This is a genomic window from Pseudomonas fluorescens, from assembly GCF_902497745.1.
GTDB lineage: Bacteria > Pseudomonadota > Gammaproteobacteria > Pseudomonadales > Pseudomonadaceae > Aquipseudomonas > Aquipseudomonas fluorescens_BM.
Window position 1 is genome coordinate 1 of sequence record NZ_CABVHJ010000027.1, and the last position, 55,040, is coordinate 55,040.

59 protein-coding genes and 1 tRNA gene (1 of these 60 running past the window's edge) are annotated in these 55,040 nt (G+C 58.6%); 43 read left to right on the forward strand and 17 right to left on the reverse strand.

Features of this window, described 5'->3' with window-relative positions:
• Window positions 1–635 precede the first annotated feature (635 nt).
• From F8N44_RS28485 to F8N44_RS31460, 4 genes are all read left to right on the forward strand, one after another.
• The gene (locus tag F8N44_RS28485; RefSeq protein WP_007916971.1) at window positions 636–998 is read left to right on the forward strand and encodes a DUF6124 family protein; all 363 of its coding nucleotides are present in this window, start codon (window positions 636–638) and stop codon (window positions 996–998) included.
• Window positions 999–1,274: 276 nt separating this feature from the next.
• On the forward strand, window positions 1,275–1,580 hold the full coding sequence (locus F8N44_RS28490) for a type 1 fimbrial protein (protein WP_150652679.1): 306 nt from the start codon (window positions 1,275–1,277) through the stop codon (window positions 1,578–1,580).
• Between the two features lie 112 nt (window positions 1,581–1,692).
• Window positions 1,693–1,932, forward strand: coding sequence for a hypothetical protein (locus F8N44_RS28495; RefSeq protein WP_016985604.1), 240 nt, complete (start codon window positions 1,693–1,695; stop codon window positions 1,930–1,932).
• Between the two features lie 19 nt (window positions 1,933–1,951).
• Window positions 1,952–2,107, forward strand: coding sequence for a hypothetical protein (locus F8N44_RS31460; RefSeq protein WP_191630970.1), 156 nt, complete (start codon window positions 1,952–1,954; stop codon window positions 2,105–2,107).
• A gap of 139 nt (window positions 2,108–2,246) precedes the next feature.
• Here the strand turns inward: F8N44_RS31460 and F8N44_RS28500 are convergent, their stop codons facing one another.
• The 5 genes from F8N44_RS28500 to norR form a co-directional block, all read right to left on the reverse strand.
• Window positions 2,247–2,996 (reverse strand): YkgJ family cysteine cluster protein, encoded by a 750-nt coding sequence (locus F8N44_RS28500; RefSeq protein WP_150652680.1) that lies wholly within the window; start codon window positions 2,994–2,996, stop codon window positions 2,247–2,249.
• Between the two features lie 83 nt (window positions 2,997–3,079).
• Complete coding sequence (locus F8N44_RS28505; RefSeq protein ID WP_150652681.1) at window positions 3,080–3,406, reverse strand: hypothetical protein; 327 nt, start codon at window positions 3,404–3,406, stop codon at window positions 3,080–3,082.
• Window positions 3,407–3,562: 156 nt separating this feature from the next.
• Window positions 3,563–4,021 (reverse strand): GNAT family N-acetyltransferase, encoded by a 459-nt coding sequence (locus F8N44_RS28510; protein ID WP_150652682.1) that lies wholly within the window; start codon window positions 4,019–4,021, stop codon window positions 3,563–3,565.
• A gap of 27 nt (window positions 4,022–4,048) precedes the next feature.
• Complete coding sequence (locus tag F8N44_RS28515) at window positions 4,049–4,951, reverse strand: chemotaxis protein CheV (protein ID WP_007916955.1); 903 nt, start codon at window positions 4,949–4,951, stop codon at window positions 4,049–4,051.
• Window positions 4,952–5,299: 348 nt separating this feature from the next.
• Window positions 5,300–6,859: a nitric oxide reductase transcriptional regulator NorR gene (gene norR / locus F8N44_RS28520; RefSeq protein WP_150652683.1), complete on the reverse strand. Its 1,560-nt coding sequence runs from the start codon at window positions 6,857–6,859 to the stop codon at window positions 5,300–5,302.
• A 164-nt stretch (window positions 6,860–7,023) separates the two neighbouring features.
• On the opposite strand from norR, the gene hmpA reads away from it, so the two are divergent.
• The 8 genes from hmpA (at window position 7,024) to cyoE (ending at window position 15,183) form a co-directional block, all read left to right on the forward strand.
• The gene (gene hmpA / locus F8N44_RS28525) at window positions 7,024–8,205 is read left to right on the forward strand and encodes an NO-inducible flavohemoprotein (protein WP_150652684.1); all 1,182 of its coding nucleotides are present in this window, start codon (window positions 7,024–7,026) and stop codon (window positions 8,203–8,205) included.
• A gap of 220 nt (window positions 8,206–8,425) precedes the next feature.
• The gene (locus F8N44_RS28530) at window positions 8,426–8,986 is read left to right on the forward strand and encodes an ester cyclase (protein WP_150652685.1); all 561 of its coding nucleotides are present in this window, start codon (window positions 8,426–8,428) and stop codon (window positions 8,984–8,986) included.
• Between the two features lie 25 nt (window positions 8,987–9,011).
• Complete coding sequence (locus tag F8N44_RS28535; RefSeq protein WP_150652686.1) at window positions 9,012–9,521, forward strand: disulfide bond formation protein B; 510 nt, start codon at window positions 9,012–9,014, stop codon at window positions 9,519–9,521.
• A gap of 825 nt (window positions 9,522–10,346) precedes the next feature.
• Window positions 10,347–11,288: a ubiquinol oxidase subunit II gene (gene cyoA / locus F8N44_RS28545; RefSeq protein ID WP_007916947.1), complete on the forward strand. Its 942-nt coding sequence runs from the start codon at window positions 10,347–10,349 to the stop codon at window positions 11,286–11,288.
• 3 nt (window positions 11,289–11,291) lie between these two features.
• On the forward strand, window positions 11,292–13,322 hold the full coding sequence (gene cyoB / locus F8N44_RS28550) for a cytochrome o ubiquinol oxidase subunit I (RefSeq protein ID WP_007916945.1): 2,031 nt from the start codon (window positions 11,292–11,294) through the stop codon (window positions 13,320–13,322).
• Window positions 13,323–13,325: 3 nt separating this feature from the next.
• Window positions 13,326–13,949 carry a cytochrome o ubiquinol oxidase subunit III gene (gene cyoC, locus F8N44_RS28555; RefSeq protein ID WP_034156084.1) on the forward strand — a complete coding sequence of 208 codons (624 nt, stop codon included), beginning with the start codon at window positions 13,326–13,328 and terminating at the stop codon, window positions 13,947–13,949.
• A complete protein-coding gene (gene cyoD / locus F8N44_RS28560) occupies window positions 13,949–14,284 on the forward strand; it encodes a cytochrome o ubiquinol oxidase subunit IV (protein WP_007916940.1) in 336 nt (111 codons plus the stop codon). Before cyoC ends, cyoD begins: the two co-directional genes overlap by 1 nt.
• An 11-nt stretch (window positions 14,285–14,295) precedes the next feature.
• The gene (gene cyoE / locus F8N44_RS28565) at window positions 14,296–15,183 is read left to right on the forward strand and encodes a heme o synthase (RefSeq protein WP_007916939.1); all 888 of its coding nucleotides are present in this window, start codon (window positions 14,296–14,298) and stop codon (window positions 15,181–15,183) included.
• Window positions 15,184–15,248: 65 nt separating this feature from the next.
• Here cyoE and F8N44_RS28570 read toward each other — a convergent pair whose 3' ends face one another.
• The gene (locus F8N44_RS28570; protein WP_122604855.1) at window positions 15,249–16,418 is read right to left on the reverse strand and encodes an AAA family ATPase; all 1,170 of its coding nucleotides are present in this window, start codon (window positions 16,416–16,418) and stop codon (window positions 15,249–15,251) included.
• Between the two features lie 352 nt (window positions 16,419–16,770).
• Between F8N44_RS28570 and F8N44_RS28575 the strand changes: the two genes are divergently transcribed.
• Window positions 16,771–17,262: a RidA family protein gene (locus tag F8N44_RS28575; RefSeq protein ID WP_007916938.1), complete on the forward strand. Its 492-nt coding sequence runs from the start codon at window positions 16,771–16,773 to the stop codon at window positions 17,260–17,262.
• Between the two features lie 304 nt (window positions 17,263–17,566).
• Here the strand turns inward: F8N44_RS28575 and F8N44_RS28580 are convergent, their stop codons facing one another.
• The 3 genes from F8N44_RS28580 to F8N44_RS28590 all read right to left on the reverse strand — a co-directional run bounded on the left by F8N44_RS28580 (window position 17,567) and on the right by F8N44_RS28590 (window position 19,766).
• The gene (locus F8N44_RS28580; RefSeq protein ID WP_007949995.1) at window positions 17,567–18,268 is read right to left on the reverse strand and encodes a hypothetical protein; all 702 of its coding nucleotides are present in this window, start codon (window positions 18,266–18,268) and stop codon (window positions 17,567–17,569) included.
• Window positions 18,269–18,401: 133 nt separating this feature from the next.
• Entirely contained in the window at window positions 18,402–18,806 is a 405-nt protein-coding gene (locus F8N44_RS28585; protein WP_150652687.1) for a GNAT family N-acetyltransferase, read from the reverse strand.
• A gap of 54 nt (window positions 18,807–18,860) precedes the next feature.
• Window positions 18,861–19,766: a LysR family transcriptional regulator gene (locus F8N44_RS28590; RefSeq protein ID WP_150652688.1), complete on the reverse strand. Its 906-nt coding sequence runs from the start codon at window positions 19,764–19,766 to the stop codon at window positions 18,861–18,863.
• A gap of 102 nt (window positions 19,767–19,868) precedes the next feature.
• On the opposite strand from F8N44_RS28590, the gene F8N44_RS28595 reads away from it, so the two are divergent.
• Window positions 19,869–21,041, forward strand: a complete 1,173-nt coding sequence (locus F8N44_RS28595; protein ID WP_150652689.1) for an aspartate aminotransferase family protein — start codon at window positions 19,869–19,871, stop codon at window positions 21,039–21,041.
• 122 nt (window positions 21,042–21,163) lie between these two features.
• Here the strand turns inward: F8N44_RS28595 and F8N44_RS28600 are convergent, their stop codons facing one another.
• From F8N44_RS28600 to F8N44_RS28610, 3 genes are all read right to left on the reverse strand, one after another.
• Entirely contained in the window at window positions 21,164–23,083 is a 1,920-nt protein-coding gene (locus F8N44_RS28600; RefSeq protein ID WP_150652690.1) for an alkaline phosphatase D family protein, read from the reverse strand.
• A 71-nt stretch (window positions 23,084–23,154) separates the two neighbouring features.
• Complete coding sequence (locus F8N44_RS28605; protein ID WP_150652691.1) at window positions 23,155–23,892, reverse strand: hypothetical protein; 738 nt, start codon at window positions 23,890–23,892, stop codon at window positions 23,155–23,157.
• A 115-nt stretch (window positions 23,893–24,007) separates the two neighbouring features.
• Window positions 24,008–24,367, reverse strand: coding sequence for a hypothetical protein (locus F8N44_RS28610; protein ID WP_122599176.1), 360 nt, complete (start codon window positions 24,365–24,367; stop codon window positions 24,008–24,010).
• 124 nt (window positions 24,368–24,491) lie between these two features.
• Here F8N44_RS28610 and F8N44_RS28615 point away from each other — a divergent pair, with 124 nt between their 5' ends.
• Window positions 24,492–25,238 (forward strand): hypothetical protein, encoded by a 747-nt coding sequence (locus tag F8N44_RS28615; protein WP_150652692.1) that lies wholly within the window; start codon window positions 24,492–24,494, stop codon window positions 25,236–25,238.
• A gap of 44 nt (window positions 25,239–25,282) precedes the next feature.
• Window positions 25,283–25,651, forward strand: a complete 369-nt coding sequence (locus F8N44_RS28620; RefSeq protein WP_150652693.1) for a PH domain-containing protein — start codon at window positions 25,283–25,285, stop codon at window positions 25,649–25,651.
• 12 nt (window positions 25,652–25,663) lie between these two features.
• Here F8N44_RS28620 and F8N44_RS28625 read toward each other — a convergent pair whose 3' ends face one another.
• Together F8N44_RS28625 and F8N44_RS28630 are read right to left on the reverse strand one after the other, a co-directional pair.
• The gene (locus tag F8N44_RS28625) at window positions 25,664–25,993 is read right to left on the reverse strand and encodes a hypothetical protein (protein WP_150652694.1); all 330 of its coding nucleotides are present in this window, start codon (window positions 25,991–25,993) and stop codon (window positions 25,664–25,666) included.
• Window positions 25,994–26,085: 92 nt separating this feature from the next.
• Window positions 26,086–26,170, reverse strand: a tRNA-Leu gene (locus F8N44_RS28630).
• A gap of 107 nt (window positions 26,171–26,277) precedes the next feature.
• Between F8N44_RS28630 and queA the strand changes: the two genes are divergently transcribed.
• The 6 genes from queA to F8N44_RS28660 all read left to right on the forward strand — a co-directional run bounded on the left by queA (window position 26,278) and on the right by F8N44_RS28660 (window position 32,381).
• Window positions 26,278–27,342 carry a tRNA preQ1(34) S-adenosylmethionine ribosyltransferase-isomerase QueA gene (gene queA, locus F8N44_RS28635; protein WP_150652695.1) on the forward strand — a complete coding sequence of 355 codons (1,065 nt, stop codon included), beginning with the start codon at window positions 26,278–26,280 and terminating at the stop codon, window positions 27,340–27,342.
• A 14-nt stretch (window positions 27,343–27,356) separates the two neighbouring features.
• Window positions 27,357–28,472: a tRNA guanosine(34) transglycosylase Tgt gene (tgt, locus tag F8N44_RS28640; RefSeq protein WP_162130185.1), complete on the forward strand. Its 1,116-nt coding sequence runs from the start codon at window positions 27,357–27,359 to the stop codon at window positions 28,470–28,472.
• Between the two features lie 43 nt (window positions 28,473–28,515).
• Complete coding sequence (gene yajC / locus F8N44_RS28645; RefSeq protein ID WP_007916913.1) at window positions 28,516–28,854, forward strand: preprotein translocase subunit YajC; 339 nt, start codon at window positions 28,516–28,518, stop codon at window positions 28,852–28,854.
• Window positions 28,855–28,918: 64 nt separating this feature from the next.
• Complete coding sequence (gene secD, locus F8N44_RS28650) at window positions 28,919–30,787, forward strand: protein translocase subunit SecD (RefSeq protein WP_077574432.1); 1,869 nt, start codon at window positions 28,919–28,921, stop codon at window positions 30,785–30,787.
• Window positions 30,788–30,796: 9 nt separating this feature from the next.
• Entirely contained in the window at window positions 30,797–31,711 is a 915-nt protein-coding gene (gene secF / locus F8N44_RS28655; protein WP_007916909.1) for a protein translocase subunit SecF, read from the forward strand.
• Window positions 31,712–31,832: 121 nt separating this feature from the next.
• Window positions 31,833–32,381: a glycine zipper 2TM domain-containing protein gene (locus tag F8N44_RS28660; protein WP_007916907.1), complete on the forward strand. Its 549-nt coding sequence runs from the start codon at window positions 31,833–31,835 to the stop codon at window positions 32,379–32,381.
• A gap of 240 nt (window positions 32,382–32,621) precedes the next feature.
• Here F8N44_RS28660 and suhB read toward each other — a convergent pair whose 3' ends face one another.
• Window positions 32,622–33,440: an inositol-phosphate phosphatase gene (gene suhB / locus F8N44_RS28670; protein WP_016773320.1), complete on the reverse strand. Its 819-nt coding sequence runs from the start codon at window positions 33,438–33,440 to the stop codon at window positions 32,622–32,624.
• A gap of 145 nt (window positions 33,441–33,585) precedes the next feature.
• Between suhB and trmJ the strand changes: the two genes are divergently transcribed.
• The 21 genes from trmJ to F8N44_RS28780 all read left to right on the forward strand — a co-directional run bounded on the left by trmJ (window position 33,586) and on the right by F8N44_RS28780 (window position 52,602).
• Entirely contained in the window at window positions 33,586–34,356 is a 771-nt protein-coding gene (gene trmJ, locus F8N44_RS28675) for a tRNA (cytosine(32)/uridine(32)-2'-O)-methyltransferase TrmJ (protein WP_108226533.1), read from the forward strand.
• Between the two features lie 3 nt (window positions 34,357–34,359).
• Complete coding sequence (gene cysE / locus F8N44_RS28680) at window positions 34,360–35,136, forward strand: serine O-acetyltransferase (protein WP_007916901.1); 777 nt, start codon at window positions 34,360–34,362, stop codon at window positions 35,134–35,136.
• Between the two features lie 245 nt (window positions 35,137–35,381).
• Window positions 35,382–35,873, forward strand: coding sequence for a Fe-S cluster assembly transcriptional regulator IscR (gene iscR / locus F8N44_RS28685; protein WP_003227911.1), 492 nt, complete (start codon window positions 35,382–35,384; stop codon window positions 35,871–35,873).
• Window positions 35,874–35,920: 47 nt separating this feature from the next.
• Window positions 35,921–37,135 (forward strand): IscS subfamily cysteine desulfurase, encoded by a 1,215-nt coding sequence (locus tag F8N44_RS28690; RefSeq protein WP_008084662.1) that lies wholly within the window; start codon window positions 35,921–35,923, stop codon window positions 37,133–37,135.
• A 101-nt stretch (window positions 37,136–37,236) separates the two neighbouring features.
• Window positions 37,237–37,623 carry a Fe-S cluster assembly scaffold IscU gene (iscU, locus tag F8N44_RS28695; RefSeq protein ID WP_007916892.1) on the forward strand — a complete coding sequence of 129 codons (387 nt, stop codon included), beginning with the start codon at window positions 37,237–37,239 and terminating at the stop codon, window positions 37,621–37,623.
• Window positions 37,624–37,657: 34 nt separating this feature from the next.
• Window positions 37,658–37,981 (forward strand): iron-sulfur cluster assembly protein IscA, encoded by a 324-nt coding sequence (iscA, locus tag F8N44_RS28700; RefSeq protein ID WP_003227904.1) that lies wholly within the window; start codon window positions 37,658–37,660, stop codon window positions 37,979–37,981.
• Window positions 37,982–37,989: 8 nt separating this feature from the next.
• Window positions 37,990–38,511: a co-chaperone HscB gene (hscB, locus tag F8N44_RS28705; RefSeq protein WP_007916889.1), complete on the forward strand. Its 522-nt coding sequence runs from the start codon at window positions 37,990–37,992 to the stop codon at window positions 38,509–38,511.
• A gap of 51 nt (window positions 38,512–38,562) precedes the next feature.
• Entirely contained in the window at window positions 38,563–40,428 is a 1,866-nt protein-coding gene (hscA, locus tag F8N44_RS28710) for a Fe-S protein assembly chaperone HscA (RefSeq protein WP_150652697.1), read from the forward strand.
• Window positions 40,428–40,769, forward strand: coding sequence for an ISC system 2Fe-2S type ferredoxin (gene fdx, locus F8N44_RS28715; protein WP_150652698.1), 342 nt, complete (start codon window positions 40,428–40,430; stop codon window positions 40,767–40,769). Before hscA ends, fdx begins: the two co-directional genes overlap by 1 nt.
• 14 nt (window positions 40,770–40,783) lie before the next feature.
• Window positions 40,784–40,984, forward strand: a complete 201-nt coding sequence (iscX, locus tag F8N44_RS28720) for a Fe-S cluster assembly protein IscX (protein ID WP_047599296.1) — start codon at window positions 40,784–40,786, stop codon at window positions 40,982–40,984.
• A gap of 87 nt (window positions 40,985–41,071) precedes the next feature.
• Entirely contained in the window at window positions 41,072–41,497 is a 426-nt protein-coding gene (ndk, locus tag F8N44_RS28725; protein ID WP_007916882.1) for a nucleoside-diphosphate kinase, read from the forward strand.
• 28 nt (window positions 41,498–41,525) lie between these two features.
• Complete coding sequence (rlmN, locus tag F8N44_RS28730) at window positions 41,526–42,674, forward strand: 23S rRNA (adenine(2503)-C(2))-methyltransferase RlmN (protein ID WP_016984373.1); 1,149 nt, start codon at window positions 41,526–41,528, stop codon at window positions 42,672–42,674.
• Between the two features lie 12 nt (window positions 42,675–42,686).
• Window positions 42,687–43,445 (forward strand): type IV pilus biogenesis/stability protein PilW, encoded by a 759-nt coding sequence (gene pilW / locus F8N44_RS28735; protein WP_016984372.1) that lies wholly within the window; start codon window positions 42,687–42,689, stop codon window positions 43,443–43,445.
• Window positions 43,445–44,488 carry a helix-turn-helix domain-containing protein gene (locus F8N44_RS28740; protein WP_150652699.1) on the forward strand — a complete coding sequence of 348 codons (1,044 nt, stop codon included), beginning with the start codon at window positions 43,445–43,447 and terminating at the stop codon, window positions 44,486–44,488. The genes pilW and F8N44_RS28740 overlap by 1 nt, the downstream gene beginning before the upstream one ends.
• Window positions 44,489–44,491: 3 nt before the next feature.
• On the forward strand, window positions 44,492–45,601 hold the full coding sequence (gene ispG / locus F8N44_RS28745; protein WP_003227888.1) for a flavodoxin-dependent (E)-4-hydroxy-3-methylbut-2-enyl-diphosphate synthase: 1,110 nt from the start codon (window positions 44,492–44,494) through the stop codon (window positions 45,599–45,601).
• 36 nt (window positions 45,602–45,637) lie between these two features.
• Entirely contained in the window at window positions 45,638–46,927 is a 1,290-nt protein-coding gene (hisS, locus tag F8N44_RS28750) for a histidine--tRNA ligase (protein WP_016984369.1), read from the forward strand.
• Window positions 46,928–46,968: 41 nt separating this feature from the next.
• A complete protein-coding gene (locus tag F8N44_RS28755; RefSeq protein ID WP_122599078.1) occupies window positions 46,969–47,610 on the forward strand; it encodes a YfgM family protein in 642 nt (213 codons plus the stop codon).
• Window positions 47,603–48,754 carry an outer membrane protein assembly factor BamB gene (bamB, locus tag F8N44_RS28760; protein ID WP_034156262.1) on the forward strand — a complete coding sequence of 384 codons (1,152 nt, stop codon included), beginning with the start codon at window positions 47,603–47,605 and terminating at the stop codon, window positions 48,752–48,754. The genes F8N44_RS28755 and bamB overlap by 8 nt, the downstream gene beginning before the upstream one ends.
• Window positions 48,755–48,991: 237 nt before the next feature.
• Window positions 48,992–50,461: a ribosome biogenesis GTPase Der gene (der, locus tag F8N44_RS28770; protein WP_034156263.1), complete on the forward strand. Its 1,470-nt coding sequence runs from the start codon at window positions 48,992–48,994 to the stop codon at window positions 50,459–50,461.
• A gap of 213 nt (window positions 50,462–50,674) precedes the next feature.
• On the forward strand, window positions 50,675–51,823 hold the full coding sequence (locus F8N44_RS28775) for a pyridoxal phosphate-dependent aminotransferase (RefSeq protein ID WP_150652701.1): 1,149 nt from the start codon (window positions 50,675–50,677) through the stop codon (window positions 51,821–51,823).
• On the forward strand, window positions 51,811–52,602 hold the full coding sequence (locus F8N44_RS28780; RefSeq protein ID WP_150652702.1) for an amidohydrolase: 792 nt from the start codon (window positions 51,811–51,813) through the stop codon (window positions 52,600–52,602). The genes F8N44_RS28775 and F8N44_RS28780 overlap by 13 nt, the downstream gene beginning before the upstream one ends.
• A gap of 176 nt (window positions 52,603–52,778) precedes the next feature.
• Here the strand turns inward: F8N44_RS28780 and leuA are convergent, their stop codons facing one another.
• A complete protein-coding gene (gene leuA, locus F8N44_RS28785; RefSeq protein ID WP_016984364.1) occupies window positions 52,779–54,458 on the reverse strand; it encodes a 2-isopropylmalate synthase in 1,680 nt (559 codons plus the stop codon).
• Between the two features lie 454 nt (window positions 54,459–54,912).
• On the reverse strand, window positions 54,913–55,040 hold the final stretch of the coding sequence (locus F8N44_RS28795; RefSeq protein WP_150652703.1) for a M23 family metallopeptidase. 694 nt of this gene lie beyond the right edge of the window; the window shows 128 of its 822 coding nt (coding positions 695–822); its start codon lies off the right edge, out of view; it ends in the stop codon at window positions 54,913–54,915.

Genomic DNA, 55,040 nt, shown 5'->3' on the forward strand with positions numbered 1-55,040 from the left:
TCGCACGTCGGCGTAGCTCTCCCAAACACCACGATCAGTCCCCTATCCCTCCGGGAGAGGGCTAGGGTGAGGGGCTTTTGATCTGTTTCAGAATCTGAGCTCGGCTCGGTATTTCACGTCGGCGTAATTCTACCAAACAACTCGGTCAGTCCCCTCTCCCCCCGGGAGAGGGTTAGGGTGAGGGGCTTTTGATTTGTTTCGGAATCTGAATTCGGCTCGGTATTTCACGTCGGCGTACTTCTACCAAACACCTCGGTCAGTCCCCTCTCCCTCTGGGAGAGGGCTAGGGTGAGGGTTGGCTTTTGGCTGTTTAAATTTGTGTCAAATAACCAGAACCTTCCCACAAGGTTTTCAGGTTGTCCGTCGGACGTGCGCTCTCTAGTCTTTGGTTGTCGCCGAAAACTCGGTGATCGGGTGTGAGAACCCTGAAAAATTAGTGATTCAGTCCATCAGTCCGCATAATTGCCGGCGGCTTGTCCGCTGCTTGCAAGTGCTTCATGGCGGCTATGTGCGGGCAGACTTCGGTCTGGCCGGTTTCCTATTTTTCCGGTTTCTCACCCCGCACATAGCTGCCACCCACTTCGCCGCGTGAGAAACGGCAAGGGATGGCTCCCATTTGCAAAATAGGGTTTCCAATGACTAAGCCAGTTCCAGATCCACCCATCGATCCCACAACCCCACTCGAAGACGCCATCCGCGCCGACGACCAGATCAAAACCCGCGAAGCCATCAAGCGCGCCCTCGATTTTTACCTCTGTCCCGAACCGGTCAAACCGCGTCAGCCCAGTACGATGTTCCTCATCCACCCGGACATCGACACCGAAAGCCTGCTCGCCCACGCCTGCGAATCGCTGGCTTCAGCCAATGTCATGGCCGGTGATCTGGCTGATCAGCTCAGTCGCCCGCAGCGCAGTACGGCGCTGGCGATCCAGCAGATCGTCATGCTCGCCGAGTTGGCGGTAAACCGGGCGCTGGACCGGGTTGATCCGCAAACGTAATCCGTCCCAACACCGCGTCATCGTGCTTCGCGAGCAGGCTCGCTCCCACAGTTTGAAACGCAGTCCCCCTGTGGGAGCGAGCCTGCTCGCGAAGACGTCTGATTGGACACCCCATCTCTAACGGCCATTTTTTGTTAAGCAGTCCCGAATAGGGACCGATCAGTCCCAATCAGGGACCTATTTGCCCACTACGCTTCTCAAGATCCGTCCCTGCACGCGGATAAACATTGTGTAGCCCGGGTTCTCTGGGCTGCTCACCCCGGGAGTGTCATTGAAATGAAGCTGAAAACCGCTCTGCCGTCTGTGCTTCCCTTGCTTCCACTCACTACGTTTGCAGCGCCGGCCAGTCAATCCGGAGAGATTCGCTTCACCGGGCAAATCGTTGACTCGGGCTGTCAGGTCGGACCGGTCGGGGCGTTTGCTGCTTGTGAGTCTCGCCAGATCGAAATCAAGCCCGGCGTGAAAGTCGATGTCGACACTGAGCGCAACGCTTGCAGTCATCAGGCGCTGCCGATTTCCATGCGCTACGAAGCGCTGAAGATCTCGACCGACAAAGGCATCGTCATCATCAGTTACCTGTAAACCGTTCGGCGTGCGCTGCAAAATCTTCAGGTGCCGAGTCAAGGCGCACAGGTATACTGCGCGCCTTCGCGGCTCACTGATCGGGCCCGACTTTTTGCTTTCCGGAGCTTTTATGACTTCCCCGACCCTGCCGCCGGTTGACGACGCCGTGAGCGATGTCCCGGCTGAACTGGCCGACACCAGCGAAACCAAAGCCGATATCCCGGCGTTCAAATTTCCGTTCAAGCCGGGCGAACTGGCTTCTGCCAAAGGCTCGAATCAGCCGTGGTACAAGAACGGCGCGAAGAACGGTCACACCAAGACCCCGGGCATGGCGCCGCCGGGTACCCGTCGTTCGATGGGCAAGCGCTGAGTTTTAATCGCGCTATCCCATGAAGATCAATCTCCCGGTGACCGGTCGCAACGTCGATGTGGCGCTGGATGAGGGGCGGCAGAGTCAGCGCAACTCCGAGGACGTGGCGGGGTTGGCCGGTGATTTAAGGTTGCTGGCGCGGGAGTTCCGGGCGCGGCGGCAGATCCGCGATTGAGATTGTCCGGGCCGGCGTCTTCGCGAGCAAGCTCGCTCCCACAGGTTTTTCGGTCGTTCATAAAATTCGTGCACGACACAATCTCTGTGGGAGCGAGCTTGCTCGCGAAGAGGCCCGGATAGGCGCTTAAGAATCTGGATCAAGCCGCCCGCAGTGAAATAAACGCATAGGTCTGCGCCGGCTCCGTCACCACCTGCGCCCCGGCCGCCAACACCTGCCCGGCAACATCATCGCCCGACAGATGAAACACCCACTCACTCGGCGCCATCGTCAACGGCTGTGCCGTCACCTGATCAATCACCGCAGCAAACGCATCCATATTCGGCAGATACGCAGTAAACCCGTCACCCTTCAGCGCCGTGGTGCGAATCCCGAGCATCGCGCAAATCGCATCCTTGATGCCGATGTCATCCCGATCCGCTTGGCGCGAGCGTTGAATCAACTCCACCAGTTCCCGATCCACCAACTCACCGCCGGCAATCAACATCGGCCCCTGCTCCCAAGACTCCGGCGGGCAATCCTTGGCGGCAGGGTTGAGCGGGATATGCGGGTTGATTTCCGCCGGATAAATGCGACATACCAGCGGCCGACGTTCGTAGATCCGGCACAGCTTGTCTTCGTCAAGATTCCGGCAGGGGCCGACGTTGTACGCGGCAAAGGTGATCGCCACATGGGCGTCTGTCGCGCCGCTGCGAACGACCGCTGAGCGACGTTCGGCATGTTCCCGCTGCTGCGCCGGCAAACCCAGGCCATTACCAAGAAAGGCCTCGACCAGCACGATCACCTGACCGCCATCCGCCGCCCACATGCGGGCTTCGGCCAGGGTCAGCGGGACATGGTGATCGGTGCAGCATTTGCCGCAGCCTACGCAGGAAAACGTCGTATTCATTGAGCGATCTGTCTTCAATCAGGGTGTGAAACGGTGGCGGAAAACCACCGCACAGAACTGGATCGAAGCAAGTTATGCGCCATTCACTTGGTTTTAACGGGCGGGCGGATCGAATCCCATTCGGTGACGAAGGCGGTTTTCGACTGCTTGTTGTACAGACACAGTTCGGTGCCTTGCTGGCCTTTCATGTGTTTTTGTGGGTACTGGCCTTGCAGCAACACGGCGGTGTAGCCGACGCGGTCGTCGAATTGTGCGGGTGTGCCGACCGGTTTGGCGTTTTTCAGGCCACTGGCCTTGGTGCAACTGGCGAGCACGGTTTTGTCGTAAGCGGCCCAGGCGTCGGGGCTGGAGGCGTGGGCCTGGGAGGTTAGGGCGGTGAGGCAGAGCAGGCTTAAGGTGATGGCTTTCATGGGGGGCATCCTTGGTGTTGGGTGGCCAAGGTTGGAGTCTGCCTAAAGAGTTTTGTTGCCTGGAACACCGCTAAAAGATCGCAGCCTTCGGCAGCTCCTACATGGATATGCGGTTCCCTGTAGGAGCTGCCGAAGGCTGCGATCTTTTGACTTTAATCAGTCCGGCACCAGCTCGCGGCGGACCACATACATCCCGGCACTTTCATACAAGCGCTGCGCCCGCAGGTTGTCCTCCAGCACTTTCAGATCAACAAACCCTTCGCGCCGTTGCTGAAACACCTTGAATGCATTGAGCAACAACGCCCGGCCCAATCCTCGGCCCTGCATGCGCGGATGCACCACCAGATTCTTGATATATGAGCTGGTCCAGCATTGCGCCACGCCGACCACGCCTTCGCCATCGCGGGCAATGAAACACAGCGTCGGATCATATTCAGGATTGTTCTCGAACTGCTGCTGCCAAGCGTCCAGCGCCGGCACCCGGCCGCCGCCTTCGCGATAACCGAGTTGCATCAAATCATGCACGTCCGCCGCAAGTTCGACGGAGTACGTGCACAGTTCAATGTCTTGTGGCCAAGGTGCATCCGGCGCGTCCTTACCGAGGTCGCGCCGCATCAAAAAACAGTATGTCTCGCCCAAGACTCAGTGTCCGTGGGCGGCGACGTGTTTAGCCGCTTCGATCAGGCAGTGGGTCAGTTCCGGCGAGGAGAACTTGGTCAGCACGCCGTTCGCCCCGGCCAGCCGCGCTTTTTCGCTGTTCATCGCGCTGTCGAGCGAGGTGTGCAGCAGCACGTACAAATGGGCGAAGTCCGGGGTCTCCCGCAGGGTGCGGGTGAAGGCGTAACCGTCCATCTCGGACATCTCGATGTCGGAGACAATCAGGTTGATCTGCTGCGCCGTGCCTTGCAGGTCGAGCAGGCAGTCGATGGCTTCCTTGGCGCTGCGTGCGGTGTGGCATTGCAGGCCTAGGTTGCGCAGGGTGTGCACCGATTGCTGCAGCGCCACCTGACTGTCGTCGACCACCAGAATCCGCGCGTTGCCGAGCACATCAGCGTCTTCCATGCTCAGGTCGGTCGGGGCCATTTCGATCTGTGCCGGAGCGATGCTGTGGATAACCTTTTCGATGTCCAGCACCTGCACCAGCGTGCCGTCCACCGAGGTCACGCCAGTGATGTAGGCGCGCGAGCCGCCGGAGCCGAACGGCGGTGGTTTGATGTCGGTGGTCAGGCAGTGAACGATTTTGCTCACAGCCTGGACGTGCAGGCCCTGTTTCGAGCGGCTGACGTCGGTGACGATCAGGCAGCCGCCGTTCGGGTCTTCCAGCGGGCGTTCGCCGATGGCGCGGCTGAGGTCGATGACCGACAGCGAGGCGCCGCGCAACGTGGCGATGCCTTTCACGTGCGGGTGCGACTCCGGCAGTTTGGTCAGCGGCGGGCAGGGGATGATTTCACTGACTTTCAGCAGGTTGATCGCCATCAGCTTGCCGCTGCGCAAGGTAAACAGCAGAAGCGAAAGTGAGTCTGCGCGGGCTTTGGTGGAGGACATATGAACCTTCTGTGGAAAAGGTGGTGGGCGAGGGTGGGAATCGCCAGAAACTATTGATGCCGGGTTATCGGCGTCAAAAGGTTGGGCTTTAGGTTAGTTGTCGGGTTGTGTTTTGATCAAAAGCCAAAGCCAAAGCCCCTCATCGGAACGCCGCCCGCCCAGCCCTCTCCCGGAGGGAGAGGGGGCCGATTGGGGGATATTGTAGTAATTCACCGACCTGAACCTGCTCTGCCGAATCCATAATCGCCTCGATGTTTCAGGTCGGCGTATTACGCAAAACACCTCGGTCAGTCCCCTCTCCCTACGGGCGGTCCGACGTTTCGGGAGGGCTAGGGTGAGGGTGTGCTTTTAGCTCTTCATGCCTAGTCGTTTGGCCATGCGGCCGAGGTTGGCTCGGTCCAGCCCCAACTCCCGCGCCGCACTCGCCCAGTTACCCTGATTACGCTCCAGCGCCGCACTGATCAACCGCCGCTGATACTGCTCGGTCGCACTGCGCAAATCCCCGCTGACCAGCGGCATCTCAGCCACCACACCGGCAACAGCCTCAACCGAGTTATCCACAACCTCACGCGGCAGATCCAGATCCGCCGCGCTCAAACTCAGAATCTTCGGCCGCACTTTGCAGTTACCCAGCGCCTTCAACGCACTGCGGCCGATCAAGTGTTCCAGCTCGCGCACGTTGCCCGGCCAAGTGTAGGCGAGCAGCGCTTCCTGGGCGTCGCTGTTCAGGCGCAGGCTGTTGAGGCCCATGCGCGAGCGATTCTGTTCGAGGAAAAAACCGCTGAGCAACAACACATCGCGGCCGCGATCACGCAGCGCCGGCACGCGCAGCGGGTACACGCTGAGGCGATGGTAGAAGTCGGCACGATAGCGACCGCTGCGTACTTCCTCGGCCAGGTCGCGGTTGGTTGCGGCTATCAGGCGCACATCGACTTGATGCTCCTTGTCCGACCCCAGACGCTGCAGCTGGCCGCTCTGCAAGACGCGCAGCAATTTCGCCTGCACGGTCAGCGACAACTCGCCGACTTCGTCGAGAAACAGTGTGCCGCCATTGGCCAGTTCGAACTTGCCGCGGCGGTCACTGGTGGCGCCGGTGAAGGCGCCGCGCACATGGCCGAACAGTTCGCTTTCTACCAGTGTGTCGGGCAGCGCGGCGCAATTGAGGCTGATGATCGGTTTGTCGGCGCGCGGTGAAGCGGCGTGGATCGCTTGGGCGACCAGCTCTTTGCCAACGCCGGTTTCGCCGGTGATCAACACGGTCAGATCACTGCCGCCGACCAGATTGATTTCCTCTACCAACTTCTTCAGCGCCTTGCTCTGACCGATCATCTCGCGGTTCTGCTGACCGCTAGCCTGGCGATAAACCTCGGCACGCTGGTGCTCGTCCTCAGCGCGATTGGCCAGGCGTTGAATGCGTTCGGCGGCGTTGACCGTAGCCGAGGCGAGGCTGGCGAAGGCTTGCAGGGCGTCGAGCTCGATCGGTTCGAAACGCTCGGGGTCGAGGGCATCAAGGGTGATCAGGCCCCAGAGCTTTTCATCGACGAATAAAGGACAGCCGAGGCAATCGTGAACTTCGAGGTGTTCGTCGAGGCCGTCGACCAGACCGTCATATGGATCGGGCAAATCGCTGTCGGCGGCGAAGCGCGTCGGCCCGGCACCGCTTAAAAGAATCTCGAAACGCGGATGCTCGCTGACTTTGAAGCGCCGGCCGAGGGTGTCGGTGCTCAAACCGTCCACCGCCAGCGGCACCAGTGCTTCGCCGTCGAGGCGCAACAACGCCGCTGCATCGCAGGGCAGCAGGGCGCGCATGGCTTCGAGCAGGCGTCGGTAACGCTCTCCCTCGGGCAGTTCGCGGGACAAGTCGGAGACGAGAGGCAGCAGGGCGGTGAGCAGGGATTTGGCGGTCATGGTCTTGTAGTCAAAGAGACAAGATGTAGTCGGGATGACTATAACGGTCTTTGAGTCTTTATGACTACTTTGTTCTCAACCTATTGATTTTTATGGATAAATAAGTTGGCACGGAACCTGATAACCCTAAGGTAACTTTTCAAAAAAGCTCAGGAGTCAACCTTATGCTTAGCGTCCAGGATCGTGCCATCGTCAAATCCACCGTGCCTCTGCTGGAGAGCGGCGGCGAAGCGCTGATCACGCACTTCTACCGCATGATGCTCTCCGAATACCCGGAAGTTCGCCCGCTGTTTAACCAGGCGCACCAGGCCAGCGGTGACCAGCCTCGTGCGTTGGCCAACGGTGTATTGATGTATGCGCGGCACATCGATCAGCTCGACCAATTGGGCGATCTGGTGGCGAAGATCATCAACAAGCACGTGGCCCTGCAGATCCTCCCCGAACACTACCCGATTGTCGGTGCCTGCCTGCTGCGGGCGATTTCCGAAGTGCTCGGCGAAGAGATCGCAACGCCCGAGGTGATGAGCGCCTGGGGCGCGGCTTACGGTCAACTGGCGGACATCCTGATCGGCGCCGAAACCGCCATCTACGACCAGAAAGAACAAGCCGTCGGCGGCTGGCGCGGGGCGCGTGAATTCATCGTCGCGGCCAAGGTCGAGGAGAGCGCGGAGATCATTTCGTTCTACTTCGAGCCTGCTGATAAAGGCCCGATCCTCGCGGCCGAACCGGGTCAGTACATCGGCATGAAGCTGATCCTTGATGGCGAAGAAATCCGCCGCAACTACTCGTTGTCGGCACTGGCGAACAACGGTCAGTACCGCATCAGCGTCAAGCGTGAACCGGGTGGTCGTGCGTCCAACCACTTGCACGATCGACTGCAGGTTGGCGCGAGCATTCAACTGTTTCCGCCATCGGGTGAGTTCACCTTGACCGCGAGCGACAAGCCACTGGTGCTGATCAGCGGTGGCGTCGGCATCACGCCGACCCTGGCGATGCTTGAAGCGGCGCTGGAAACCGAGCGGCCGGTGCACTTTATCCACTGCGCGCGCAATGGCAGCGTGCATGCGTTCCGTGACTGGATTGATGATCTGGCTGAGCGTCATCCGCAACTCAAGCGGTTTTACTGCTACGCCGAAGATGACGGTGTCAGTCCGGCGGCGGACAAGGTCGGGATGCTCGATCAGGCACTGCTTGGCGAGTGGTTGCCGGCTCAGCGCGATGTCGATGCTTACTTCCTTGGGCCGAAGGGTTTCATGGGGGCGATCAAGCGGCATTTGAAAGCGCTGGGTGTACCGGAGACGCAGAGCCGTTATGAGTTCTTTGGGCCGGCTGCTGCTTTGGAATAATTCAGAATCGAGTTGCCTTCATTCGCGAGCAGGCTCGCTCCCACAGGGGATTTGTGTTCGACGCAGATCCAATGTGAGAGCGAGCCTGCTCGCGAAGGCCGTTACGCGGTGCTGATTCTTAAAAAGTGTTTAAAGGTTAATCGTTTCTTAACCGGTTTATCGTTTATTCCCCGATGCTGATGATAGGCGCTCGTTCGTTTACATGATCAGGATCGCCCCCATGTCGCACCTCACCTTCGCCCGTCGTTTCAGCCACGCAGCCATCAGTCTTTCGGTCGCGTTGCTGGCCAGCCCGTTTGCTTTTGCCGAATCTGCCCTGATAAAACCGCAGACCCTGATCGTCGATCAAAGCCTGCCCAAGGCGCAGGTCGAAGCCATGGAATTGGCCGCGCGGCGTTACGGCAGTTTCTGGAATTCCGGTGAAGAAGCGTTGGCCACTGCGGCGCTATCGCCGCAGTTCGTCGACCAGACGCCACCCGAAGGCCGGGTGCAGGGGCCGACCGGGCCGTTACTGGCGTCGAAGTTCTTCCGCACGGCGGTGCCGGACTTGAGTTGCGACATCGAGCAAATGATCATCGCCGGTGATCGCGTGGTGGTGCATCTGCACTTTCGCGGGCACTTCAGCGGTACGTTCAAGGCTCTCAAAGGGCAGGGCCAGCGTGTAGACTTCCGGGCAACCGATATCTATCAGATTGATAACGGTCGCATCGCGGCCAATTGGCATATCGAAGACAACATCAGCTTGATGGCGCAACTGCACGCGCAGCCGCCGGCCAGCTGAACCATGGACAAATAAAGGAAACGCGATGAGCGAGGAAACGATTCGACTGGGACGTGAGCGGCGCTTTCTGGTGCTGCTGGGCATCATCTGCCTGGCACTGATCGGCGGTGCGCTGTACATGCAGATCGTGCTCGGCGAAGCACCGTGCCCACTGTGCATTCTGCAGCGCTACGCGTTGCTGCTGATCGCGCTGTTCGCGTTCATCGGCGCGGCCATGCGCACCCGTCGCAGCATCACCGTATTCGAAGTGCTGGTGGTGTTTTGCGCGATTGCCGGGGCCGGTGTGGCCGGGCACCACGTGTACACCCAGTTCTATCCTGCGGTGAGCTGCGGCATCGATGTGCTGCAGCCGATTGTCGACGATCTGCCGCTGGCGAAGATCTTCCCGCTGGGCTTCCAGGTCGACGGTTTTTGCTCGACGCCGTACCCGCCGATCCTCGGTCTGTCGCTGGCACAGTGGGCGCTGGTGGCGTTCGTGCTGGTGGTGATTCTGGTGCCGCTGCTGACCTCGCGTAACCGAAAAGCACTGCGCTGAGTCAACTATTCGGCAGTCTGGCCGATACAGAAAACGCCTCGATTTGAGTATCAGCATATCGGGGCGTTTTGCATTTCAGAGTGTTTGTGAAAACACCGTGACGGACAGCAAGGCAGGGTGCGGCAGGTGTGCGACATGTTGTCACACGCGCGGTGTCGCAGGCCGCTTCAGTGACATGGAATCGGCCGTTGTTACAAAAAAGGATTGGTCTGATTCGGGGTTTTTCGGCTTTAGCACGCGAGTGCCACAGCAGGCAGTTTTAACAAGCGCTGGCATATGGCCAAAAGCCTTGGGTTATCGGGGCTTGCGCTGTTCGAGCCTTCGGAAAAACCCTTCAGAGCTGTCTGAACTGACGCGGGTACACCTACAATTTTTGGTGTTTTTGTTGAGAATCTATTTCGATAACATGCGGAACTTTTGCAAAAATGGCGATGGATTGTTGCTCGAACGGATAAAAATTATTTCGGGATAAGACATGGTGTATAGGGCGCTACCTATCTACAATCGCCCGCACTGAATTCCCGGCACTGTTCAGCCTTTATTAAGGAGGCGAGCAGGAAGTCGGGTGTCGAGTGAGTCGCGAGGCTTCCAAGACACCCAGGTGTCGGTGCCTTCCAACTTTCCGCACCAAATGGAATTGGTCTGTAACAAGGCCTTTGACCACGAATTCGAATAAGAACTGACCGCTGTCCCAGGTTTTGTCGAGCGTCTGACGCGCGACGGGCGGCCCTTATTCAATCCAAAGAAAATGCCAACCCTTGGCAGGGTGAAGTGTTGGCGATCAAAACCCAACTGCATTGCGCAAGCTGCTTTAGAGGTCGTGAGATGAGTAAAAACAGGTACCCCAGATTACTAGGCCTAGTGCCGCTGCTCGGCACGTTGTTGCTGGGAGGCTGCAACATGACCTTGCTCAATCCAACGGGCCAGGTTGGCCTGGAACAGCGAAACCTGATCATCACCGCGACCCTGCTGATGCTGTTGGTCGTCGTGCCGGTTATCGTCATGACCTTCCTGTTCGCCTGGAAGTACCGCGCGTCGAACAAGAACGCCGTCTACACCCCGAAATGGTCGCACTCGACCAAAATCGAAGTGGCAGTCTGGACCATCCCGGTCCTGATCATCATTGCCCTGGGTTACATCACCTATATTTCGACCCACGAACTGGACCCGTATCGTCCGATTCAATCCGACGTCAAGCCAGTGACCATCGAAGTGGTCGCGCTGGACTGGAAGTGGCTGTTCATCTACCCGGAACAAGGCATTGCCACGGTCAACAAGATCGTGTTCCCGGCGCACACGCCTATCAACTTCAAGATCACCTCTGACGCTGTGATGAACTCGTTCTTCATCCCGGGTCTGGGCGGCCAGATCTACGCGATGGCGGGCATGCAGACCAAGCTGCACCTGATCGCTGACCGTAACGCTGAAATGGACGGTATCTCCGCCAACTACAGCGGCGCGGGTTTCACCGGCATGAAGTTCAAAGCTATCTCCACCACTCAGGAAGATTTCGACGCCTGGGTAAGTGAAGTCAAGAAGTCACCTAAACAGCTTGATCAAGCTGAATACGCGGCCCTTGCCAAACCGAGCCAGAACAACCCAGTCGAGCTCTACTCCTCGGTCACGCCGAACCAGTTCCAGATCATCGTCGACAAGTACGAAGGTATGAAGCCGGGCAAGCCGCTGAAGCACGAGAAGAAAGAGAAAGAAGTGGCGGCCACGGAAATTGACTCGAGTTCGCATTCAGCTGCCGGGGCAGAGGAGTAAACGATGTTTGGTAAATTAAGTTGGGAAGCAGTCCCATTCCACGAGCCGATCGTGATGGTGACCATCGCCATGATCGCCCTCGGTGGTCTGGCGCTGTTCGCTGCAATCACCTACTTCAAGAAGTGGACGTACTTGTGGACCGAGTGGCTGACTTCGGTCGACCACAAGAAAATCGGCGTGATGTACATCATCGTTGCCATGGTCATGCTGCTGCGCGGTTTTGCCGACGCCATCATGATGCGTACCCAGTTGGCCATGGCCACCGAGGGTTCGCCTGGCTACCTGCCACCTGAACACTATGACCAGATCTTCACCGCTCACGGTGTGATCATGATTATCTTCATGGCGATGCCATTCTTCACCGGCCTGATGAACCTTGCAGTGCCGCTGCAGATCGGCGCACGTGACGTTGCGTTCCCGTTCCTGAACTCCCTGAGCTTCTGGCTGCTGGTATCCGGCGTAGTACTGATCAACCTGTCCCTGGGCGTCGGCGAATTCGCCAAGACCGGTTGGGTTGCCTATCCACCATTGTCGGGTCTGCAATACAGCCCTGGCGTGGGTATGGACTACTACATCTGGGCGCTACAGCTATCCGGGTTAGGTACGACGCTAACGGGGGTCAACTTCCTCGCGACCGTACTGAAAATGCGTACCCCTGGCATGAAACTGATGGACATGCCGATCTTCACCTGGACCTGCACCTGGGCAAACGTTCTGATCGTGGCTTCGTTCCCGATCCTGACCGCTACCCTGGCACTGCTGACCCTTGACCGTTACATGGATTTCCACATTTTCACCAATGAACTTGGTGGCAATCCAATGATGTACGTCAACCTGTTCTGGGCATGGGGCCACCCTGAGGTTTACATCCTGATCCTGCCGGCATTCGGCATCTTCTCGGAAGTGATCTCGGCGTTCACCGGCAAGAAACTGTTCGGCCACCACTCGATGATCTACGCTTCGGGCGCGATCTCGGTACTGGGCTTCATGGTTTGGCTGCACCACTTCTTCACCATGGGTTCGGGTGCCAGCGTCAACGCCTTCTTCGGTCTGGCGACGATGCTGATTTCCATCCCGACGGGTGTGAAACTGTTTAACTGGCTGTTCACCATCTACCAGGGCCGTCTGCGCTTCACCAGCCAGGTTCTGTGGACTCTGGGCTTCATGGTGACCTTCGCCATCGGCGGCATGACCGGCGTACTGCTGGCCATCCCGGGTGCTGACTTCGTTCTGCACAACAGCCTGTTCGTGATCGCGCACTTCCACAACGTGATCATCGGCGGTGCGGTATTCGGTTACATCGCAGGTTTCGCGTTCTACTTCCCGAAAGCGTTCGGCTTCAAGCTGCACGAAGGCTGGGGTAAAGCAGCGTTCTGGTTCTGGATCTCGGGCTTCTTCGTCGCGTTCATGCCGCTCTATGCACTGGGCTTCATGGGCATGACCCGTCGTCTGAACGCCACCACCAACCCTGAGTGGGTACCGTACCTGTACGTTGCCATGTTCGGTGCGGTGATGATCGCTGTGGGTATTGCCTGCCAGCTGATCCAGCTCTATGTGAGCGTGCGTGACCGTAACAAGCCAGAGAACGTTTGCGATCACGGTGACCCGTGGAATGCACACACCCTGGAATGGTCGACCTCGTCGCCACCTCCGTTCTACAACTTCGCTGTGCTGCCTAAAGCTGACTGCATCGACCCGTTCACTGAAGCCAAGGAAAACGGTACTGCGTACCAGCGTCCGGCCAAGTACGAGCCGATCCACATGCCGAACAACACCGCCACTGGCGTGGTGATGGGCGCACTGTTGACCGTCTTCGGTTTCGCGATGATCTGGCACATCTGGTGGTTGGCGATCGCCAGCCTGGCCGGCACCGTCATCTACTTCGTGATCCACGCTGCACGTGACGACCAGGGCTATATGGTTCCGGTTGAAACGATCGAGCGCATCGAAGCCGAGCAGCACAAGCGTCTGGTCGCGGCAGGGAAAATCCCGGCCGGTGCCACCCGTGTTGAAACCTCGTTGGAACAGGCTTAAACCATGTCGAACTTAGTGACCAATGTTGGACACGCCCATGGTGACCATGGGCACGATGACCATCACCACGACTCGGGCGAGATGACCGTATACGGTTTCTGGCTCTACCTGATGACCGACTGCATTCTGTTTGCGTCGATCTTCGCGGTGTACGCAGTACTGGTAAACAACGTCGCCGGTGGCCCGTCGGGCCACGACATCTTCGAACTGCCATACGTGCTGGGCGAAACCGCTCTGCTGTTGTTCAGTTCGATCACCTACGGCTTCGCCATGCTGGCGTTGTTCAAAGGCAAGAAGCAGCAGGTTCTGGGTTGGTTGTTCATGACCTTCCTGCTCGGCGCAGGCTTTATCGCCATGGAGATCAACGAGTTCCACCTGCTGATCTCCGAGGGCTTCGGTCCTAGCCGTTCGGGCTTCCTGTCGGCGTTCTTCACCCTGGTCGGTACCCACGGTCTGCACGTTTCTGCGGGTCTGATCTGGATGGGCATCATGATGTACCAGGTCAACAAGCACGGCCTGACGGCGACCAACAAGACCCGTCTGAGCTGCCTGAGCCTGTTCTGGCACTTCCTGGACGTGGTGTGGATCTGCGTATTCACCGTTGTTTACCTGATGGGGACTCTGTAATGGCTAATGCACACTCCCATGACAGCCATGATGCTGGCCACGGCAGCGTAAAGTCGTACGCCATTGGCTTCATCCTGTCGGTGATCCTGACCGTGATTCCTTTCGGTCTGGTGATGTACCCGAGCCTGCCGAAAGCCACCACGCTGGCAATCGTTCTGTTGTTCGCAGTGATCCAGGTGATCGTTCACCTGTACTACTTCCTGCACCTGGACCGCTCCATTGCTCAGCGTAACAACGTGATTGCATTCGTCTTTACGGCGATCGTGATCGTGCTGCTGGTTGGCCTGTCGTTGTGGATCATGTTCAGCATCCACACCTACATGATGGCGAAGTGAGGTAAGACCCGATGTCGCTCAAGCACTTTATCCAAATCACCAAACCGGGGATCATTTTCGGTAACGTGCTTTCTGTGGCAGGCGGGTTTTTCCTGGCCTCGAAAGGGCATGTGGATCTGGCGGTGTTTCTGGCTGCCATGATCGGTACATCCCTGGTTGTTGCCTCCGGTTGCGTGTTCAACAACTGCATCGACCGCGACATCGACCTGAAGATGGAACGCACCAAGAACCGGGTGCTGGTGCAGGGCTTGATCTCCCTGAAACTGGCCCTGGTCTACGCGACCATCCTTGGTGTTCTCGGCGTTGCATTGTTGTACAAGGTGGCCAACCCGTTGGCCGCTTTGTTCGCGGTGATCGGCTTCATCATCTACGTCGGCTTCTACAGCCTGTACCTCAAGCGCAAGTCGGTTCACGGCACGCTGGTGGGCAGTCTGTCGGGCGCCATGCCGCCAGTGATTGGTTACGTTGCCGTAACCAACAGCTTCGACATGGCCGCGCTGACGTTGCTGGTGATGTTCAGCCTGTGGCAGATGCCGCATTCCTACGCCATCGCGATCTTCCGCTTCAACGATTACCTGGCCGCATCGATTCCGGTGTTGCCAGTGAAGCGCGGGATTCAAGTGGCCAAGAAGCACATCCTGCTCTACATCCTGGCCTTCCTCGTGGCGACCTTGATGCTGACCTTCAGCGGTTACGCCGGTATGAGCTACCTCGCCGTCGCTGCGGCCATGGGCATGTACTGGTTGTACATGGCCTGGACCGGCTACAAAGCGGTGGATGACACGGTCTGGGCACGCAAGCTGTTCGTGTTCTCGATCTTCACCATCACTGCGTTGAGCGTCATGATGTCCCTGGACTTCAAGGTGCCCGCAGAGCTGCTGCTGACGTACGCGCCGTAAGGCTCAAAGGCTTGAAGAAAAACCCCGCACATTGAGAGATGTGCGGGGTTTTTTGTTGGGGCGGATTATGGCCCTCGTCGCATGAACTCATCGAACAGTGGAACAGTGAACGCGATAAGTGCATATTCGGGGCTGTAGATCATGCCTTTTTTAATCAGGCTATCGCGCACCGGGCCAAGACTCGTCGCGTTTCTACCCAGTTTTTTTGCTACGTCGGCAGAACGTTGCGGACCTTCTCCCAGTTCTGCCAGACAACGCATGTAATCCCTTTCGGCAGGCGTCGTGCGATCAAAGCGAACCCGGAAAAATGACTCATCAAGCTTGCGAATGCTTTCCTCGGTTGCTGCCTGCGCATCCTGTTCCGTAATGATTTTATCTTTCGCTATGTTCCATGCCGTGTAACCCCACTCTTGGAGAAAGTAGGGGTAACCATGAGTCTTTTCATAGATTTCGCGCAGCGCCTCGTCAGATATCCTGGCGCCCTCATCTTCAACGGGATCACGCAAGGCTTTCCACGCATCCACTTCCAATAGCGCGCCCAACCGTGGGAACTCGAATAGTCGCTCGGCATAGCTTTTGGCATCGCCTGCCTGTCCGGCCAACTGAGGAAGTCCTGCGCCGAACAGGATCAGAGGCAAGGCCGCTTGGTTGATTGCGTGGATTGCGCGGATAAGCGCACCTAGCTCATCTTTGGAAAGGTACTGCAGCTCGTCAATGAATATGGCTACTGGCTGACCTGCGTCTCGTGCCGCTTCTGCTGTTGCTATCAGAATGTCTCGCAAGTCATCTTCAAGATTTCCACTATCTGCATAACCCGCCTCAGAGTCGCCACCCAGTGTTACTTCTGCTCCACCTGCCGCGATAGTGATATTGCCAATAAAGCTGCGCAGAACCCGTATGCCTTTTTTGACGGTCTCGACCGTGTTCTGCACTCGGTCCAGACGTAGCAAGAGACGGCGTAAAACCGGTATCAACAGTTGCTTTAACTCTGCGCCATCGTGGGCTTCCTGCATTTCGGCTAGATAGCCCAAGGCAATAGCCCGATCCTTGATTTGATTCAGAAGCACCGTTTTCCCGACACCCCGTAATCCCAGGATCATAAGGGACTTGGCGTGCTTTCCACGTTTCGTGCGAGCAAGTGCTGTATCCGCCGTTTCCAGCACCTCGGATCTGCCTGCCAGCTCGGGTGGTGAGACGCCTGCTCCAGGATTGAAGGGATTGGTATTTTTGTCCAAAGCTAAATCTCATACGAACTTATTGATGGTTATAGTGATAAATCGCTATAACTGCAAATAAACAGCTAGATACCAATCTCACCCGTGCCGCATGGGCGCATTTTTTAGTCAGGAGCCATGTTGACCTTAGGCCGAGTCACTGTTCAGGACAATCGTAGCGATGTACTGGCCTGACGGATATTCGTACGCCCGAAACCGCCAACGCCTTTGGAATCAACATCTGTAGGGGCAAGTTGCGGAGCGCTCTCAAAAGCCCTAGATTTGGATCCAAATATGTCGATGGCTTGTCCATGCCTATGGTGTGGCGCTCAACTGTCGGAACTTGTGGATTCAATCGAAAAGGCTAGGCGAAATGACTGAGAGGATGACCTGCGACGAGCGTTTTATTGCCCTGGCCCAAGAGCTGAACTACGACATTTATGGTGAGAACACCGCTGGCGGCAATTACGCGCCGCTGATCCGTCATCATGATGAGCTGTACATCAGCGGTATGGTGCCGCGCACTAACGGCAAGATTCAGTATCCGGGTCGCGTCGGACTGGAGCTGACCCTTAAGGATGCGCAAGCCGCCGCGAGCATCAGTGCGATGCGTTGCCTGGCGCTGATCGTCGATGCGGTGGGTTCGCTGGACAAGATCAAGGCGTTGTTGCGGGTGACGGTGTATGTGAAGTCGACGCCGGACTTCGTTGACCTGAGCGAAGTCGCCAACGGTGCGTCGGACGTGTTCAGTCATGTGCTCGGCGATGCCGGCCGGCACACGCGCACCACGGTGGGGGTGTATCAGTTGCCGAAGAACGCGGCGATTGAGGTGGACATGATTGTAGCGTTGCATCCTTCGGCTTGAGGGTGACTTCACGGCTTGCCCTCACCCTAACCCTCCCGAAACGTCGGACCGCCCGGAGGGAGAGGGGACTGACCGAAGTGTCTTGCGCTATACATCGACCTGAGAGGCCGAGGCGATTGTGGATTCGGCACCGCACTTTCATTTCGGCGTACTTCTACAATATCCGCAAATCGGCTCCCTCTCCCTTGGGAGAGGGCTGGGGTGAGGGGCCTCGGTTTAGGCCATCTCACCCATCCCAAGCCGAAAACCAAAAAGCCCCGCACTGAATCCCAGTGCGGGGCTTTTTCGTACAGCGGCTGCGCTATTACTGCGCGGCGATGCTATAGCCATCGAACGCAGTCTGCTGTTGCAGCGCGGTGATGATGTTCTTGCGGTTCACTGCCTGTTCGGTACCCGCGTTGTCGACGAAGACTTCGCTTTCCAGCTCCGCTTCTTCGCCTTCACCAACGAAGGTGAAACCGAGGAACTCCAGCGCTGCACGGTCAACGTTCAGGCGCGAGCGTGGCGTGCGCAGTGGCAAGGTCACGCTGATGCCGTCCTTGCTGATGGTGAAGATTTCGACTTCTTTCTTCTTCGCCGCTTTACTCTTGCCGCCGCTCGGATTGCTGATCGCCTGATGGGTCTGGTTCAGCACCTTCAGCGCGAGGCCGTAAACGATTTCCTGGAACGCCGGATCGTCCTTGAAGCTGGACAGGATGCGGCCGATCGAGAACTTGCTGCTGAGGTCTTCAAGGGCGGCGAGGTCGGCGGCTTCGGCGTCTTTCAGCGCCTTGAGTTCGCCCATCAGCTCGTAGGCCTTGTCGTCATCGAAGCTGTCGTGAGCCTGACGGATCGCCGCGCGCAACTCGCGGATCTGGTCGCTCTCGCGGGTCGACTGGAACGCGTCCAGGACCATCTCGCTGATGATTTTGGCTTGTGGCAGGTGTTGTGAAAGATTGATGGAGTTTTCGTATTCCGCTTTGGACGATTCGGTGACTACGGATTCAGCGGTGTTGAAATCGGACATTGAAATTTCACTACTTTTTAACTTGAGTGGAGATGAGAAAACCGAGGGCTTTTTCAGGCCGACTAATTTAGGGGAGCGCGGCGGCGTTGTCACGGAGCAACGGTCTGCCGGTCGAGTTTTTTCCCACAGTGCGCTATTTCAGGCGCGGCCGTTCCATGGCAATCACCGAGGTCTGAAAACCCAGGCTGGCAAAAAATGCCTCTGCGCCCTCGCGCCCGGCACGCAGCACCCAGGTGATTTCGGGGTTGTCGCCCATGATGTGCTCGACCAGCGCGCGGCCAATTCCTTCACGCCGATGCTGGTCGTCGACCACCACCATCGACAGGTAACCGTTGGACAAACCATCGGTGATCCCGCGAGCGAATCCGATGATCTGCCCACCCTGGACGGCGACGGCGGTGCGCTGAGAGTTTTTTATCAGCAGGGCAAAATGTTCAGCTGAGCCGGTGCGATGGCTCCAGCCATGCTCCCCGAGAAACTGCCTCACCGATTGCGTTTCGACGGGCAGCAAATCACGTACGACGAGTGTGTTGTTCATCTGCTGTTCGGGTCCTTGTCAGCGATTCTTCATGGGTGGCAGATGCAGGCGACGTCAGGATTTCCCCCACCGCTGCATGACAAACTCTACGAAACGACGCAGTTTCGGCAAGCGATAGCGATCCGGCGCGTAGAGCAGATGCATCGGTCGGCTGGGGGGCTGGAAATCGGCGATCACTTTCACCAGTCGGCCTTCGCGCAGGTCTTGCTCCACCAGCGCATCCGGCAGCATCACGATGCCCATGCCGTTGCGTGCAGCCTGATGCAGCCCGGCGGAGCTGTTGATCAGCATAGGCCCGCTGACGTCGACCATGATTTCCCCGTCGGGGCCGCTGAGGCGCCAGCGCTTTTCTACTGATTGCCAGTCATCGCCGGCGGGATAGGCAAACGACAGGCAATCGTGATGCTGCAAGTCTTCCGGCGTTTTCGGCATGCCGCGCCGCGCGACGTATTGCGGCGAGGCGCACGCGGTCAGGGTGTAATCGATCAAGGGCCGGGCGATCAGGTTGGACTGGTCGAAATTGCCCAGCCGAAACGCCACATCCAGGCCGCTTTCCAGCAGATCGGGACGGCCGTTGGTCAGCACTACATCGAGTTTGACCTGTGGGTACAACAAGGAAAATTCACTGAGCGCCGGGGCCAGCCGTTCGACGCCGAACGTCAGCGGCGCGGTGAGGCGCAGCATGCCCCGGGGTTGATCGAGGGTCTGCTCGGCGAGGCGTTCGGAATCGGCGACCAATCCCAACACTTCCAGACAACGCTGGTAGTAAACGCTGCCGAATTCGGTGAGCCGCTGACGACGGGTCGTGCGTTGCAGCAGTTGCACGCCCAGCCGTTGCTCCAGCGCGCGCAGGTGATTGCCAACCATGGTCGTCGACATATCACACTGCAGCGCGGCCGCCGTCATGCTCCCGGTTTCGACGACTTTGACGTACACGCTCATCGACTGGAACAGGTCCATTATCAAGCTCGGCTTTTAAATGAATGAAGTTTTGCCGAGTTTATCCAGTTTCGCTGGCTAACCATACTGCCAGCACACCGACCTGCACTGGAGTTTGAAGTCATGACCGCCGCCCTGATGAACACCTACCAACCACTGGCCTTGAGCTTCACCAAGGGCCTGGGCACTCGCCTGTGGGATCAGGCCGGTCGCGAGTATCTGGACGCAGTTGCCGGTGTGGCGGTGACCAATGTCGGCCACTCGCACCCGCGGATCGTTTCGGCGATCAGTGAGCAGGCCGGGTTGCTGCTGCACACGTCGAATCTGTACAGCATCGACTGGCAGCAACAACTGGCGAAACGGCTGACCGAGCTGTCGGGGATGGAGCGGGCGTTCTTCAATAACTCGGGGGCCGAAGCCAATGAAACGGCGCTGAAACTCGCGCGTTTGTACGGCTGGCGCAAAGGCATCGAACAGCCGCTGGTGGTGGTCATGGCCAACGCATTCCATGGCCGCACACTCGGCACCTTGTCGGCCAGTGATGGCCCGGCGGTGCGCCTGGGTTTCAATGAGTTGCCGGGGGATTTCGTCAAAGTGCCATTTGGTGATCTCGCCGCGCTGGAGCAGCTGCGGCAAAAGCACGGCGAGCGCATCGTCGCGATTCTGGTCGAGCCGATTCAGGGCGAAAGCGGTGTGCAGATCGCGCCGCCCGGTTACCTGAAAGCCCTGCGCGAACTGTGCAATCGCCATGCGTGGTTATTGATGCTCGATGAGATCCAGACCGGCATTGGCCGCACCGGGCGCTGGTTCGCGTTTCAACATGAAGGCATTGTCCCGGATGTCATGACCCTGGCAAAAGGGCTGGGCAACGGCGTGCCGATCGGCGCGTGCCTGGCGCGGGGCAGGGCGGCGGATCTGTTTACGCCTGGGAGCCATGGCAGCACCTTCGGCGGCAATCCTCTCGCGTGCCGGGTCGGTTGCACGGTGCTGGATATCATCGAAGAACAGGGCCTGCTGGAAAACGCCCGGATTCAGGGGGAACGCCTGTTGACTCGTCTGCGTGCAGAGCTGGCGGACAATCCCAATGTGCTGGCGATTCGTGGGCAGGGCTTGATGATTGGCATCGAACTGAAACAACCGGTGCGTGATCTGACGCTGATCGCGGCGCGGGATCATGGGCTGTTGATCAACGTCACGCGTGGCAAGACGATACGGCTGCTGCCACCGTTGACGATTGATGAGCGTGAGGTGGAGATGATTGTCAGAGGTGTGGGGCGAGCGCTGATTGCGCATTGACGGCTTGTAAGTAGCACTGTGGGAGCGAGCCTGCTCGCGAAGGCGGACTATCGGTCGACATCTCTGCTGGATGATCGACCGCTTTCGCGAGCAGGCTCGCTCCCACATTTTCGGTGTAGACCTTAGTCCGGATAATCCGCCAGATCCGGCGCCAGCATCCGCGTCTTCGCCTTGCCATTCGAATTGTGCTGAATGATCTCGCGCGGCTGCCCCTGCTCATTGAAAAACACCTGACCGATCCCCGCCGAATTCCACAGCCGTTCGCCCGCCTCAGCATGCTCGGGCGTATACGGCACGATGCGCATGCGTCGGCGTTTGGTGAGCCAGTTCAGCGGGGAGCGTGGCGAGTAGAGCCAGCGGTTGAGGCGGTCGAACCATTCCAGCAGGCTTTTCGGAAACTCGTTCTTGATCCCGCTGCTGGTGATCTGCCAGATCCGCGGCCCGGCCTTGCGGTGTCGGATAAGTACTTCGTAGACGAAGGAATAATGCACATCGCCGGACAGCACCACGTAGTTACCCGGTGTGCGCGAGTGGCGGAAAATATTCAGGATCACCTGCGCGGCGCCGCGATGGGCCATCCAGTTTTCCGCGTCGACCAGTAGCGGGTAGCCGCACCAACTGAAGACTTTTTGCACCGTTTCGATCAGCTTCACGCCGAAGATCGGCGCCGGGGAAACGATGATCGCTGACGGGTGATCGAGCAGTTCCTGTTGCAGTTCGCTCAGCGCCTCCCAATCGAGCAGGCCCGACGGTTGCTTGAGCGCCATCTCACTGCGCCAGCGTCGGGTGCGCGTGTCGATGACTACCAGCGCGGGACTGGTTGGCAGTACGAAATGCCATTGCTGAAAGCGCAGCAGCTCATCGATCAAATCGTCCTGCACCGGGCTGTCGAGATACTGATCATCACCGCTGGCGCTCAGCCCCAGGGTTTTCTCCAAGACATCCTTGAAGGCATCGGGATTATTGCCCCAGCCCTGACACAACATATAGGCGATCAGCGCATTGCCGATGATGCGTTTGGAGAACGGATGGCCGTAGGCGGTTTCCTCCCATTGCGCAGACAGGTTCCAGTCATCGGTGATGTCGTGATCATCGAAAATCATCAGGCTGGGCAGATGCGCCAGCGCGCGGGCGACCTTGTCCAATCCAGCCTTGAACGCGTCGATGCGAGTCTGTTCGAGGCTGTAGCGCTTGAGGCGTTCGGGCGTCAGTTCGGGCGCTTGCGGATTGATCAGCGACCAGGCGGTCGGCGACCACACCAGCAGATACATCGCCATGACTTCGGCAAAGGTCACCAGGTGATTGTCAGCACTGCTGCTGGTGAAAATCGGCTTACGCGCACCGCCGAAAAATCGCTCGCGCAATGTCTCGTTGCTCTCCAGCGCTGGTAACAAATCCGCACGGTGGTAGTAACTGGCCGGGTGTTCATAAAGCTTCGCGCTGTCGCTGACCACGGCGCCTTCGAGGTGTTCGTCGAACAGGCCGAGTCGTTCGATCAAGGCATGAATCGCCCGCAACATCGGGCCGGCCACGTCGTCGGCGTAGACCTGATCGCCGCTCATCATTAACAGGGCGGGGCGTTGTTGCGGATCGTTTTCCGTCGCCAGCAATTGGTCGACGCAAAGCAAACCATCCGTCGCCGGGTGATGCGGCTTGCGGCAAGAGCCGTGCAGCAGTTGATCGATCCGCGAGCGCAGGACGAAGTTCGGACTGGTTGCATCGCCGTACAGCAGATGCGCTGCCCAGTCGGCGATGCCCTCTGCATTATCGATCAGCAGGTCATAGTCGATACACGTATCGCAGGGCAGTGCGTTATCGAGAGCAACATCGATGAGATGGACAAACGCCTGACGACCTACGGGAATGACCGTGCATTTCCCGGCATCGAGAGGAATGTCTCCTACACCTTGCAGGCGCAACGTCAGCGCCAGTGGCCGCGTACCGACCAGCCACATGACCACGCGCGTTGGCTCCAGCCGTCGCAGCAGCGGGCCGGCCAGGACAGGAGGCAGCGGGATCAGGTCAGCGGGTGTCGAAGACATCGAGGGCAAAGCTCAAGGCGCACAGGCCGGCGATGATAGCGCAGGCGGCGCCTTGAACCCTTAAATAAGCCTTAAGAGTCGGCTTTTTGCACTTTCAGCGCCAACAAGCGCCATTGCGCAGGTAGCGCGTCCACTCGCGGCTGCTCTTGCACGGAGCAATCGAAACGGTAGGTGACATCGTCGCCGTTCATGTTGCGTGCGGTGACGGTGTTGTTGAAGGTGTAGACCTGATCCTTGAAGCGGTGGCTGACCAGCGCCTTGCTGTCAGCAAAGCGCGCTGAAGCGGGGAAGCGCAACGTGCTGGTCACAAACGGGCTGCACATGACATACGCGATCATCGACTTGTCGGCCTGGGCGTCGCCACGCAATTTCTTGTTCAGCGCTGCCAGGGCCATGCGCCCCTGATAGTCGCTTTGATCCAGCACGGTCTGTAACCCGATTGATTTCGGCGCCCGGCTGGCGTAGTTCGGCAACAGTGCGGAGTCGGCGGGAGACGGCTTGTCATCCGGCTCGATGGCAGCAAAAGCCGGCGCATCCTTCAGTTCGGCAGCGGGTGTGACTGCCTCGGCTTCAGGCAATAGAGAGGTCGGCTCGATGACTTGCGCGTTTTCAGCCTGCGCCGGTTCATAGTCATGCGACGAAGGAAACAACGACAACGTGATCGACAGCACCACCATCGCGACAATGAAACCACCCGCTGCGCCGACGATGTTGCCGTAGAAAATATTCCAGCTGCCACGGTTCTTGACCACCCAGCGCCACATGAATCCCCAAACCGCGACAAATACCAGAAAACGCAGAAACTCCATTTGATCCTTTCCTTAAACCTTCCAAACCCGAAATCAACGCGCGCCCAAGGTGAACGCTGACGATGGGCGGCAAGATAACAAAACAGACGTGTAATGCCAGTGACGATAGCGGCGCTCAGTGAAAATTAAGCGCGAAAAACGCCAGTGTCGTCACGCCAGCAGCCAGCCCACAGATACCGGCGAAAAGTTGCCGGGCCAATGGATGCTCTGGCTGAGGACGCCTGACCAGCCACATCCAGACACCCGCCAGCACACCGAACGTGGTGATTATTTGCAACACGCTACTGGCCAGGTTCTCCGGCGAAGGAGAAACGTGCGCCGGGAACAGGCCTGAACAGACCACCGAAAAAATCATCGCTACGATAAAGCCGCTGGCGGCACCCGCCAGGTTGGCAAGGATCAGGTTCCAGGCACCACGGGTCTGCACGACCCAAGCCCAAACGGCTGCCCAGACGAAAAAGTACAACACGGCCATCAAGGTGTTTCTCCCTCTGAAAATCGATTCCATCGAGGCGCTGGCGACCTCGTTACTGGCAGTGGACGGCAAGATAGCAAAATAGTAGCGTCGCGCCACTGCCCATCTCCGTAACGGACTACCCATGCCAGTCAGTACCCATTCTTTGCGCCTGCTCTGCGCAATCACCCTCGCCGCTGCAATGACCCCGGCATTCGCCGCCGTGCAAGAGCATCCGGAAAACAGCTGGAAATATTACGCCGGCAACTGCCAGCGCGTGCTGGAGAAATTGGCCGACGTGCAGAGCGGTCGCACCACGGCCTACGACGTGATGTTTGCATTGGAAAGCAACCTGCAGACCATGAATGAACAGCGCTCGAACCTGACGCCCAATCACCTCGGCTCCCGAGAGTTTGCACAATGCGAAAACGTAGCGGGCCAGGCTGAAGCGATGATCGCCCAAGGCAAAGCCGAGTTCGCCGCAAAAATGCAAGGTGCTGCAGAGGAAGGCCGCATCGCCCACCAGAACTCCCCCGCCTACCAACGCGCCCGCTCCCTCGGCTACAGCGACGTCGGCGACATCTCCTTCCTGAAACTGCACGAAGACACCGACGGCGAAGCACGCCTGAAAACCATGTTGATCACCGTCGACGAAATCTGCGGCCAATACTTCCGCGCCACGCAATACGTGAAGCCTTATGTGATCTATACGGTTCGGCCTTCTGACGGCGGTTGTGGCGAAGTGAAGCGCGTTGCGGTGGTCGGTGGCCGATCAGTGGAGAAGGGTGATTACATTGATGAGAAGGGCGAGTTTCAGTATCTGGGCTGGAAAAAACTTGTCGGAGCCGATGGCTTCCCAACCGATATCCGCGTGCTGAAAGCCCGTCGTTGAAACTAAGAATACCGGGATGTTTTCTTGAAGATGAGGATGGACAGATGATCGACTTCAACAACAAAGGCTTCTTCAAACTCAAGCAGAACGATGAATACGCCGAACGCGTAAGCGCGCTGCTGCTAGACGGCGAAGAAGTGATCGACTCTTACAAGGCCATGCGTGACGGCGTGGTGTTTACCAACAAGCGCATCATCGCAGTCAACGTTCAGGGCATTACCGGCAGCAAGAAGGATTTCACTTCCTTGCCGTACAAGAACATCGTCGCCTACTCCGTGGAAACCTCGGGCACGTTCGATCTGGATTCGGAGCTGGAGATTTACTTCTCGTCACTGGGGAAGGTGAAGTTTGAATTCACCGGGAAGACTTCGATGGTGGAGATTTCCAAGTACATTTCGCAACATCTGTTGTAACGGCGCTGCCGATCACAAGATGTCTTTCAAGTAACCCTTGAGCGCAAGGAGCGGCTGATCCAGCTGCTCCAGCGAACGCGCCTCGCTGAAATCAGCAGACAACTTGTGCAACTCGCGCCCCAGCGGTTTCTCGACACCGCCCAAGGCGTCCATCGCCAAGCCCAGGCATTCATTCATCTTGAACTGAATGGTCTCGACATCCCCGCGTCGCACCAATAGTTCGAAAATGTCTTTCTGGTAATCACCCATGACCATGTCGTCCCGCAGAATCGGGCTCAGGCCTTCTTCCTCGTAAGCGAGCTTGAGGGAGAAAAGGGCGACTGTTTCCAGTGACGTTTCCATGGGGTGACCTTTGTGGGATCTCGCCGGACGGCCAGCGGCACTTTCCGGCAGACGAAAAAAAAGGCCTTGCTAAGCAAGACCTTTCTTAATTTTGGTGCCCCGAGGGAGACTCGAACTCCCACTCCTTTCGAAAACGGATTTTGAATCCGCCGCGTCTACCAATTCCGCCATCAGGGCTCAATGGCGGCGAAGTATAGAGATGAGATTACCGTCGGTCAATCAGGTACATAGAGAATTTTCGATATTTCCGCTAGACTTTCCGGCCCTGCTAGACGAACCCCATCATGCGCGTTGCTGACTTTACTTTCGAGCTCCCTGATTCGCTGATCGCCCGCCACCCTTTGGCCGAGCGTCGCGGTAGTCGCCTGCTGACCCTTGACGGGCCGAGCGGCGCCCTCGCACACCGTCAATTCACTGATTTGCTTGAGCATTTGCGCCCGGGCGATTTGATGGTGTTCAACAATACCCGGGTGATTCCGGCGCGGCTGTTCGGGCAGAAAGCGTCCGGCGGCAAGCTGGAAATCCTCGTTGAGCGGGTGCTCGATACGCACCGCGTGCTGGCCCATGTGCGTTCCAGCAAGTCGCCGAAGCCGGGTTCGAAGATTCTTATCGACGGTGGTGGCGAAGCCGAAATGCTTGCGCGTCATGATGCGTTGTTCGAACTGGGCTTCGCTGAAGAAGTGTTGCCGCTGCTCGATCGCGTCGGGCACATGCCGTTGCCTCCTTATATAGACCGCCCGGACGAAGGCTCGGATCGCGAGCGTTATCAGACCGTGTACGCCGAGAAACTCGGTGCGGTGGCGGCGCCGACCGCCGGGCTGCATTTCGATCAGTCGCTGATGGAAGCAATTGCGGCCAAGGGCGTCGAGACCACTTTCGTTACGTTGCACGTGGGCGCGGGGACGTTCCAGCCAGTGCGCGTCGAGAAGCTTGAAGATCACCACATGCACACCGAGTGGCTGGAAGTCGGCCAGGACGTGGTCGATGCGGTCGCGGCGTGCCGTGCGCGTGGTGGTCGGGTGATTGCGGTGGGTACCACCAGCGTGCGTTCGCTGGAAAGTGCCGCGCGTGATGGCGTGCTCAAACCGTTCAGTGGCGACACCGATATCTTTATTTACCCGGGCCGGCCTTTCCATGTGGTCGACGCCCTGGTGACCAATTTCCATTTGCCGGAATCGACGCTGTTGATGCTGGTTTCGGCATTTGCCGGTTATCCCGAGACCATGGCGGCCTACAAGGCTGCCGTCGACAACGGTTACCGCTTTTTCAGCTACGGTGATGCGATGTTCATCACCCGTAATCCCGCACCGACTGCCCCTGAACAAACAGGCCCAGAGGAAACAGAATGAGTCGCGAATGTCGCATGTCCTTTGAACTTCTGGCCACCGATGGCAAGGCCCGGCGTGGTCGCCTGACCTTCCCGCGTGGCACCGTCGAGACCCCGGCGTTCATGCCGGTGGGCACTTACGGCACGGTCAAGGGCATGTTGCCGCGTGACATCGTTGCCACCGGCGCAGAAATCATTCTCGGTAACACCTTCCACCTGTGGCTGCGTCCTGGCACCCAAGTGATCAAGGAGCACGGCGACCTGCACGATTTCATGCAGTGGAAAGGCCCGATCCTCACCGACTCCGGTGGCTTCCAGGTGTTCAGCCTCGGCGCGATGCGCAAGATCAAGGAGGAGGGCGTGACCTTCGCTTCCCCGGTCGACGGCGCCAAAGTATTCATGGGCCCGGAAGAGTCGATGCAGGTGCAGCGCGATCTCGGCTCCGACATCGTGATGATTTTCGACGAATGCACGCCGTACCCGGCTGACGAAGACGTCGCGCGCGTATCGATGGAGTTGTCGCTGCGCTGGGCTCAGCGTTCGAAAAATGCCCACGGTGACAACACCGCAGCGTTGTTCGGCATCGTTCAGGGCGGCATGCACCAGGATCTGCGCATGCGTTCGCTCGAAGGCCTCGACAAAATCGGCTTCGATGGCCTGGCCATTGGCGGTCTGTCGGTGGGCGAGCCGAAGCACGAGATGATCAAAGTGCTGGATTATCTGCCGGGCATGATGCCGGCTGACAAACCTCGTTACCTTATGGGCGTTGGCAAACCGGAAGATCTGGTTGAGGGTGTGCGCCGCGGTGTGGACATGTTCGATTGCGTGATGCCAACCCGTAATGCCCGCAATGGGCATCTGTTCATTGATACCGGCGTGCTGAAGATCCGTAACGCGTTCCATCGCCATGATGAATCGCCGCTGGATCCGACCTGCGATTGCTATACCTGCCAGAACTTCTCCCGCGCTTATCTGCATCACCTGGACAAGTGCGGCGAAATGCTGGGAAGCATGCTCAATACCATCCATAACTTGCGCCATTATCAGGTGCTGATGGCTGGTTTGCGCGAGGCTATTCAACAGGGTACATTGGCCGCCTTTGTCGATGCCTTCTACGCCAAACGCGGGCTCCCCGTTCCGCCTTTGGACTGAGTTTTCTGACCCCAAGATTCAACATTTGCAACTGGAGTGCTAAATGAGCTTTTTTATCTCTAACGCCATGGCTGACGCGGCTGCACCGGCTGCTGCCGGCCCAATGGGCGGCGGTTTCGAGTGGATTTTCCTGGTCGGCTTCCTGGTCATCTTCTACCTGATGATCTGGCGTCCACAGGCCAAGCGCGCCAAAGAGCAGAAGAACCTGCTGAGCAGCCTGCAGAAAGGCGACGAAGTTGTGACCACTGGCGGCATCGCTGGCAAGATCACCAAAGTGGCTGATGACTTCGTGGTTCTGGAAGTTTCCGACACCGTGGAAATGAAGTTCCAGAAAGGCGCCATCGCCGCCACGCTGCCAAAAGGCACGCTGAAAGCGATCTGAAGCAACAACTTCTACTCAATCGACGGGGCGCGCAAGGCGCCCCGCGTTCATAACGGGCGGCGTGATGCTGAACAAATATCCTCTGTGGAAATACATTCTGATCCTGGCGGTGCTGGCGATCGGTCTGATTTATTCCGCTCCGAATCTATACCCCGATGACCCGGCCATTCAGGTCAGCGGTGCAAGCACTGCGCTGCAAGTCAATCAGGCTGATCTGGATCGTGTGAGCACTGCGCTCAAGGAGTCCGGGATCAACGTCAAGGCCGCCACGCTGGCAGCCAACGGCAAGGGCGGTCTGATCCGTCTGAGCAAGGCTGAAGACCAGCTGCCGGCCAAAGACGTTGTGCGCAAGGCGTTGGGTGATGACTACGTCGTCGCGCTGAACCTGGCACAGACCACCCCGCAATGGCTGCGCAATCTGGGCGCGCACCCGATGAAGCTGGGTCTGGACTTGTCCGGTGGTGTGCACTTCCTGCTGGAAGTGGACATGGACAAAGCCCTCGATGCACGCCTGAAAGTCTACGAAGGCGACGTCAAGAGCCTGCTGCGCAAAGAGAAGCTGCGCTATCGCAGTCTGCCGCAACTGGGCGGTGCCATTCAGTTGGGCTTCAGCGATGAAGATTCCCGCGAGCAGGCCCGTGCACTGATCCGCAAGAACTTCAACGATTTCGACATTGTTCCGGCCGACCTCAACGGTCAACCGGTGCTGCGTCTGGCGATGACCCCGGCGAAGCTGGCGGAAATCCGTGAATACTCCATCAAGCAGAACTTGACCACGGTACGTAACCGCGTCAACGAGCTGGGTGTTGCCGAACCGATCGTTCAGCGTCAGGGCGCCAACCGCATTGTGGTTGAGCTGCCGGGCGTGCAGGACACTGCCGAAGCCAAGCGTATTCTCGGCAAGACAGCCAACCTTGAGTTCCGTCTGGCTGCTGAGCCGGGTGCTTCGAAAGCCACCTCCGAAACCTTCGAGTTCCGTGAAGGCAATCGTCCGCCAGCACAGATCGAGCGTGGTCTGATCATCACCGGTGACCAGGTCACTGACGCCAAGGCCGGTTTCGGCGAGCACGGCACCCCGGAAGTGAACATCCGTCTGGATGGTCACGGTGGTGAGCTGATGAGCCGCGCTACTCGTTCGAACGTCGGTCGCAGCATGGCGGTGATCTTCATCGAACAGCGTCCGATCACCACTTACACCAAGCAAGTGGTCGATGGCGTCGAGAAAGACGTGGCGGTGCAAACGTTCAAAGAAGAGAAGAAGATCATCAGCCTGGCGACCATTCAGTCGCCGCTGGGTGCTCAGTTCCGCATCACTGGCCTGAACGGTCAGGGCGAATCGTCTGAACTGGCGCTGCTGCTGCGTGCCGGTGGTCTTGCTGCACCGATGTACTTCGCTGAAGAGCGCACCATCGGCCCGAGCCTGGGTGCTGACAACATCACCAAAGGTATCGACGCGTCGCTGTGGGGCATGCTGTTCGTGTCGCTGTTCATCATCGCCATCTACCGCTTCTTCGGCATCATCGCCACCGTCGCACTGGCGGTGAACATGGTGCTGCTGCTGGCCCTGATGTCGCTGCTGGGTGCAACGCTGACCCTGCCGGGTATCGCCGGTATCGTGCTGACCATGGGTATGGCGGTCGACGCCAACGTGCTGATCTTCTCGCGGATTCGTGAAGAGATCGCCGCCGGCATGACCGTGCAGCGTGCAATCAACGAAGGCTTCGGCCGGGCATTCACCGCGATTCTCGACGCCAACCTGACTACCTTGTTGGTCGGCGGGATTCTCTTTGCCATGGGCACCGGCCCGGTCAAAGGTTTCGCAGTGACCATGTCCCTCGGGATCTTTACCTCGATGTTCACGGCCATCATGGTGACCCGCGCAATGGTCAACCTGATCTTTGGCGGACGTGACTTCAAGAAGTTGTGGATTTAAGGGGCTGCCATGTTACGTACAATCAACTTCATGGGCGTTCGCAACTTCGCGTTCGGCGTCACAGTATTCCTCACCTTGCTGGCTATGTTCAGTGTCGCTACCAAGGGCATGAACTGGGGGCTGGACTTCACCGGCGGTACGCTCATCGAGCTGACCTACGAGCGTCCGGCCGACGTTACCAAGGTGCGTGAGCAGCTGGCGACGTCGGGTTACCACGAAGCCATCGTGCAGAGCTTCGGTGCTACTACCGATCTGCTGGTGCGCATGCCAGGTGAAGACCCGCAACTGGGCCATCAGGTGGCGGAAGCGCTGTTGAAGGTCGGCGGCGACAACCCGGCGACGGTCAAGCGTGTCGAGTTCGTCGGCCCGCAGGTCGGTGAAGAGCTGCGCGACCAGGGCGGCCTCGGCATGCTGCTGGCGCTCGGCGGTATCCTGATCTACCTGGCTTTCCGCTTTCAGTGGAAGTTCGCGGTCGGCGCCATTGTTTCGCTGATTCACGACGTGATCGTAACCATCGGTATCCTGTCGTACTTCCAGATCACTTTCGATCTGACCGTGCTGGCGGCGGTGCTGGCGATCATCGGTTACTCGCTGAACGACACCATCGTGGTATTCGACCGGGTTCGTGAGAACTTCCGTGTCCTGCGCAAGGCAACGCTGATCGAGAACATCAACATCTCGACCACGCAAACCCTGCTGCGCACCATGGCGACGTCGATCTCCACCTTGCTGGCGATCGCGGCACTGCTGTTCTTCGGCGGTGACAACCTGTTCGGCTTCTCGATCGCGCTGTTTATCGGTGTTCTGGCGGGTACCTACTCGTCGATCTACATCGCTAACGTGGTGCTGATCTGGCTGAACCTGACTACCGAGGATCTGATTCCTCCGGCCAACACCGAGAAGGAAGTCGACGACCGTCCATAACGGCCATCGTTTTCCCGGCTGTCAGCCCAAGAAAGGCGCGAGTTGAACTCGCGCCTTTTTTTATGCTCCAAGGCTGGGAGAAGCGCGGGCGCGTCCCGCATGTGATGGTCAGGAGGTTCATGTGAACAAGTCGTTGCTGGTTGGTGCGGTATTGGGTGCTGTCGGTGTGACTGCCGGGGGTGCTGTTGCCACCTACAGCCTGGTTAAAAGCGGCCCTGAGTATGCGCAAGTATTGGCCGTTGAACCGGTTAAAACACAGATCAAGACTCCACGTGAAGTGTGCAAGGACGTGACAGTGACTCGTCAGGCACCGGTAAAAGATCAACATCAGATTGCCGGTACCGTCGTCGGTGCGCTGGCAGGTGGTTTGCTGGGTAATCAGATTGGCGGCGGCACCGGCAAGAAGATTGCCACGGTAGCCGGTGCGGTCGGTGGGGGTTATGCGGGTAACAAGGTGCAGGAAGGCATGCAGGAGCGTGACACCTACACCACCACGCAAACCCGCTGCAATACGGTCAATGACATCAGCGACAAGGTCGTCGGTTACGACGTGCGTTACTCGCTCGATGGCAAAGAAGGCAAAGTGCGGATGGATCGCGATCCGGGCAACCAGATTCCGGTCGACAAGGAAGGCAAGCTGATTCTGTCGCAGAATGAGCCGGCTCAGTAAAAGCTGACTGTTTTAACAAGAAGCACCCTGCGGGGTGCTTTTTTGTGCCCGCCATTTTTGGCTAACCCCGGATCCCCTGTGGGAGCGAGCTTGCTCGCGAATGCGGTCTGGCATTCAGCATCTATGCAGGCTGTTCCACCGCTTTCGCGAGCAAGCTCGCTCCCACAAGGATTTGTTTCGGCCTGAATACAGACATAAAAAAAGCACCCCGAAGGGTGCTTTTTTCGTTTCGCGGAAAGCTTAGCGCTTCAGCGAAGCCGGCAGGTGCGGCTGGATCGCCGTCAGAACTGCCTTGAAGCATTTGGTGTTGCCGGCAACGATGTGGCCTTTTTCAAGGAAGTCGTGACCGCCGGTGAAGTCACTCACCAGGCCGCCAGCTTCTTGAATCAGCAGGGCGCCTGCAGCCATGTCCCACTCGGACAGACCCGACTCCCAGAACGCGTCGAAACGACCGGCAGCCACATAGGCCAGGTCCAGGCTCGCCGAGCCCGCGCGGCGGATACCGGCAGTCTGGCCAACCAGGGCGCGGAACATGCCCAGGTAGTTGTCGAGGTTGTCCATCTGATCGTCACGGAACGGGAAGCCGGTACCCAGCAGGGCGCCGTCGAGGCTGGTGCGACCGCTGACGCGCAGACGGCGACCGTTCAGTTGAGCGCCGCGACCACGGCTGGCGGTGAATTCTTCCTGGCGAACCGGGTCCAGAACCACTGCGTGTTCCAGGCGACCGCGGTATTTGCAGGCGATGCTGACAGCGAAGTGCGGAATGCCACGCAGGAAGTTGGTGGTGCCGTCCAGTGGGTCGATGATCCACAGGTATTCTTCGCCTTCGATGCCGGTGCCGGCGTGCAGGCCAGTCTCTTCACCCTGGATCGAGTGATTCGGGTAAGCCTTGCGCAGGGCATCGATGATTTTCTGTTCAGCGGCGCGATCGACCTCGGATACATAATCCTTGGCGTCTTTTTCGTCGACCTTGATGGTATCCAGGCGCTCGATGGAGCGGAAGATCAGTTCACTGGCGCTGCGGGCGGCGCGCAGCGCGATATTCAGCATGGGCTGCATGGATGTGTCACCTAAGGTTGTTAAAGAAAGCCGCGCATTCTATCAGAACTTTTCTTCAGGTGAAGGACGCTGTTCGCTTTCATAGCTTAACGGTAGGCTGTTCTGTAAGATTTGCACCCCTTTCCTGTGTCCGAGAGCGCCTCCCTTGCTGCAGAACATTCGTGTCGTCCTGGTCAATACCAGCCACCCCGGCAATATCGGCGGGGCCGCGCGCGCCATGAAAAACATGGGTCTGTCGCGATTGGTGCTGGTCGAACCGCGCCTGTTTCCGCACCACGAGGCGGATGCTCGCGCCTCTGGTGCCGGTGACATCCTGGAAAACGCACAAGTCGTCGCCACCCTGGAAGACGCCTTGGTCGGCTGCAATCTGGTGCTTGGCACCAGCGCCCGGGACCGTCGAATCCCCTGGCCGCTGCTGGATCCGCGCGAGTGCGGCACCAAAGTGGTTGAAGAAGCCGGGCAGGGCGCCGAAATCGCTCTGGTATTCGGTCGTGAAGATTCCGGTCTGACCAACGAAGAGCTGCAGCGATGTCACTTTCACGTGCATATCCCCTCCGACCCTGAGTTCAGTTCGCTGAACCTGGGCGCGGCGGTGCAGGTGTTGAGCTACGAAGTGCGCATGGCCTGGCTGGCTGCACAAGGTCAGCCGAGCAAGATCGAGAAAGAAGAAGTGGCCTCGGTGAAAAGCGCCGAACTGGCGACCATGGATGAGCTGGAGCGCTTTTATGAGCATCTGGAGCAGACGCTGGTCGCCATCGAATTCCTCGATCCGGAAAAACCCCGGCACTTGATGGCGCGCCTGCGCCGGTTGTACGGACGCAGCTCGGTCAGCCGGGCGGAAATGAATATTTTGCGTGGCATCCTCACGGAAACCCAGAAAGCGGCCCGTGGTGAGCTTCTTAAGCGGAAGGACTAAATGATGTTTGAGCGTTTGCGTGAAGATATCCAGAGCGTATTCCATCGAGACCCGGCGGCGCGTAACGCTTTTGAAGTCCTGACCTGCTACCCCGGCATGCATGCGATCTGGATTCATCGATTGGCCGGCATGCTCTGGCGTAACGAGCTGAAGTGGCTGGCGCGGCTGGTGTCGAACTTCGGTCGCTGGTTGACCGGAATCGAGATTCACCCGGGCGCAAAAGTCGGTCGACGCTTCTTTATTGACCATGGCATGGGCATCGTAATTGGTGAAACCGCCGAGATTGGCGATGATGTGACCATTTATCAGGGCGTGACTCTGGGTGGTACCAGTTGGAACAAAGGCAAACGTCACCCGACATTAGGCGATGGTGTGGTCGTGGGCGCGGGCGCCAAGGTGCTCGGTCCGTTCACGGTTGGCGCGGGTGCCAAAGTCGGCTCCAATGCTGTCGTGACTAAAGAAGTGCCGCCGGGTGCCACTGTTGTCGGTATTCCTGGGCGAATCATCGTCAAGTCTGACGAAGAGCAGGACGCCAAGCGCAAGGCCATGGCCGAGAAGATCGGCTTCGATGCGTATGGCGTCAGCGAAGACATGCCCGACCCGGTGGCGCGCGCCATCGGTCAGTTGCTTGATCACCTGCAAGCGGTGGACGGGCGGCTTGAGGGGATGTGCGGCGCGTTGAAGGATCTGGGCAGCAATTACTGTGCGAAAGATCTGCCTGAGCTGCGTGAAGAAGACTTCGCATGCGTCAAAGGCAAAGACGAGTCCAAAGCCAGCTAAGCCCTGTGTAGGAGCTGCCGCAGGCTGCGATCTTTTGATCTTATGGAAGGCAAAGTCAAAAGATCGCAGCCTGCGGCAGCTCCTACACAGGCTTGCGCCGGCCGGTGTGCCATTACGCCGCAGACCCTGCTATCATTCGCGCGCTCTTTTGCGGGTAATCCTGACTAAAGTACTAGGTCTTAAAGTTGACTTAAATACTCGGGAATTGCATACTCGCCCCATTCTGAACTCCGTGGTAACTGTCCATGCGACTGACTACAAAAGGCCGATACGCCGTGACCGCCATGCTTGACCTGGCGTTGCACGCGCAGCACGGGCCCGTGTCCCTGGCCGATATCTCCGAGCGCCAAGGCATCTCCCTGTCCTACCTCGAACAGCTGTTCGCCAAGCTGCGTCGCAGCAACCTGGTTTCCAGTGTTCGCGGCCCGGGTGGTGGCTACCAGTTGTCCCGCGACATGCAGGGTATCCAGGTCGCCCAGGTGATCGATGCGGTAAACGAATCGGTCGATGCCACCAAATGCCAGGGCCAGGGCGATTGCCATTCCGGCGACACGTGCCTTACCCATCATCTGTGGTGCGATTTGAGCCTGCAGATTCACGAATTTCTAAGTGGTATCAGCTTGGCTGATCTTGTGACTCGCCGTGAGGTGCAAGAAGTAGCCCAGCGTCAGGACCAGCGCCGTTGCAACAGCAAGGCGCCACGCCTGGACAAGATTGAAGCGTCCGCCGTCGAATGACAGCCAGAGAGCTAGCGGCACGCCAGCCCTGATTTAGGAGATAGTCCATGAAATTGCCGATTTACCTTGATTACTCTGCGACCACCCCGGTTGATCCGCGTGTTGCGCAAAAAATGAGTGAATGCCTGCTGGTCGACGGAAACTTCGGTAACCCGGCGTCCCGTTCCCACGTGTTCGGCTGGAAAGCTGAAGAGTCCGTCGAAAACGCCCGTCGTCAGGTGGCCGATCTGGTCAACGCCGATCCGCGCGAAATCGTCTGGACCTCCGGTGCCACCGAATCCGACAACCTGGCAATCAAGGGGGCGGCGCATTTCTATGGCTCCAAGGGCAAGCACCTGATCACCTCCAAGATCGAGCACAAGGCTGTCCTCGACACCATGCGCCAACTGGAGCGTGAAGGTTTCGAGGTCACCTACCTCGAGCCGACCGAAGACGGTCTGATCACTCCGGCCATGATTGAAGCGGCACTGCGCGAAGACACCATTCTGGTCTCCGTGATGCACGTGAACAACGAAATCGGCACCGTCAACGACATCGCAGCGATCGGCGAAATGCTCCGCGCCAAGGGCATTCTGTTCCACGTCGACGCCGCTCAGTCCACTGGCAAGGTCGAGATCGACCTGCAGAAACTGAAAGTCGACATGATGTCGTTCTCCGCCCACAAAACCTACGGCCCTAAAGGCATCGGCGCGCTGTACGTCAGCCGCAAGCCGCGTGTGCGCATCGAAGCGACCATGCACGGCGGCGGTCACGAGCGTGGCATGCGTTCCGGCACCCTGGCGACCCACCAGATCGTCGGCATGGGTGAAGCGTTCCGTGTAGCCAAAGAAGACATGGCGGCTGAAAACGTCCGTATCAAAGCCTTGAGCGACCGCTTCTACAAGCAGGTCGAGCATCTGGAAGAGCTGTACGTCAACGGCAGCCTGACCGCCCGCGTTCCGCACAACCTGAACCTGAGCTTCAACTACGTTGAAGGCGAGTCGCTGATCATGGCGCTCAAGGATCTGGCGGTATCGTCCGGTTCGGCGTGCACTTCGGCGTCGCTGGAGCCTTCGTACGTACTGCGCGCCCTGGGCCGCAACGACGAACTGGCACACAGCTCGATCCGCTTCACCTTCGGCCGTTTCACCACCGAAGAAGAAATCGACTACGCCGCGCAGAAAGTCTGCGAGGCCGTTACCAAGCTGCGCGCTCTGTCGCCGCTGTGGGACATGTACAAAGACGGCGTCGATATCTCGAAAATCGAGTGGGCGGCACACTAAATATAGAAGCCGCCAGATACAGATCCTGTAGCGACGCGGCGGTTTACGCAGCGCAGTTGCAGGGTCTCAAGAGCGGCCCTGATGAGTGAGGATTGAGAATCATGGCTTACAGCGAAAAGGTCATCGACCACTACGAAAACCCGCGCAACGTCGGCAAGATGAACGCGGAAGATCCTGATGTCGGCACCGGCATGGTCGGCGCTCCGGCGTGCGGCGATGTGATGCGTCTGCAAATCAAGGTCAACGACGCTGGCATCATCGAAGATGCCAAGTTCAAGACCTACGGCTGCGGTTCGGCTATCGCTTCCAGCTCCCTCGCCACCGAGTGGATGAAGGGCAAGACCCTGGACGAAGCAGAAACCATCAAGAACACTCAGCTGGCCGAAGAACTGGCCCTGCCGCCAGTGAAAATTCACTGCTCGGTACTGGCTGAAGACGCTATCAAAGCGGCTGTTCGCGATTACAAGCAGAAGAAAGGCTTGATCTGACTTTCTGGATTTGGCGACGAGTAAGGAGTCACCGATGGCTATCAGCATGACAGAAGCGGCTGCTCGACACGTGCGGCGCTCCCTCGACGGGCGCGGCAAAGGTGAAGGGATTCGTCTGGGTGTTCGCACCACAGGCTGTTCCGGCCTTGCCTACGTGCTGGAGTTTGTCGACGAGGTGGTTGCAGAGGATCAGGTGTTCGAAAGTCACGGCGAAAAAGTGATCATCGACCCGAAAAGCCTGGCCTACCTGGACGGCACCGAGCTCGATTTCGTCAAGGAAGGGTTGAACGAAGGCTTCAAGTTCAACAACCCCAACGTACGCGGTGAATGTGGCTGCGGCGAAAGCTTCAACATCTGAGGCTTGTCGTGGGTATTCCTTGTCATTTCGCTTTATTCGAGCTGCAACCGGGTTTCCGTCTGGATCTCGAGCAGTTGGCCACGCGCTATCGTGAGTTGGCGCGCGGCGTTCATCCTGACCGCTTTGCCGACGCTTCCGAGCGTGAGCAGCGGTCGGCACTCGAGCAGTCTGCACGGCTCAACGACGCCTATCAGACGCTCAAGAGTCCGGCCCAGCGTGCACGCTACCTGCTGACCATCAGCGGGCATGAAGTGCCGATGGAAGTCACGGTCCATGACCCCGAGTTTCTTCTGCAGCAGATGCAATGGCGCGAAGAGCTCGAAGACCTCCAGGACAGTGCCGACCTTGACGGTGTCGCGGTGTTCAAGCGGCGCTTGAAAGTGGCTCAGGAAGAACTCAATGAAAGCTTCGCAGCCTGTTGGGATGATGCGGCGCAACGCGAACAGGCCGAACGCCTGATGCGGCGCATGCAGTTCCTTGACAAGCTCACCTACGAAGTGCGCCAGTTAGAAGAGCGCCTCGACGATTAACCCAGTGCCGCTCCGGTCGCACGCCTGATATACAGATAAGTCCTGATCACGATGGCCCTACTGCAGATCGCCGAACCCGGCCAAAGTCCTCAACCGCACCAGCGTCGTCTGGCTGTGGGGATCGACTTGGGCACTACCAATTCGCTGGTCGCTGCGTTGCGCAGTGGTCTTTCCGAGCCGCTGGCTGACGCAAACGGGCAGGTAATCCTGCCGTCCGCTGTGCGTTACCACGCCGATCGCGTCGAAGTCGGCGAGTCGGCCAAGCTGGCCGCCGCTTCCGATCCTTTGAACACCGTGCTGTCGGTCAAGCGCTTGATGGGTCGTGGTCTGTCCGATGTCAAGCAATTGGGCGAGCAACTGCCATACCGCTTTGTCGGTGGCGAGTCGCACATGCCGTTCATCGACACCGTGCAGGGCCCGAAAAGCCCGGTCGAAGTCTCCGCCGATATCCTCAAGGTTCTGCGTCAGCGCGCTGAAGCGACGTTGGGTGGTGAACTGGTTGGCGCGGTGATCACCGTTCCAGCGTATTTCGACGATGCCCAGCGTCAAGCCACCAAAGATGCGGCCAAATTGGCCGGTCTGAACGTGCTGCGTTTGCTCAATGAGCCGACTGCGGCCGCTGTGGCGTACGGTCTGGATCAACACGCTGAAGGCCTGGTTGCCATTTATGACCTGGGCGGCGGTACTTTCGATATCTCTATTCTGCGTCTGACCGGCGGTGTTTTCGAAGTTCTGGCCACTGGCGGCGACAGCGCGCTGGGCGGTGATGACTTCGATCACGCGATTGCCGGCTGGATCATCGAGAGCGCGGGCCTGTCCGCCGATCTCGATCCGGGCGCACAACGCAATCTGCTGCAAACCGCTTGCGCAGCCAAAGAAGCCCTGACCGACTCGGCCAGCGTTGAAGTGGCCTATGGCGACTGGAAAGCACAGCTGACCCGCGAAGCCTTCGATGCGCTGATCGAGCCAATGGTCGCGCGTAGCCTGAAAGCCTGCCGCCGCGCTGTTCGTGATTCCGGTATCGAGCTGGAAGACGTGCACGCCGTGGTCATGGTCGGCGGTTCGACCCGCGTTCCGCGTGTTCGCGAAGCCGTTGCCGAAGCCTTCGGGCGTCAACCTCTGACTGAAATCGATCCGGATCAAGTGGTGGCCATCGGTGCTGCGATCCAGGCTGATACGCTGGCGGGCAACAAGCGTGATGGCGGCGAACTGCTGCTGCTCGACGTGATTCCGCTGTCCCTGGGGCTGGAGACCATGGGTGGCTTGATGGAGAAGGTGATTCCGCGCAACACCACCATCCCCGTCGCGCGCGCTCAGGATTTCACCACTTATAAAGACGGCCAGTCGGCCATGGCGATCCACGTCCTGCAGGGTGAGCGCGAGCTGATCAGTGACTGCCGTTCGCTGGCACGCTTCGAATTGCGCGGCATTCCAGCAATGGTCGCCGGAGCAGCGAAGATTCGCGTGACCTTCCAGGTCGATGCCGACGGTCTGCTCAACGTTTCTGCCCGTGAACTGGGTTCCGGCGTTGAGGCGAGCATTCAGGTCAAGCCTTCCTACGGTCTGACCGACGGCGAAATCGCCAAGATGCTGAAAGATTCGTTCCAGCACGCCAACGACGATAAGGTCGCCCGCGTTCTGCGTGAGCAGCAAGTCGATGCCCAGCGCCTGATCGAAGCGGTGCAGGGCGCTCTTGAGGTTGATGGCGAGCGTTTGCTCGACGCCGAAGAGCGCATGGTTATCGACCTGCAGCTGCAGGAACTGGCCGAACTGATGAAAGGTACTGATGGTTACGCCATCGAGCAGCAGACCAAGCGTCTGTCGCAAGTGACCGATGCTTTTGCTGCCCGCCGCATGGATCTGACGGTGAAAGCCGCTCTGTCGGGGCGCAATCTGAATGAAATCGAGGATATCTGATGCCGCAGGTCATTTTTCTGCCCCACGAGAAGTTCTGCCCTGAAGGCATGGTGGTCGAGGCTGAGCCCGGCACCTCTATTCTCGAACTGGCCCACGAACACCACATCGAGATGGAAAGCGCCTGCGGCGGCGTCTGCGCTTGCACTACGTGCCACTGCATCATCCGCGAGGGTTTCGACTCGATGGAAGAGGCTGACGAGCTGGAAGAAGATTTCCTCGATCGTGCCTGGGGCCTGGAAGCGCAATCGCGTCTGGCTTGCCAGGCGATCGTCGGTGAAGAAGATATCACCGTCGAAATTCCGAAATATTCGCTTAACCATGCGGCCGAAGCGCCGCACTGACTGGTAAGACTGTCATGAGCTACGGTTGGAATGATGTTCAACGTATTGCAGAAGAACTGGCTGAGGCCAAGCCGGGCGTAGACCCGTTTTCTGTCAATTTCGTCGATCTGCAGCAATGGATCAAAGAGCTGCCGGATTTTGACAATACCTCTGGCCGTGTCGGCGAGAAGGTGTTGGAGGCGGTTCAGACGCTCTGGGCCAAAGAATTGGACTGATCGTCTCGCAGGTTAGGCAATACCCAAGAACCCGCGTATAATTCGCGGGTTTAATTTTTCGCAAATTACCGTTTCTGGAGTTACACCATGGCTGTTCAACGCACTTTCTCCATCATCAAGCCTGACGCTGTTGCAAAAAACGTCATCGGCGAAATCACCACTCGTTTCGAAAAAGCCGGCCTGCGCGTTGTAGCTTCGAAACTGAAGCAACTGTCCAAAGCTGAAGCTGAAGGCTTCTACGCTGAGCACAGCGCTCGTGGTTTCTTCGGCGACCTGGTTGCTTTCATGATCTCCGGTCCTGTTGTTGTTCAGGTTCTGGAAGGCGAAAACGCTATCGCTCTGAACCGTGAGCTGATGGGCGCTACCAACCCTAAAGAAGCTGCTGCCGGTACCATCCGCGCTGACTTCGCTGATTCCATCGACGCCAACGCTGTTCACGGTTCGGACTCCGAAGCCGCAGCTGCTCGTGAAATCTCGTACTTCTTCGCAGCTACTGAAGTAACCACTCGCTAAGCATTGGCTTAAGAGTGAAGGTGAATCCATGACTACATCGACTGTAAAAACCAACCTGCTGGGTCTGACTCAACAGGAAATGGAAAAATTCTTCGACTCAATCGGGGAGAAGCGTTTCCGTGCCGGTCAGGTAATGAAATGGATTCACCACTTTGGCGTCGATGATTTCGACGCCATGACGAACGTCAGCAAGGCCTTGCGCGACAAGCTCAAGGCTATTGCTGAGGTCCGTGGTCCGGAAGTGGTCAGCGAGGACATCTCCAGCGACGGCACCCGTAAGTGGGTGGTGCGCGTGGCGTCCGGCAGCTGCGTCGAGACCGTGTACATTCCCCAGGGCAAACGCGGCACTCTGTGCGTTTCGTCCCAGGCAGGCTGTGCCCTGGATTGCAGTTTCTGCTCCACCGGCAAGCAAGGCTTCAACAGCAACCTCACCGCCGCCGAAGTCATCGGTCAGGTGTGGATTGCCAACAAATCTTTTGGCAGTGTCCCGGCAACCGTCGACCGTGCCATCACCAACGTGGTGATGATGGGCATGGGTGAGCCGCTGCTGAACTTCGACAACGTCGTCGCCGCCATGCATCTGATGATGGATGACCTCGGCTACGGGATCTCCAAGCGCCGCGTGACCCTGTCCACCTCGGGTGTGGTGCCGATGATCGATGAGCTGGCCAAGCACATCGACGTTTCCCTGGCGTTGTCCCTGCACGCACCGAATGACGCATTGCGTAACCAATTGGTGCCGATCAACAAGAAGTATCCGCTTAAGATGCTGCTCGAGTCGTGCCAGCGCTATATGTCCGCCCTTGGCGAGAAACGTGTGCTGACCATCGAGTACACCTTGCTCAAGGACATCAACGACAAGGTCGAGCACGCCGTTGAGATGATCGAGCTGCTGAAGAACATTCCGTGCAAGATCAACCTGATTCCGTTCAACCCGTTCCCGCATTCCGGGTACGAGCGCCCGAGCAACAACGCGATCCGTCGTTTCCAGGATCAGTTGCATCAGGCCGGTTTCAACGTCACTGTCCGCACCACCCGTGGTGAAGACATCGACGCCGCATGTGGTCAATTGGTAGGGCAGGTGCTGGATCGCACCCGTCGCAGCGAACGTTACATCGCCGTGCGTGAGTTGAGCGCCGACAGCGATCTGGCACAGAACGCCGCGAACACTAACTAAGAGAGGATCTCTATGTCCCTGCGCTTTGCGCTGCTGTTGCTGTTGGCCAGCCTGTGTGCTGGTTGTGTCCTGTCGGGTGACTACAACCCGATGAAGACCAGCAAGGGCCGTGATGAAGCGCGGGCTGCCTACGTGCAGTTGGGGCTGGGGTACTTGCAGCAAGGCATGAGCGAGCGGGCCAAGGTGCCGCTGAAGAAGGCGCTGGAAATCGACGGTTCCGATCCTGACGCCAACGCGGCCCTCGGCTTGGTGTTTCAGTCCGAAATGGAACCGGAACTGGCCGACGAACACTTCCGCAAGGCCTTGTCCTCCCGTCCCGCCGATGCGCGCATCCTCAACAACTACGGCAGTTTTCTCTACGAACAACAGCGTTATAAAGAAGCCTACGAGCGTTTTGAACAGGCCGCCGCCGATACCCTGTATCCTGAGCGTTCGCGTGTGTTCGAGAACCTCGGCATGACGGCCGCAAAGCTCGGTCAGCGGGATCTGGCGCAGCAACAGCTGGAAAAGGCACTGCGCTTGAATCGCCAACAACCGCGCGCATTGCTGGAAATGGCTGAGTTGTCCTTCGAAGACAGGCATTATGTGCCCGCGCGTGACTATTACGACCGTTTCAGCCTGCTGACCGAACAAAATGCACGTAGTCTATTGCTCGGCGTTCGGCTGGCAAAAGTGTTTGAAGATCGCGACAAGGCCGCCAGTTATGGCCTGCAATTAAAACGACTCTATCCCGGTACGCCGGAATATCAGCAATACCTGTCGGAGCAATGATGAAAGCGGCGCATCCCGAAGTTGTAGCAGCGAATCGCGTTAACCCCGGTGAGACCCTGCGCCAGGCCCGCGAAAGCAATGGCTGGTCGCTGGCCGAAGTGGCTCTCAAGCTCAACCTCACCGTGACTTCCCTGAGCAATCTTGAAGCCGGCGCTTTCGACAAGCTGCCGGGGCATACCTTCGCTCGCGGTTACATTCGCGCTTATGCCAAATTGCTCGGCATGGACCAGACCGTTCTGGTTCAGCAATTCGACCAGTCCACCGGCACCGATTCCCAAGGCAGCAACGTTCATGCCCTTGGCCGTATCGAAGAGCCGGTGCGGGTTTCCCACACCATTTTGCGTATCGTCAGCCTGCTGTTGCTGATCGCGGTCATCGGCGGCGGTTTCGTCTGGTGGCAGGATCAGACGTCGCTGCGTACCAAGGATCTGGCTACTCTGGCGCCTGAGCACGTTGAAGTCGAAGGTGCTGACGGCACCACCCAGATTCATCCGATCGATGAGCCGGAAGATCAGGCTGTCGAAGAGAATCAGGCCGATACTTCTACAGCGCTGGCACTGCCTCAGTCTGAAACTACCGCTGAATCGTCTGGCGCCGAAGCGGCCTCCCCGGCAACCGCTCCAACTGCACCGGTTGCACCGGCTGTAACGCCGACCGCCCCGGTTCATACGCCAGCCCCGGTTGTCGCCAATCCGGCCACTCCTGCGCCAACCGTTCCTGCTACTCCAGCGCCAACCGTTACCGCTCCAGTGGTTCCTGCTGCACCGGCAGCCACCACAGAAGCGGCCGCTCCGGTTGCTGGCGACGGTCAGGTCCAGCTGCAGTTCAGCGCCGATTGCTGGGCACAAGTGACCGACGGTCGTGGCAAAGTGATCTTCAGTGGTCTCAAGCATAAAGGCGATAGCGTCACCGTTTCCGGCAAGCCGCCGCTTAACGTACGTCTGGGTGTTGCCCGCGCCGCACAGGTCAGCTACAACGGCCAGCCGGTCGATATCGCTCCGTTCACCAGTGGCGAGACTGCTCGCCTGAAGTTGGGTCAATAAGTCATGCACGGCGAATCTCCAATCAAACGTCGCGTTTCGCGCAAGATCTGGGTCGGCAACGTACCGGTGGGCGGCGATGCGCCGATCGCGGTGCAGAGCATGACCAACAGCGACACCAATGACGTGGCCGCCACTGTTGCGCAAATCAACCGTCTGGAAGCCGCTGGCGTCGATATCGTTCGCGTTTCGGTACCGGACATGGACGCCGCCGAGGCGTTCGGCAAGATCAAGCAATTGGTCAAGGTGCCGCTGGTTGCCGACATCCACTTCGACTACAAGATCGCTCTGCGCGTGGCCGAACTGGGCGTGGACTGCCTGCGTATCAACCCAGGCAACATCGGTCGTGAAGACCGTGTTCGCGCGGTGGTCGATGCAGCGCGTGATCGCGGCATCCCGATCCGCATCGGCGTCAACGCCGGTTCCCTGGAAAAAGACCTGCAAAAGAAATACGGCGAGCCGACACCGGCCGCGCTGGTCGAATCGGCCCTGCGCCACGTTGAACACCTTGAGCGCCTGAATTTCCAGGACTTCAAGGTCAGCGTTAAGGCCTCCGACGTGTTCATGGCCGTCGAAGCCTACCGCTTGCTGGCGAAAGAAATCGTTCAGCCGCTGCACTTGGGCATCACCGAAGCCGGTGGATTGCGTTCGGGCACAGTGAAATCCGCCGTGGGCCTAGGTATGCTGCTCGCCGAGGGGATTGGCGATACCATCCGCATCTCGCTGGCGGCCGATCCGGTTGAGGAAGTGAAGGTCGGTTACGACATTCTCAAGTCTTTGCATCTGCGTTCCCGTGGCATCAACTTCATCGCCTGCCCGAGTTGCTCGCGGCAGAACTTCGATGTGGTGAAAACCATGAACGAGCTGGAAGGGCGACTTGAAGACCTGCTGGTGCCGCTGGATGTCGCGGTGATCGGTTGTGTGGTCAACGGCCCCGGCGAAGCCAAGGAAGCCCATATCGGCTTGACCGGCGGCACGCCAAACCTGATTTACATCGACGGCAAGCCGTCGCAGAAACTGACGAATGACAATCTGGTGGACGAGCTGGAAAAGCTGATCCGCCAGAAAGCGGCCGAAAAGGTCGAAGCTGACGCTGCCGTTATTGCGCGCGGCTGAGCCTGACTGAACGCCGAACGAATTTAAGGATTTAAAGTGAGCAAGTCTCTGCAAGCCATTCGTGGCATGAACGACATCCTGCCCGAACAGACCCCGCTGTGGCGTTATTTCGAGGGCACCGTCGCGCGTCTGCTGGATAACTACGGTTACAAGCAGATCCGCATGCCGATCGTCGAGTTCACCGAGCTGTTCAAGCGCTCGATCGGTGAAGTGACCGACATCGTCGAAAAAGAGATGTACACCTTCGAAGACCGTAACGGTGACTCCCTGACCCTGCGTCCGGAAGGCACCGCGGCGTGCGTGCGTGCTGTGCTTGAACACGGCATCACCGGCGGTGGCCAGGTGCAGAAGCTCTGGTACATCGGCCCGATGTTCCGCCACGAGCGTCCGCAGAAAGGCCGTTATCGCCAGTTCCACCAGATCGGTCTGGAAGTCTTCAACCTCGACGGTCCGGACATCGACGCCGAGCTGATCACCATGACCTGGCGCCTGTGGGGTGAGCTGGGCATTCGTGATGCAGTCAAACTCGAACTCAACAGCCTCGGCACCAGCGAGTCCCGTGGTCGCTATCGTGAAGCGCTGGTCGAGTACCTCTCGGCGCACCACGACAAGCTTGACGAAGACAGCCAGCGTCGCCTGAAAACCAACCCGTTGCGCGTGCTCGACACGAAAAATGCCGACACTCAGGCGGTACTGGTCGATGCGCCGAAAATGGCCGACTACCTCGACGATGAGTCCCGTGCGCACTTTGAAGGGCTGAAGGCCCGTCTGGATGCCGTCGGCATTCCTTACGTGCTCAACCCGAAGCTGGTGCGTGGTCTCGATTACTACAGCAAAACCGTTTTCGAATGGGTCACCGACAAGCTCGGCGCCCAGGGCACTGTTTGCGCGGGCGGTCGTTACGACGGTCTGGTCGAGCAGATGGGCGGCAAGCCGACCACCGGCGTTGGTTTCGCCATGGGCATCGAGCGTCTGGTTTTGATGCTGGAAACCCTCGAGCAGATCCCGGAAGAAATCTCCCGGCAGGTCGACGTCTACCTCTGCGCCTTCGGTGAAGAAGCCGAGCTGGCTGGTCTGGCTCTGGCTGAACGTGTTCGTGATCAACTTCCAAACCTGCGTCTGCAAGTCAATGCCGGCGCCGGCAGCTTCAAAAGCCAGTTCAAGAAGGCCGACAAGAGCGGTGCGTTGTACGCACTGATCCTCGGTGACGACGAAATGGCCCAGCAAGTGGTAGGTTTCAAACCCCTGCGTGGCCAGGGCGAACAACAAAGCATTGCCTGGGATGCGCTCGCCGCTCACCTGGCCACCTGCGTCGTGCAGGGTTGAAGCTGTCCAAACAGCCGATTTAGCGATTAAGGAGTATTGGGGTGTCGAGTACCGAAGACGAACAGTTGGCGGATTTGAAGGACTGGTGGACACGCAACGGCAAACCTCTGGTCACCGGCGGCCTGTTGGCGCTGGTCATCGTGTTCGGCTGGCAGGCTTATCACAAGTATCAGAGCAACCAGTCGCAAGGCGCCTCGGTGCTCTATCAGCAATTGCTGGAAACCACGCTGACGCCTGATGGCAAGCCTGATGCTGCCCGCGTTGCGGACCTGGCCGGCAAGCTCAACAGCGAGTTCGGCGGTTCTGCCTACGCGCAGTACGGCAGCCTGTTCGTGGCCAAAGTGGCGGTCGACAGCGGCAAGCTGGATGACGCCGCGACCGAACTGAAAGCCATCGTCGACAAACCGGCCAACCCGGCGCTGGGCGAAATCGCCCGTCAGCGTCTGGCGCAGGTACTCGGCGCGCAGAACAAGGCTGACGATGCCCTGAAATTGCTCGACGGCGATGCCGACAAAGCGTTCCTGGCCACTCGCGAAGAACTCAAGGGCGACCTGCTGGTACAGCTGGGCCGTACCGATGACGCGAACAAGGCGTATCAAAAAGCCAAGGCGGCACTGTCGGATGAAGCGGCGGTCGGTGGCCTTCAAATCAAGCTCGACGACCTGGCCAAAGGGGATGCGTGACGTGATCCGTTGGAAGCATGCAGCATTGCTGGCTCTGGCCCTTCTGGCCGCGGGTTGCAGCAGCAACAGCAAGAAAGAATTGCCACCGGCTGAACTGACCGACTTCAAAGAGGAAGTGGTTCTGCACAAGCAGTGGAGTCGTTCGATCGGTGACGGTCAGGGCGAAACCTACAACATGCTGGTGCCGGCGATCGACGGAGACACCATCTACGCCGCCGATGTGACCGGCGTGGTGATGGCCATGGATCGCGGCAATGGCGACGTAAAATGGAAGCAGGATCTTGATCTGCCTGTCTCCGGTGCTGTCGGCGTTGGCTACGGGCTGGTTCTGATCGGCACCCTGCGCGGTGAAGTTGTTGCTCTGGACACCAGCAACGGTGAAGAGAAATGGCGTGCACGCGTCAACAGCGAAGTTCTCGCGCCGCCGGCCAACAACGGCGACGTAGTGGTGGTGCAGACTCAGGACGATCGTCTGATCGGTCTGGATGCGTCCACCGGTACCCAGCGCTGGGTATATGACAGTACGCCTGCCGTACTGACCTTGCGCGGCACCAGTGCCCCGCTGGTCACCAACCGCCTCGCGGTGGCTGGCCTGTCGACCGGTAAAGTGGTCGCTCTGGACATTTCCAACGGCGTGCCGGTGTGGGAACAACGCATTGCGATCCCACAAGGTCGTTCGGAGCTGGAGCGCGTGGTCGACATCGACGGTGGTCTGCTGCTGTCCGGCGGTACTTTGTACGTGGCCAGCTATCAGGGTCGCGTGGCGGCACTGGACCTGGAAAGCGGTCGTCAACTCTGGCAGCGCGATGCGTCGAGCTACGCCGGTATCGCTCAGGGTTTCGGCAGTGTCTACGTGAGCCTGTCTTCGGGCACCGTTGAAGGCGTCGACGAGCGTTCTACCACTGCATTGTGGAGCAACGATTCGCTGGCTCGCCGTCAACTGTCGGCTCCGGAAGTGTTCTCCAGCTATGTTGCAGTGGGTGACCTGGAAGGTTATCTGCACCTGCTGAGTCAGGTTGACGGTCGTTTCGTCGGCCGTGAGCGCATCGACAGCGACGGCCTGCGTGCCCGTCCGCTGGTGGTGGGTGACACGATTTATGTATATGGCAACAGCGGCAAACTGGAAGCCCTGACCATCAAGTAACAACTATGCTTGGGGTTAACACCCCCAGGCAGCTTCACTTGTGAGTATGAATGTGGGAGCGAGCCTGCTCGCGATGGGCTTCAACGATTACGCAGACGGCCTGAATAAACGCGGTGCCTTGGCGTTTTTCGCGAGCAGGCTCGCTCCCACAGAAAGCACCCACAGTGTTGCCCCGAGCACCAGCCGCTGCCTCGCAGCGGCTTTTGTATTTTCTGAAATAACGAAGTGGAGAGCCGCATGGTTCCCGTAATCGCCCTGGTGGGCCGACCGAACGTCGGCAAGTCCACCTTGTTCAACCGCCTGACCAGGACTCGCGACGCCATCGTCGGCGACTTGTCCGGTCTGACCCGTGATCGCCAGTACGGTGAGGCCAAGTGGCAAGGGCGTTCCTACATTCTGGTCGACACCGGTGGTATCTCCGGTGACGAGCACGGTATGGACGAAAAAATGGCCGAGCAGTCGCTGCTGGCCATTGAAGAAGCAGACGTTGTGCTGTTCCTGGTAGATGCCAAGGCCGGTTTCACCGCCGCCGACCAGATGATCGCTGAACACCTGCGCAAACGTAACAAGCGTTCCTACGTGGTGGCCAACAAGGTCGACAACATCGACCCGGAAATGGCCCGCGCTGAATTCGCCCCTCTGGGCATGGGCCACGCGATCCCGATCGCCGGTGCTCACGGTCGCGGCATCACCCAGATGCTGGAAATCGCCTTGGGTGATTTCCCCAAAGACGCAGAAGAGCCGGAAGAAGGCGAAGAAGAGATCGTTGCCGAAGGCGAGGAAGCCAAGCGCATTCCCGGCCCAAGCGAAAAAGACGGGATCAAGATCGCCATCATCGGCCGTCCGAACGTCGGCAAATCGACGCTGGTCAACCGCATGCTCGGTGAAGACCGCGTAATCGTCTACGACCAACCCGGCACCACGCGCGACAGTATCTACATTCCGTTCGAACGCAATGAAGAGAAGTACACGCTGATCGACACCGCCGGTGTGCGCAAGCGCGGCAAGATCCACGAAGAAGTCGAAAAATTCTCCGTGGTCAAAACCCTGCAGGCGATCAAAGACGCCAACGTGGTGATCTTCGTGATGGATGCGCGCGAAGGTGTGGTCGATCACGACCTCAACCTGCTGGGCTTCGCCATTGAGTCGGGTCGTGCGCTGGTGATCGCGATCAACAAGTGGGACGGCATGACGCCGAGCGAGCGCGACTATGTCAAAGTCGAGCTGCAACGTCGTCTGTTCTTCGTTGATTACGCTGACATCCACTTCATCTCGGCCCTGCACGGCACTGGCGTGGGTAACCTCTACGCCTCCGTACAGAACTCGTTCAAGTCGGCGGTCACCCGCTGGCCGACCAACCGTCTGACCCAGATTCTCGAAGACGCGGTGGGCGAGCATGCGCCACCGATGGTCAACAACCGCCGGATCAAGCTGCGTTATGCCCACTTGGGTGGTGCCAACCCGCCGATCATCGTGATCCACGGTAACCAGATCGAGAAAGTGCCGAAGTCGTATGTGCGCTATCTGGAGAACACTTACCGCCGTGTACTGAAGCTGGTCGGTACGCCGATCCGCATCGAGTTTAAGGGCGGCGAGAACCCGTACGAAGGCAACAAGACCACGCTGACCGACCGCCAGGTCAACAAGAAGCGTCGCTTGATGTCGCACCACAAGAAAGCCGACAAGAAGCGCCGCGACAAGAAGTGATTTATCACTTCGTGTAGGAGCTGCCGCAGGCTGCGATCTTTTGATTTTGCTTTAAAGACAAGATCAAAGGATCGCAGCCTTCGGCAGCTCCTACAGGGTTCGGCGATAAGAAAGGGCGCTCACCAGAGCGCCCTTTTTTTATGGGCGCCGGATGGGCTATCCTCGGGCTCTCCCGCGCCGTCGTCAGAGCCGGGTGTTGAGCAGGGAACCCCGATGATCACCAGCAAGCTGCCGAATGTCGGCATCACTATTTTCACGCAGATGTCTCAGCTCGCCGCGCAAACCGGCGCGATCAACCTGTCCCAGGGTTTTCCTGATTTTGACGGCCCGCAGTCGTTGCGCGATGCAGTCGGTCGGCATATTGCCAGTGGCCACAACCAGTATTCGCCGATGACCGGGCTGCCGGCGCTGCGCGAACAGATTGCGGCGAAAATCGCTCGAAGCTATGGCGTGCAGGTCAATGCCGACAGCGAAGTGACGGTCACACCGGGCGCTACCCAGGCGATCTTCTGTGCGATTCAGGCGGTTATTCACAGCGGCGATGAAGTCATCGTGTTCGACCCGTGCTACGACAGCTACGAGCCGGCCACGGAGTTGGCGGGTGGTCGCTGCGTGCATGTGCAGTTGAACCCGAACGATTTCTCCATCGATTTCGATCAGCTCGCCGCGGCCCTGAGTCCGCGCACGAAAATGATCGTCATCAATACCCCGCACAACCCCAGCGGCGCGCTGATCAGTCGTGCCGAACTCGATCAACTGGCGGCGCTGATCCGCGATCGCGACATCTACCTGATCAGCGACGAAGTCTATGAACACCTGGTGTTCGACGGCGTGCCGCACGTCAGCGTGCTCGTCCATGAAGAGCTGTATCAGCGCGCGTTCGTGGTCAGCTCGTTCGGCAAGACCTATCACGTCACCGGCTGGAAGACCGGCTACGTCGTCGCGCCGCCAGCGCTGACGGCCGAACTGCGCAAAGTCCACCAGTACGTCAGTTTCTGCGGTGTCACTCCGCTGCAATATGCCCTGGCCGATTACATGGCCGAGCACCCGGAACATGTCGAAGAGCTGCCGGGCTTCTATCAGGCCAAGCGCGACCTGTTCTGTGATCTGTTGACGCCGTCGCGCTTCACCTTCAAGCGTGTCACCGGCACCTACTTTCAACTGGTCGATTACTCGCAAATCCGTCCTGACCTGAACGACGTCGAGATGGCCATGTGGATGACCCGTGAACACGGCGTGGCGAGTATCCCGGTGTCGGTGTTTTACCAGAATCCACCGCAAGGCCAGCGCCTCGTGCGTCTGTGCTTTGCCAAACGCGAGGAGACGCTGCGTGAAGCGGCGGCGAAACTATGCGTGATCTGAGTGCTTTACCCGATCTCAACCTGGCGCTGATTCAGACCAGTCTGGCCTGGCATGACCGTCAGGCCAATTTCGAGCATTTCGAGGTGTTGCTGGAACAGGCGCAGGGCGCGGATCTGATCATCCTGCCGGAAATGTTCACCACCGGTTTCTCCATGGAATCGGAAACACTTGCCGAAGTCGAGAACGGCCCGACCAGCAAGTGGCTGCGGGTTCAGGCGGCGAAGCTCGATGCCGTGATCACCGGCAGTGTGATCATTCAGGCCGCCGACGGCAGCCATCGCAATCGCCTGTTGTGGGCGCGGCCGGACGGTGAAGTGCTGCATTACGACAAGCGTCACTTGTTCCGCATGGCCGGCGAGCACAACCACTACACTCCCGGCGAACGCCAGGTGCAGTTCGAACTCAAGGGCTGGCGGATCCGTCCGCTGATTTGTTACGACCTGCGTTTCCCGGTGTGGAGTCGCGATGCGCAAGATACGGATCTGCTGCTGTACACCGCCAATTGGCCGGGTGCGCGACGGTTGCACTGGAATCGTTTGTTGCCGGCACGAGCGATCGAAAACCTTTGCTATGTGGCGGCGGTGAATCGCGTTGGCACCGACGGTAAAGGTTTTGCGTATACCGGTGACAGTCAAGTGCTGGATTTCCAGGGTGAAACCTTGCTGGCGGCGGGGGAGGCCGATGGTGTGTTCAAGGTCGTGCTGGAAGCCGCGCCACTGGCGGCGTATCGCGAGCGCTTTCCGGCGAATCTGGATGCCGACACATTCGAGTTCACCTGATACTCGCAGCGCCTGTCTGGACGCCTTCGCGAGCAGGCTCGCTCCCACAGGGAAATGCATTCCAAATGTGGGAGCGAGCCTGCTCGCGAAGGGGCCATAAAAGTCAGCCAAAAACCTGCAGGCAAAAAAAGGCCCCGGAGTTCACACTCCGGGGCCTTTTGCATTTCAGCGATGGCTTACGCCGCTTTCGCCTCAGGCTGGCTCAGCGAGCGGTTCAGCGCGCTGAACAGGGCCTTGAAGCTGGCGGTGGTGATGTTTTCATCGATACCCACGCCGTGCACCGCACGTTCGCCGTTCACCCGCAGCTCGATGTACGCCGCCGCTTTTGCGTTGGTGCCCGCGCCGATCGCGTGTTCGTTGTAGTCCATGATTTCCACCGGAACCGGCAGGCCGGCGACCAGTGCTTCCAGCGCACCGTTGCCCTTGCCGCGCCAGTGCAGGTTGGTTTCGCCCTGACCTTTGCTCGCCACTTCCACTTCGACGGCGCTGTTGCCGTTTTCTTCCTGCAGACGATGGCTGACCAGCGCGTACGGGGTATTGGCTTGCAGGTATTCGCTGATCAACAGCGAGTGGATTTGCTTGGCAGTCATCTCCAGGCCGAGACGGTCGGTTTCACGCTGCACCACCTGGCTGAACTCGATCTGCATGCGACGTGGCAGGCTAATGCCGTATTCCTGCTCCAGCAAGTAAGCGATGCCGCCCTTGCCCGACTGGCTGTTGACGCGAATCACCGCCTCGTAGCTGCGGCCAATGTCGGCTGGGTCGATCGGCAAGTACGGCACTTCCCACAGTGCATCGGGTTTCTGCTGGGAGAAGCCTTTGCGGATCGCGTCCTGGTGCGAGCCGGAGAACGCGGTGTGCACCAGGTCGCCAACGTACGGGTGACGTGGGTGAACCTGGATCTGGTTGCACTCTTCGACGACTTTGCGCACGCCGTCGATGTCGGAGAAGTCCAGCTGCGGGTCGAGACCCTGGGTGTACATGTTCAGTGCGACGGTGACGAGGTCGACGTTACCGGTACGCTCGCCGTTGCCGAACAGGCAGCCTTCGACGCGATCGGCGCCAGCCATCAGGCCCAGCTCGGTAGCGGCGACGCCAGTGCCACGGTCGTTGTGGGTGTGCAGGCTGATGATCACGCTGTCACGACGGTTGATATTGCGGCCGAACCACTCGATCTGGTCGGCGTAGATGTTCGGCGTTGCGCACTCAACGGTAGCCGGCAGGTTGAGGATCATCTTGTGCTCAGGCGTCGGGTTCCACACCTCGATCACCGCATCACAGACTTCCTTGGCGAATTCCAGCTCGGTGGCGCTGAAGGTTTCCGGCGAGTATTCGAAAGTCCACTCGGTGTCCGGCTGCATTGCCGCGTATTTGACGAACAGCTTGGCCGCGTTCACGGCAATGGCCTTGATACCGTCCTTGTCCTGGTTGAAGACGATGCGACGGAAAGAAGGCGAGGTGGCGTTGTACAAGTGAACGATGGCTTTCTTCGCGCCGCGCAGGGATTCGAAGGTGCGTTCGATCAGGTCTTCACGGCCCTGGGTCAGCACCTGAATGGTGGTGTCGTCCGGGATGTGGCCTTCTTCGATCAAGGTGCGCACGAAGTCGAAGTCGGTTTGCGAAGCCGCCGGGAACGATGCTTCGATTTCCTTCACGCCGACTTGCACGAGGGTTTTCCAGAAGCGCAGCTTCTTCACCGCGTCCATCGGCTCGATCAGCGACTGGTTGCCGTCACGCAGGTCGGAGCTGCACCAGATCGGCGCGGTGTCGATGGTTTTCGACGGCCAGGTCCGATCCGGCAGGTTGATGACGGGAAACGCGCGGTATTTCGAAGACGGATCTTTGAGCATGCTCATCGGGAAATTCCTTATTGTCTGGGCCGAAAAGAGGCGGCCTGCCGGTGTTACGAATGTTCTGGGAAAAGCGTGGGACGAGGTGCCGCGATTCAGCCTGGCAGTCGTGCGCTGACGAGGCACAGGCTGCGGTGCTGGCGAAGCTGAATGAGGGTGTGAGAGGTTTTCATGCCTTCAACCCTAACCGCGAGGGGAGAGGATGGCAAGCAGTCGAAAAAAATTGAGAGGAATACCCGGAAAGAGAGTTTTTGCGGGATTTTATTGCGCTAGAGATCGCTGATCGTTGTGATATTTGCGCGAGGTTTGATTGGGGCGCAATTGAGGTTTATAGCAATTCAGTAACGCTCTATAGGCCGCCTTCGCGAGCAAGCTCGCTCCCACAGGGATTTGTGTTGTGAACGCAATCCAATGTGGGAGCGAGCTTGCTCGCGAAGGGGCCATCAGCCCATCGGCTGTCTTAAGGCTGAAACGCGCCAATGAAAATCGCCGGATCCACCCGCGCATCATTCAGGCTGACATTCCAGTGCATGTGCGGGCCGGTCGCCCGGCCGGTCATGCCAACCTTGCCGACCACCGCGCCACGCG

Excerpts from the sequence above, each read along its gene's own strand:
- F8N44_RS28605 (WP_150652691.1), bottom strand. The coding sequence starts at position 23,892 with ATGGAGTTTCTGCGTTTTCTGGTATTTGTCGCGGTTTGGGGATTCATG.
- queA (WP_150652695.1), top strand. The coding sequence starts at position 26,278 with ATGCGCGTTGCTGACTTTACTTTCGAGCTCCCTGATTCGCTGATCGCC.
- F8N44_RS28575 (WP_007916938.1), top strand. The coding sequence starts at position 16,771 with ATGACTGAGAGGATGACCTGCGACGAGCGTTTTATTGCCCTGGCCCAA.
- cyoC (WP_034156084.1), top strand. The coding sequence starts at position 13,326 with ATGTCGAACTTAGTGACCAATGTTGGACACGCCCATGGTGACCATGGG.
- leuA (WP_016984364.1), bottom strand. The coding sequence starts at position 54,458 with ATGAGCATGCTCAAAGATCCGTCTTCGAAATACCGCGCGTTTCCCGTC.
- F8N44_RS28585 (WP_150652687.1), bottom strand. The coding sequence starts at position 18,806 with ATGAACAACACACTCGTCGTACGTGATTTGCTGCCCGTCGAAACGCAA.
- ndk (WP_007916882.1), top strand. The coding sequence starts at position 41,072 with ATGGCTGTTCAACGCACTTTCTCCATCATCAAGCCTGACGCTGTTGCA.
- hscA (WP_150652697.1), top strand. The coding sequence starts at position 38,563 with ATGGCCCTACTGCAGATCGCCGAACCCGGCCAAAGTCCTCAACCGCAC.
- iscU (WP_007916892.1), top strand. The coding sequence starts at position 37,237 with ATGGCTTACAGCGAAAAGGTCATCGACCACTACGAAAACCCGCGCAAC.
- der (WP_034156263.1), top strand. The coding sequence starts at position 48,992 with ATGGTTCCCGTAATCGCCCTGGTGGGCCGACCGAACGTCGGCAAGTCC.
- F8N44_RS28775 (WP_150652701.1), top strand. The coding sequence starts at position 50,675 with ATGATCACCAGCAAGCTGCCGAATGTCGGCATCACTATTTTCACGCAG.
- iscX (WP_047599296.1), top strand. The coding sequence starts at position 40,784 with ATGAGCTACGGTTGGAATGATGTTCAACGTATTGCAGAAGAACTGGCT.
- secD (WP_077574432.1), top strand. The coding sequence starts at position 28,919 with ATGCTGAACAAATATCCTCTGTGGAAATACATTCTGATCCTGGCGGTG.
- iscA (WP_003227904.1), top strand. The coding sequence starts at position 37,658 with ATGGCTATCAGCATGACAGAAGCGGCTGCTCGACACGTGCGGCGCTCC.
- F8N44_RS31460 (WP_191630970.1), top strand. The coding sequence starts at position 1,952 with ATGAAGATCAATCTCCCGGTGACCGGTCGCAACGTCGATGTGGCGCTG.
- iscR (WP_003227911.1), top strand. The coding sequence starts at position 35,382 with ATGCGACTGACTACAAAAGGCCGATACGCCGTGACCGCCATGCTTGAC.
- F8N44_RS28515 (WP_007916955.1), bottom strand. The coding sequence starts at position 4,951 with ATGTCCTCCACCAAAGCCCGCGCAGACTCACTTTCGCTTCTGCTGTTT.
- F8N44_RS28690 (WP_008084662.1), top strand. The coding sequence starts at position 35,921 with ATGAAATTGCCGATTTACCTTGATTACTCTGCGACCACCCCGGTTGAT.
- bamB (WP_034156262.1), top strand. The coding sequence starts at position 47,603 with ATGCGTGACGTGATCCGTTGGAAGCATGCAGCATTGCTGGCTCTGGCC.
- F8N44_RS28535 (WP_150652686.1), top strand. The coding sequence starts at position 9,012 with ATGAGCGAGGAAACGATTCGACTGGGACGTGAGCGGCGCTTTCTGGTG.
- F8N44_RS28740 (WP_150652699.1), top strand. The coding sequence starts at position 43,445 with ATGAAAGCGGCGCATCCCGAAGTTGTAGCAGCGAATCGCGTTAACCCC.
- F8N44_RS28510 (WP_150652682.1), bottom strand. The coding sequence starts at position 4,021 with ATGCGGCGCGACCTCGGTAAGGACGCGCCGGATGCACCTTGGCCACAA.
- cysE (WP_007916901.1), top strand. The coding sequence starts at position 34,360 with ATGTTTGAGCGTTTGCGTGAAGATATCCAGAGCGTATTCCATCGAGAC.
- F8N44_RS28600 (WP_150652690.1), bottom strand. The coding sequence starts at position 23,083 with ATGTCTTCGACACCCGCTGACCTGATCCCGCTGCCTCCTGTCCTGGCC.
- ispG (WP_003227888.1), top strand. The coding sequence starts at position 44,492 with ATGCACGGCGAATCTCCAATCAAACGTCGCGTTTCGCGCAAGATCTGG.
- F8N44_RS28495 (WP_016985604.1), top strand. The coding sequence starts at position 1,693 with ATGACTTCCCCGACCCTGCCGCCGGTTGACGACGCCGTGAGCGATGTC.
- F8N44_RS28615 (WP_150652692.1), top strand. The coding sequence starts at position 24,492 with ATGCCAGTCAGTACCCATTCTTTGCGCCTGCTCTGCGCAATCACCCTC.
- F8N44_RS28505 (WP_150652681.1), bottom strand. The coding sequence starts at position 3,406 with ATGAAAGCCATCACCTTAAGCCTGCTCTGCCTCACCGCCCTAACCTCC.
- cyoD (WP_007916940.1), top strand. The coding sequence starts at position 13,949 with ATGGCTAATGCACACTCCCATGACAGCCATGATGCTGGCCACGGCAGC.
- cyoA (WP_007916947.1), top strand. The coding sequence starts at position 10,347 with ATGAGTAAAAACAGGTACCCCAGATTACTAGGCCTAGTGCCGCTGCTC.
- F8N44_RS28500 (WP_150652680.1), bottom strand. The coding sequence starts at position 2,996 with ATGAATACGACGTTTTCCTGCGTAGGCTGCGGCAAATGCTGCACCGAT.
- F8N44_RS28485 (WP_007916971.1), top strand. The coding sequence starts at position 636 with ATGACTAAGCCAGTTCCAGATCCACCCATCGATCCCACAACCCCACTC.
- F8N44_RS28625 (WP_150652694.1), bottom strand. The coding sequence starts at position 25,993 with ATGGAAACGTCACTGGAAACAGTCGCCCTTTTCTCCCTCAAGCTCGCT.
- norR (WP_150652683.1), bottom strand. The coding sequence starts at position 6,859 with ATGACCGCCAAATCCCTGCTCACCGCCCTGCTGCCTCTCGTCTCCGAC.
- yajC (WP_007916913.1), top strand. The coding sequence starts at position 28,516 with ATGAGCTTTTTTATCTCTAACGCCATGGCTGACGCGGCTGCACCGGCT.
- F8N44_RS28780 (WP_150652702.1), top strand. The coding sequence starts at position 51,811 with ATGCGTGATCTGAGTGCTTTACCCGATCTCAACCTGGCGCTGATTCAG.
- F8N44_RS28610 (WP_122599176.1), bottom strand. The coding sequence starts at position 24,367 with ATGGCCGTGTTGTACTTTTTCGTCTGGGCAGCCGTTTGGGCTTGGGTC.
- F8N44_RS28590 (WP_150652688.1), bottom strand. The coding sequence starts at position 19,766 with ATGGACCTGTTCCAGTCGATGAGCGTGTACGTCAAAGTCGTCGAAACC.
- F8N44_RS28620 (WP_150652693.1), top strand. The coding sequence starts at position 25,283 with ATGATCGACTTCAACAACAAAGGCTTCTTCAAACTCAAGCAGAACGAT.
- secF (WP_007916909.1), top strand. The coding sequence starts at position 30,797 with ATGTTACGTACAATCAACTTCATGGGCGTTCGCAACTTCGCGTTCGGC.
- F8N44_RS28490 (WP_150652679.1), top strand. The coding sequence starts at position 1,275 with ATGAAGCTGAAAACCGCTCTGCCGTCTGTGCTTCCCTTGCTTCCACTC.
- tgt (WP_162130185.1), top strand. The coding sequence starts at position 27,357 with ATGTCCTTTGAACTTCTGGCCACCGATGGCAAGGCCCGGCGTGGTCGC.
- F8N44_RS28580 (WP_007949995.1), bottom strand. The coding sequence starts at position 18,268 with ATGTCCGATTTCAACACCGCTGAATCCGTAGTCACCGAATCGTCCAAA.
- cyoB (WP_007916945.1), top strand. The coding sequence starts at position 11,292 with ATGTTTGGTAAATTAAGTTGGGAAGCAGTCCCATTCCACGAGCCGATC.
- cyoE (WP_007916939.1), top strand. The coding sequence starts at position 14,296 with ATGTCGCTCAAGCACTTTATCCAAATCACCAAACCGGGGATCATTTTC.
- suhB (WP_016773320.1), bottom strand. The coding sequence starts at position 33,440 with ATGCAGCCCATGCTGAATATCGCGCTGCGCGCCGCCCGCAGCGCCAGT.
- hmpA (WP_150652684.1), top strand. The coding sequence starts at position 7,024 with ATGCTTAGCGTCCAGGATCGTGCCATCGTCAAATCCACCGTGCCTCTG.
- F8N44_RS28595 (WP_150652689.1), top strand. The coding sequence starts at position 19,869 with ATGACCGCCGCCCTGATGAACACCTACCAACCACTGGCCTTGAGCTTC.
- F8N44_RS28530 (WP_150652685.1), top strand. The coding sequence starts at position 8,426 with ATGTCGCACCTCACCTTCGCCCGTCGTTTCAGCCACGCAGCCATCAGT.
- rlmN (WP_016984373.1), top strand. The coding sequence starts at position 41,526 with ATGACTACATCGACTGTAAAAACCAACCTGCTGGGTCTGACTCAACAG.
- pilW (WP_016984372.1), top strand. The coding sequence starts at position 42,687 with ATGTCCCTGCGCTTTGCGCTGCTGTTGCTGTTGGCCAGCCTGTGTGCT.
- fdx (WP_150652698.1), top strand. The coding sequence starts at position 40,428 with ATGCCGCAGGTCATTTTTCTGCCCCACGAGAAGTTCTGCCCTGAAGGC.